The sequence below is a fragment of the Bacillus sp. ISL-57 genome (genome assembly GCF_018613135.1).
Classification (GTDB): Bacteria; Bacillota; Bacilli; order Bacillales; family DSM-1321; genus Peribacillus; species Peribacillus frigoritolerans.
The window spans coordinates 115,344-173,014 of sequence record NZ_JAGGQV010000012.1; the positions used below are offsets into that span (position 1 = coordinate 115,344).

Below are 57,671 nucleotides of genomic sequence, written 5' to 3' on the forward strand. Positions count from 1 at the left end.
GCTCCGTATTGGTGAACGTTCCGTCTTTTTCAAGAGATGGAGCTCCGGGCAATACCACGTCGGCATATTGGGCTGTCCTTGAAAGGAAAATATCCTGGACAACAAAGAAGTCCAATCCCGATAACACTTTATCAACATGGTTGGCATCCGCGTCAACAAGTGCCATATCTTCACCTACAAGATACATCGCCTTCATGTCGCCTTTTTCTATCGCTTTAAGCATTTCAATATTGTTCAAGCCTGGTTGGCCAGCGATTTTCACTCCATAAGCTTTTTCGAATTTAGCACGTGCCGCGTCATCGGTAACATGCTGATATCCCGGAAGCCATGTTGGAAGGGTACCCATATCGCAAGCGCCCTGTACATTGTTATGGCCGCGAAGCGGATAGGCTCCCGCTCCTGGGCGGCGGTAGTTGCCCGTAGCCAATAGCAGGTTGGAGATTGCCGCCGAAGTATCGGAAGCACCGGTGTTTTGGGTAACGCCCATTCCCCAAAGAATGCACGTTCCGTCTGCATCGCGAATGGTCTCAGCGATTTGGATCAATGTTTCTCTTGAAATGCCTGTGTGTGTTTCTGCATATTCCAGGGTATATTTCTCAAGCACTTCTTTATAATCGTCGAAGAAGTTAACATTTTCATTGATGAATTCTTGATCATGCCAGCCTTGATCGATCAAATATTTTGTAACCGCCATCAACCAGACTTGGTCCGTTCCTTGTTTTGGGCTGATATGGATGTCGGAACGTTCGGCCATTTCGTTTTTGCGGATGTCAGCTACAATCAGTTTTTGTCCGTGAAGCTTATGTGCCCGTTTAACGCGTGTCGCCAGCACGGGATGGCCTTCTGCCGGGTTGGCCCCAACGATGATGACAAGTCCTGCTGCGGCGATATCCTTGATCGTACCAGCATCTCCGCCCATGCCTACTGTACGGAACAGTCCGTCTGTTGCCGGGGATTGACAGTAACGGGAGCAGTTGTCGACGTTATTCGTTTCGAACATTTGCCGTGCCAGTTTTTGAATGACATAGTTTTCTTCATTCGTGATCTTGGATGAGGAAATGAAGCCTACTGAATTTCCGCCGTATTGCTGTTTGATCGAACCCAGTCTGGACGCAACCAAATCAAGTGCTTCATCCCAGCTTGATTCAACGAATCTTCCGTTTTTCCGAATCAGGGGCTTTGTCAAACGTTCTTCCGAGTTTACGAAGTCCCAACCGAATTTCCCTTTGACACATGTGGATATCGCATTGACAGGCGCTTCATGAGTAGGTTGGACTTTAAGGATTTTACGGCCTTTTGTCCAGACTTCGAATGTGCATCCTACCCCACAGAACGTACAGACCGTTTTTGTCTTCTTCGTCCGTGTCTCCCGCATTGCCGCTTCAATCTCCGAAATGGCAAAAATCCCGCTGTATCCAGGTTCCACTTCTTTGACAAGGTCTATCATCGGTTCCAGCATATCGTTTTTCAAGCCTGACATGAAACCAGCTTCGCCAAGCATCGATTTTTCCATTAATGCATTACAGGGACAAATCGTTACACACTGTCCGCAGCCTACACAAGATGAGTTATTGATTTCCGTTCCTTCATCCCATATTACCCGAGGGCGTTCTGCTTCCCAGTCGATGGACAGCGTCTCGTTGACCTGAAGGTTTTGGCACACTTCAACACATTGCCCGCATGCGATGCATTGATTGGCATCATAGCGGTAAAATGGATGGGACATATCGACGGCGCCCAATTCCACTTTTGGTGTGTAGGGATATTTTTGGTGTTCAATTTCCATTAATTCTGCCGTGTTATGCAGCTTGCAATTTCCGTTATTATTATCACATACAGTACAGTATAAAGAATGGTTTTCCAGGATTCGGTCCATGGCCTCGGTTTGGGCTTCTTTTGCCTTGCTTGAGTCCAAGGCTATATCCATGCCGCCCACTGCTTTTGTCGAACATGACCGGACGAGTTTCCCATTAACTTCGACGATGCATGTGTCGCATGTTTGGATCGGGTCCACCTCGGGAACATAACAAATCTGTGGATGGGCCATCTCATTTTGGTTGATGACCTCAAGTATTGTCGCACCTTCATTAGCGGTATAAGCCTTCCCGTTGATTGTGATGGTGATGTTCGAATCGCTCATTATATTTCCCCCTTTTTATAGCCAAAAAGACGCAAAAAAACCACCATGATTACACCTCAGTCTCTGAACGGAAATGTAGGTCATGGTGGAATAGTTTAATAGCAAAGCTTGCCAATATACCAATCCATACCATATTGGATCATATTAAAGAAAGATAGGGCACAACAGTACACTATTATGCTCCCAACTTTCATCATTGATATTATACCTTTTATCTTGAAAAGAAACAATCCTGGAAAGAGGGTATCATTCCCAAATTCCTTTCGTTTTTCTTCGCGTTGATTTATGATAAGAAAATTGAGAACTTAATTTTCTTGAAATGGAGTGACGCAACGGTGTCAAAAGTTATCCATGAATTCAATGATATGATTCGTAAGCTGCGCAAGGAACTATTCGGTAAAGGACCAGAACGTATACACACGGTTTTCGTGGAAAATATGGCCGTTTCTACGTTATATGGAAATTTGACTCCTACGGAAATGTTCATATCAAGATCGGAGGAAGGAAGGGATATGGTCCATTCTGCACGAACCAAAATGGTTCAGGATGTTTATTCGGAGAGTCCTCCTGATGGAATGGAAGATCTGGTTGGAGCTAAACTGCTCCATTTGTTTTCAGACATTAAAATCAAAGAGAACATAGCGATTTCCGTATTCGTATTTGATAAGAATATAGCGGACAAACTCAACGGGCATTGACCATGTTCCTTAACATTTGGTCAATTGGCTCCTGGATAGTAAAAGGAGTGGGAACATGAAAGCGATTGAAATCAAGAGGGACATCATCCGGATAACCAAAGGTAACATCGAGCGGACGGAAGATGCGATCGTAACGGAGTATCCCGTTACTGTCAAAATAAATGGCCAGGAATTCGTCACGATGGTTTGTACACCGGAATACATCGAGGATATGGTGACTGGTTATTTGGCTTCGGAAGGCATCATCAAAAAATATGATGAGATAAAAGAAATCTGGGTCCAGGAAAAAGAAGGCTTTGTTCATGTGAAGACGGATAAAGTGAATCCCTACTTCCAGGACTTTCAAAATAAGCGGTATATTACATCATGCTGCGGAATGAGCAGACAAGGTTTCGTCTTTGTAAATGATGCATTGACTGCCAAGAAAATGGATGATGTTTCGGTGAAACTGACTCCTGAGGACTGCTTCCGCTTGATGAAGGATTTACAAAATTCTGCTGTCACCTTCCAGAACACGGGCGGAGTCCACAATGCCGCTTTATGTGATGCCGGCGGCCTCGTATTAAGCAGGATGGACATCGGAAGGCATAATGCCTTGGACAAAATATACGGGCATTGCTTGAAAAATGGCATTTCGATGGAAGGGAAGGCCATCGTGTTCAGCGGCAGGATTTCATCGGAAATTCTTTTGAAAGTGGCGAAAATCGGCTGTGAACTGATACTCTCGAAGTCCGCTCCAACAGAATTGGCTTTGGAGTTGGCTGAAGGATTGGGAATCACGACGGTCGGGTTCATTCGCAATGAATCGCTGAATATCTACACATGTCCTGAAAGGATTCTATTGAATGACTGAGCATCCTTCGCTGGAAGGATGCTTATCGGAAAGTACAGGCGGTTTGGCCTGGGCTTTTTTGTATTTGTAAAAGGATATATCAAGCAGGCCTTTTATGGTACAGTTTTTATAAAACATTCAAGGGAATTCGTATCGGGGGAAGAGGTATGAACGAAAGGGATTGGCATATTTTAAAAGTGTTGCATGAACACAGGAATATTACTAAAACGGCGCAAAGTTTATATATCTCGCAACCTTCTTTAACGAAAAGGATTCAACAAATGGAGAAGGAATTCAATCTGAAGATTGTGGAGCGGGGAACTAGGGGAGTGCAGTTCACCCCTCAAGGTGAATATTTGGCCATCTGTGCAGATGAGATGCTGATCAGGCTCCGGCAGATAAAAGAGACAGCGTTCAATATGGGGCAGGAGATCAGTGGAACATTACGGCTGGGTGTTTCCAACTATATTACGCTGCATAAGTTGCCAGGCCTGCTGAAAATATTTCGCGAGCGATTTCCTAAAGTGGATTTCCATGTGACAACTGGCTGGAGTAAAGAAGTGCTGAACCTCATTTATAAGGAAGAAGTGCATGTCGGGATTGTTCGGGGGGACTATCAATGGTCAGGATCAAGGCATCATCTTTTTGAGGAAACGATTTGTATTGCTTCCAAGGAAGAAATCGATGTCCGGAACCTGCCTTTCCTGCCGAGGATCGATTATGGGACAGATGCCCTTTTGAAGACAATGATCGATAATTGGTGGAGAGACAATTTTTCCGGGCCTCCTTTGGTGGGGATGGAAGTGGACAAAGGGGATACATGCAAGGAAATGGTCAAGAATGGCCTGGGATATGGCATCCTCCCCAGTGTTTTATTGGAGAAAGACCAAAACCTCCGTCAAATGGACCTTAAGGACAAGCAAGGTAATCCCCTTATCAGGAATACATGGATGTTATATCATGAAAAGTCGCTGGAATTAAAACTGGTCAAAGAGTTTGTCGAATTCGTCAAAGGCGTCGATTTCATGAGGGATATTTAACGAGAAGCGCAGAAACCTCTGTGCTTTTTTATCATTCCTTTTTTGAATGGATAACGATAATTTATTGGTATTTTAATTATGGCCATCCCGGCATTATGATAGATGGGAGATGTAAATCATCAGGAATTTGCCTAAGGAATGGAGAGGAAGTTAAGTGAGTGTCCTGTTTTTGATCGTATTGAATGTCATTGTACCGGTTTTTTTCCTTATAGGGGCGGGGGCCATTCTGCATCGTAAATTCAAGTTGGATATGAATACGCTCTCTAAATTGAATCACTTCCTGCTCATGCCCGCCATTAGCTTTGTCAATATCTATCAAAGCAAATTGGGCGGGGGGATGATCGTCCAGATATTCAGCTTCCTTGCTCTTCAAGCAGTAAGTCTCATCATCGTGAGTACAGTGGTAGCTAAACTAGCCAGGTTTGACCAAAGTCTTTCGGCCACGTTTAAAAATAGTGTAGTCCTGAATAACTCGGCCAATTTCGGGTTACCTGTCAGTCAGATGGTTTTTAATGGTAATCCCCTTGGCCTGTCGATCCAAGTCATCGTGATCATTTTTCAGAATCTGTTGACCTATACCTATGGATTGATGAATTCGGTTTCCGTCCATACAAAAAGTGCAAAGGGTGCCATTCGCGAGTTCTTGAAGAACCCCGTCATTTATGCATTATTGCTTGGTTTAATATTACAGGCAGCTTCTTTCGAAATCCCTCTGTTCTTATGGACCCCGATTGATAATATCGCGAGTGCCTTCATTGCCATTGCATTGATTACATTGGGTGCACAGAGTGCCTATTTGAAAATAACGCATTTCCCGCTTCCTCTGATCCTTAGCTTGGCGGGGCGGTTAATACTCTCGCCATCCATCGCTTTCCTGATCATTCTCATGCTGGGCCTGGAAGGGACTGTCGCCCAAGGGTTGTTTATCGCAAGCTCATTTCCCACATCAAGAAACAGCGCATTATTCGCTTTGGAATATGATAACCATCCGGAGTATGCGGCACAGGCGGTTTTGATGTCGACTTTATTCAGCAGCATAACGGTAACGATGGTCGTATATCTATCAAAAATACTATTCTAGCAGGGCTGCTCAAACTTCAGTTTAAAGTGTTTGTAAAATCGAACCGCGCTTCCCGCGGGCAGTCCCCCCTCGGCGTTCTTTACGCCTGCGGGGTGTCCCTAGGACACGCTTTTCCTGCAGGAGTCTCAATCGCTTTGTTTTATTTAGATAGAACCCCTTTTGTCTGCAAACAGGGACTGCTCTGAAGGAGCAGTCTTTTCCCTTTTTCCTGCGATAAAACTTTATGAACATTATGAGGGTTTTGGAATTTATGCATTTTAGTTGGGTAATCATTGAAAGCGAAGATATTTTTGTAGAATTAAGAAAACGCTTTCAAAGGGGGATTACGATGTTTTCTCGTAAAAAGATTTCAGCGGTACTATTGGCAGGTTCGTTAGCTTTAAGTTTAGGTGCATGCAGCAGTTCGGATACATCAGGAGAAAAGAAAGAAAGTACAGGCTATCCGAAAAAAGCGATAACGGTCGTTGCTCCATCGGGCGCAGGCGGTGGATGGGATTTAACCGCCCGTTCATTTACAAAGGTCTTGAGTGAGACAAAACTGGTGAACCAGCCATTGACCGTCGAAAACAAACCCGGCGGCGGGGGCGCTGTCTTCATGGCGGACTATGCAACACAGCAAGCGGATAATAATGACATGCTGTTCGTTAATTCACCGCCTGTCATCATCAATAACCTTAAAAAAGAAGGCAATAGTCCTTATGGATATAAAAATACGACACCTTTGGCGCAGCTGACAAAGGATTATGGGGCGATAGTGGTAAAGGCGGATTCTGAATTCAAGGATTTGAAATCAGTGCTGGAAGCGGTGAAGAAAGATCCGCGTAAGCTGACCTTTGCAGGGGGATCTGCACCGGGATCCATGGATCATTTGATTTCCATTCTTCCAGCCTATGAATATGGCTTGAATCCAACCGAACTTAAATACGTTTCTTACGACGGTGGCGGGGAAGCGATTACGGCATTGCTTGGCGGAAATGCGGATGTGATCGGAACGGATGCATCCAGTGTCAGGGAATTTTTAAAAGCAGGAAAGATTAGAGTGTTGGCCGTAACCTCGAATGAACGTTTAGGTGGGGATCTTAAAGACATACCTACGGCAAAGGAACAAGGGGTCGATGCTGAATTCACGATTTGGAGAGGCGTTTTTGGACCGCAGAATATGTCTGGTGAAGCGAAAGCCTTTTGGGACGGAACCATTGAGAAGCTAGTTGAAACTTCTGAATGGAAAAAGGAAGTGGAAGTGCAGGGATGGGAACAAGAATACAAAAATAGTGAAGAATTCAGCAAGTTTTTAGTAGAACAGGAGAAACAGGTGCAGCAATTATTGAAAGCTTTAGGCATGGAAAAATAATCGAGAAGAAGGGGGTGCTTTCACCTTCTTCTTATTTTCTGAAATGGGGGGATTGTGATGGATGTTAAATTTGATCGCTTTGCTTCTGCAGCCTTTCTGGCTGTCGGAGTGCTGTTTATGATAGGAAGCAGGAAACTGGCCAGTTCTTCATATGGAAGTTCGGTAGGACCGGACATTTTCCCTTTTGTATTGGGGCTCGTTCTTTCTCTTTTAAGTATTCGCCTGTTCTATGAGGCATTTCGGGGCAAGGGGCAGGAATCACGTAAAGAAAAGCTTCAATATAAACCATTTATCATCATTCTTCTCTCCACCTTGATTTATATTTTGACAATGGAAACGATAGGATATGTCATTACGACCTTTCTGTTTTTGTTTGTTTGCTTTCAAACGATGGAACGGAATAAGTGGGTGAATTCGCTCATCATTTCCGCAGGTTTTTCCGGAATCATCTATTATTTATTCGTGAATGTGTTAAAGGGAACATTGCCGGGTTGGCCAATCTGGTTTTCATAAAAGGAAGGGGGATGTGAAGTGGGCACTTTTGATTATTTAATGCATGGATTTGAAACGGCACTAACTTGGTATAACATACTATTTGCGTTTGTCGGGGTATTGATCGGTACGGCGGTCGGCGTTTTGCCGGGGATCGGGCCGATGAGCGGTGTGGCTCTTTTAATACCGGTAACCGCTTCGATTACAGGTGGCCTTCCTCCAGAGCAAGCAGCAACAAGCGCCATCATTTTACTTGCAGGTGTTTATTATGGAGCGATGTATGGAGGATCGACAACTTCAATCCTATTGAATACACCTGGCGAATCTTCTTCTGTCGTCACCACATTGGATGGCTACCAAATGGCCAAGAAGGGAAGAGCCGGGAGTGCTTTATCCATTTCGGCGATCGGTTCCTTCGTCGGTGGGATCGTCACCCTTATCGCCATGATTGCCTTGGCTCAGCCATTATCGACGATTGCCATTAAATTCGGTCCCGCGGAATATTTTTCACTCATGCTTCTAGGGTTGGCGGCAGTCAGCGGCCTTGCGGGAAAATCCGTAACCAAAGCACTGATCATGACGGTTTGCGGTTTGCTGATCGGGACGATAGGCATTGATAATGTTTCCGGGATCGCCCGTTTTACATTCGACATTCCTTGGCTGTATCAAGGGGTCGAATTCCTGACGATAGCTGTTGGTCTATTCGCCCTTGGGGAAGTATTCAAGACAATCTTGGAAAAGGACGAGGGTGATGGGGAAATTGCAAAGATCAATAATTTGATTCCTTCCAAAGAGGAATTCAAGGAATCTGCGGGGCCGATTGCGAGGGGATCGCTCTTAGGTTTCTTTGTAGGAATCCTGCCGGGTGCCGGGGCCACTCTAGCTTCCTTCTTCTCATACCTTATGGAAAAACGGATTTCAAAAAAACCTGGGAGATTCGGTACAGGGGCGATCGCTGGTGTGGCTGGTCCTGAAACGGCCAATAACGCGGCTTCTGGCGGAGCGATGATTCCATTATTGACGCTGGGAATTCCGGGTTCCGGTACAACGGCGATTTTAATGGGTGCGCTCATGATGTACAATGTTCAGCCAGGTCCATTATTATTCGAGGACCATCCTCAGGTGGCTTGGGGACTTATCGCCAGTATGTTCATCGGGAATCTGATGCTCCTCATCCTTAATCTCCCGCTCGTTAAGGTTTTTGCGAAAATCATTGAAACGCCAAAGAAATATTTGATTCCGATCATTATCGCGATTTCCATTTTTGGTGTTTATGCGGTACAAGTATCGACTTATGATTTATTGCTATTACTAGGGTGCGGGATCTTGGGATACTTCTTAAGTAAAAATGATTATCCAATTGCCCCGTTGGTATTAGGACTGGTGTTAGGACCGATGATAGAAAACAATATGCGCAGGGCACTGACGATATCCGATGGGGATTACAGTTTGTTTTTCACTCGGCCGCTTTCGCTGACCTTCCTGATCGTAACGGCATTATGGCTGCTCATTCCGGTATTACTTAAGAAGAGAGGGAAGGATGTTGTCATCAATATTGAAGGTTAATCGATATTTTCTGAATGTTGCGAAATAACCCCTTTTTTAAAGGGGTTATTTTTTATATGATGTAATTAGGGGTGATTGAATGCGTTTACACACCAAGTTGATGCTGGGCATCTGTACGTTAATCATCTTAATGGGTGGAATCTTTGAAGTTATTTTCATAAATATCCTGGAAAATAACCTGAAGCAGGAAACGGGGGAAAAAGCATTGTCGGTTGCCCAGACCATTTCTTTGCTGCCTGAAATTAAACAAGCTTTTCGAACGGATCATCCTTCTGTAATCATCCAGCCCATCGCGGAAAGAATCCGCAGGCAGATCGATGCGGAATTCATAGTAATAGGAGATGAGAATGAAACACGGCTGTCTCATCCAAATCCCGACATGATCGGGAGGAAAATGGTAGGGGGAGACAACGCCGAGGTTTGGGATGGGAAATCCATCATCACGGAATCCACTGGAACATTGGGACCTTCCATAAGGGGGAAATCCCCGATAATCGCCAATGAAAAGGTCATTGGTGTCGTCTCCGTTGGCTACCTACAGGATGATATTGAAAAAGAAGTGTCCAGTATACAAAGAAAGATCGTCTTGATCATCTCTTTGATATTAATCGGCGGTTTGTTGGTGGCCTTTTTCATTTCATTCAATATAAAAAAGGCGATATTGGGTCTGGAGCCGAAAGAGATCGCCTGGATGTTTCAAGAGAAGCATGCCATTTTGGAATCCATTCATGAAGGCATCATTGCCATTGATGTTCATGGGAAGATCACGGTCGTCAATGAAACGGCGCATAAATTCCTTCATATCCCTAAAGACGTCATGCTTCGCGGACAAAAAATCGAAGAAGTCCTAACGCATACACATTTGCTTGATGTAGTAAGCACGGCACGGGCCGAATATGACCAGGAATTCATGATTGACGGTGAAGTTTTTTTGGCAAGCCGGATCCCCATTTTGAATGGACAGGGTGAAATCATCGGTGCAGTTGCGAGTTTGAGAAATAAATCGGAACTATCCAATCTCCTTCAAGAACTGTCACATGTTAAGGCGTATGCAGAAGGGCTGAGGGCCCAGACACATGAATATTCCAATCGGCTCTATACACTGCTAGGCTTGATCCAACTAGGTTCATATAAAGAAGCAATGGATTTCATATCGACGGAAGTCGATGTCACCCAAGGCTTCATTCACTTTCTGATGAAGGAAGTGCCCGATCCGATCATTGCGGGGTTCATCCTAGGGAAGGTGAGTTTAGCCAGCGAGCTGAAAATTGATTTTACCATCGATAGAGAAAGCAGTTTTAAAGATATTCCGTCCGAAATAGATCGCGATTTATTAGTGACGATCATTGGCAATCTCATCAATAATGCCTTCGAAGCTGTACGGGAAAACGAAAGGAAGGAAAAAAGGGTATCATTGTTCGTCACGGACTTGGGTAAAGAGTTGATCATGGAGGTCGAAGATAATGGAAAAGGGATGAGCTCAAATGTTACCGAACTGATTTTCCGGAACGGTTTTACGACGAAAAGCCATCAAACCAATTCGGGTATAGGTTTGAGCCTTGTTCAGGAAGCAATTGATGGATTAGGGGGATATATCACTTTTTCTACGAAAGAAGGGGAATATACGATTTTTACCGTAGCCATACCAAAAAACAGAGGGGGGATTAAATGATGGCCCATCGCGCTATAGAAGTTCTGATCGTCGAAGATGACCTTCGGATTGCCGAGATACAAAAGCTATTCATCGAAAAGCTTGAGGGGTTTCAAACGATCGGGATCGCATCAAGCTATGACGAGGCTAAAAGCTTCATTGAAATCATGCAGCCGGATCTATTGCTGCTCGATATGTATTTTCCGGATATGAATGGTCTAGATATCCTGAAAGAAATCAAGCAGCAAAGCAAACAAATGGATGTCATCATGATAACGGCGGCTAAAGAAATCGAAAAAGTCCAGGAAGCCATCAAGATCGGCATATTTGATTATATAATCAAGCCTGTCGCATTTGAACGTTTCAAGCAATCCTTATGCCGGTACCAAGAGTATCACATTAAACTGTCTGAATTGGAAAAGGGTAATTTTCCTGTAACGCAGCAACAGGTGGACAAGCTTTTGCGAAAGGAAATGAAAGAAAAAGAGAGGGAACAAACTTCACTGCCAAAAGGAATCGATCGGATGACTTTGGAGAAGGTGATGGTTGTGTTGGGGAAATCCTCCCTGGGGTTAACTGCAGAAATAGTGGCGAAGGAAATCGGGGTGAGCAGGACAACGGCAAGGCGGTATCTGGAGCACTTGATGTCAGAGGAAAAAATTGATGCCGATTTAACATATGGCACGGTAGGACGACCTGAACGGGTATATGCCATCAAGATATAATGGGTTCGCCAAAGGCGGATCTTTTTTTATTTGATCGAATAAATGCAGGCGATTTCTTGGAATTAGATTGATGGGGAATTCACGTTTTTTTTGCAGTTTAAAAATGATGAATGGGGAAAAAATACGTGTGAAAAGTTTTGATGCAGACAAGTATATGACAAGTGTCATGGCAGGGAATTGACGTTTATGACTATAGAAAATCGGTTATAATTCCTATACTTAAAGAAGAGATGTAAGCATAACCAATCCATTCCTATATATTATGAGGAGGAAATCATGAGTAATCATAATCATAATCAAAAACAATTGAGAAAAGATATTGCCCCTTTTGAAAAATCCAATACTAAATCAAGCGTGAAACAGCTCATAAATACATTTCCGCCATTTTTCCTGTTATGGTTTTTAGCTTATCAAAGCTTAACCATTTCATACTGGCTGACACTTGCATTGGCCGTTCTTGCTTCAGGATTCGTAGTCAGGATTTTCATCATTTTCCATGATTGCTGTCATCAATCGTTTTTCAAAAGCAGGAAAGCGAATAGCATCCTGGGGACAATCAGTGGGATCGTTACATTATTTCCGTATGAGCAATGGAAGCATAGCCACTCCATACATCATGCAACTAGCAGTAATTTAAACAAACGCGGTACAGGGGACATTTGGATCATGACCGTTGATGAATATATCGCCGCTTCATTCTGGGGGCGTCTTGCTTACCGTTTATATAGAAATCCGATCGTCATGTTTGGATTGGGTCCATTTTATCTATTTCTTATATCGAACCGCCTGAATAAAAAGGGCGCTAAAAAGAAAGAACGAATGAATACGTATTTGACAAATGCTGCAATCGTGGCCATTTATGGTCTTTTATGCTTGGCTATCGGATGGCAGGCATTCCTGATGATTCAGGTACCGATGCTTTTTGTAACGGGATCTCTGGGCATCTGGCTGTTTTATGTACAGCATCAGTTCGAAGATTCTTATTTCGAAGAGGAATCTGAATGGGATTACGTGAAGGCTGCCATTGATGGAAGTTCTTATTATAAACTCCCAAAGGTTTTGCAATGGGTAACTGGTAATATCGGTTTCCACCACGTGCATCATCTTAGTCCAAGAGTGCCAAACTATAACTTGGAAAAAGTCCATGAGTCCACCCTGCCATTGCAGCAGGCAACGACAATCACCCTTAGTTCAAGTTTAAGATCGCTTCGCTTCCGCCTTTATGATGGAGAAAACAAGACGTTTGTAAGTTTTAAAGAGATTAAGGAACGTCTAAATGAAACAAAATCCAAGGTGGAAATCAATAATAAACGTCCAAGTCTTCAAGAAAAATAAATAGTTCATTAAAAAACCATTCGATTCCCATTGGATGGTTTTTTGATGAAACTCATTAGTATATACTAGGATAAAAAGAAATAGAGGCGGCGCCATGCAAAGTTGGTATCATATCTTTCCGAAAAACACAGGGCTGAGCCCTTATGTCTGGATCATTTTTTGTATCCTTCCTTTTTATTTCATCTTCAAATCCTCTTCGATGCTGGAGATAGTCTTTGGAATCGTCATGATCATTTTGTTTTTCATATCATATGGTCTCTCATTCGTTTCGAAGGGATGGCCCGTATACGTGTGGACGGCGATACAAATAATCATTTCCATATCGATGACCATATTTTTCAGCTACATTTACTTTTCACTCTTTTTGGCATTCTTTATTGGGAATGTTCAAAATAAGGTTGGCTTTTTCGTATTATATTCAATCCAGCTATTGGCTACCATCGTGTCTGTCAATATAGGTTTCATCATGAAAGACCCTACCTTCTTTTCGCAATTTCCCTTTATGCTCATTTGTGTGGTAGGCGTGATCCTTCTCCCTTTCAACACGTATAATCGGAACAAACGGGGCATGCTGGAAGAACAATTGGAGGACGCCCATAAACGAATATCAGAGCTTGGCAAAATGGAAGAACGTCAGCGGATTGCCCGTGATTTACATGATACACTTGGTCAAAAGCTGTCTTTGATTGGCTTGAAAAGTGACCTTGCAGGGAAATTGATCGATTTGAATCCGGAGACGGCCAAGAAGGAAATCAAGGATATCCGTCAAACGGCAAGGACGGCACTCAAGGAAGTACGTGAAATGGTGTCGGAAATGCGTGGGTCCAAGCTAAGCGATGAAATCATCCGGGTCAAGCAAATATTGAAAGCGGCAGAGATAGAATTCAAGTTGGAAGGCACCGTGGAATTGCGAGATACCCCATTGCTTGTAGAAACGGTTTTGAGCATGTGCCTGAAGGAAGCTGTGACCAATATCGTCAAACATAGCGGTGCCGACTGCTGTAATATCGTCATCGAAGAATTACAAACAGGAGTGACGATTACAGTACAGGATAATGGAGTGGGGCTTTCAAACCGATCAGAGTATATTAAAGGCAATGGACTTCAAGGAATGAAAGAAAGGCTGGAATTCGTTAATGGCAGCCTGGATATTCAATCAACAGAGGGAACGACACTTTATATAAGGGTTCCGAATGCTATAAAAAATAATGGATAGGTGGGATTAACCTTGATTCGAATCGTAATTGCCGAAGATCAGCGAATGCTGCTTGGCGCGCTAGGTTCCATCCTTGATTTGGAAAGTGACATGGAAGTTGTAGGGAAAGCGAGCAATGGGGAAGAAGCAATGAATCTCGTCAATCAATTAAAGCCGGATATCTGCATAACCGATATTGAAATGCCAGTTAAAACTGGGCTCGATGTAGCGGAGGAGATCAAGGAACAGGGCCACCAATGCAAGGTCATCATTTTGACCACCTTTGCACGTCCTGGGTATTTTGAAAGAGCAAGAAAGGCCGAGGTAGGCGGATATCTTCTCAAGGATAGCCCTAGTGAGGAACTGGCGAACTCGATCCGTGTCATCATGGATGGGCGGCGCATTTATGCTCCCGAACTGGTGGATATGGCATTCGAAGAAGAAAACCCTTTGACTGAAAGAGAGAGTCAAGTGCTCAAATTGATCGCAGATGGTAAGACCACAAAGGAAATCGCAAGCCAGCTTTATCTGACCAATGGAACGGTCCGTAATTATATATCAGTCATCCTTGATAAATTGGATGTAAGCAACCGCGTTGAAGCGATCGTAAGATTCAAGGAGAAGGGCTGGTCAAAAGATTGAACAAAGCGTAAATCCCTGGAGGTTTTGCAAATCAAAAAAGCACAGTGTCAGGATTGAAATATGGTATATTAATTTCTATTACATAAGGAAAGAGGATGACCATTATGCAAAAGGCTACATTTGCTGGAGGCTGTTTCTGGTGCATGGTGACACCATTTGAAGAACAACCGGGTATTGGGGGAATCGTATCCGGTTATACGGGAGGACATGTTGAAAACCCGACTTACGAGGAAGTGAAAACGGGAACTACGGGGCATTATGAAGTCGTGGAAATCACTTTCGACCCTCAGTTATTTCCTTATGAAAGATTGCTGGAACTATATTGGCAGCAGATCGATCCAACCGACGACGGCGGTCAATTCCATGACAGAGGAAGCCAATATCGGACGGCCATCTTCTATCATGATGAAACGCAAGAAAAACTGGCCCTTGAAGCGAAAGAAAAGGTAGCGGCCAGCGGGAAGTTCCAGAAACCAGTCGTAACGGAAATCCTTCCGGCTAAAACCTTTTACCCTGCCGAAGAATACCATCAAGGCTATCATAAAAAAAACAAAGATGATTATAAAGCGGACCGTGCGAAATCGGGACGCGATGAATTCATTGGCCAGCATTGGAACGGTGAATGAAATGGATCGGGTGTGCTTACACATCCGGTTCTTTTTATTGTCCTTTTAACGGCTCAAAAATTTTATTCATTATTTCTACGGATTTTTATGCGGAGGGGCCGAATTCTCATGATATTTTCATATTTCTTCAGTACACTAAGGGGTAGGTGGTGATGATCATGAATAAGAGAATTTTAATAATAGAAGATGAAGAAAAAATAGCGAGGGTCCTGCAGCTGGAACTTAATCATGAGGGTTATCAAACAGAATCGGCTTTTACGGGAAAGGCAGGTCTGGAAAGGGCGGAAGCCGAAGAGTGGGATTTAATCTTATTGGATGTGATGCTGCCCGAGTTGAATGGCATAGAGGTACTTAGGCGTTACCGGAAAAAGAATGGGTCGACACCAGTCATCCTTCTGACCGCAAGGGATGCTGTGCCAGACAAGGTCAATGGCCTGGATCATGGCGCGAATGACTATGTAACGAAGCCGTTTGAAATTGAAGAGCTGCTGGCACGGATCCGTGCTTGTTTTCGTACCAATGTAAGGGAGAGCCTATCAGAAGGGGAAGTGGATGAACTAAAGATCCACGATCTGAAGCTGAACCTTGGCACTAGGGACATTCACAGGCAAGGCAATAGGATTGAGCTTACATCACGCGAGTTCGATTTGCTGGTTTATCTTTTACAAAATAAAAATCAAGTACTTTCAAGGGAGCAAATCCTGACACATGTATGGGGATATGACTTCGCAGGGGATACGAATGTGGTTGATGTGTATATCCGTTATTTGCGCAAAAAGATAGATTATCCCTTTGAGCTGCAGCTCATCCATACTTACCGCGGGGTAGGTTACAGCCTGAAGGAGCCAGTATGAAGATTCGGACGAAAATCCAATCGTATTCCAGTCTTTTTTTAAGCGTCATGCTCATCTTGTTGAGTATCATCGTTTTAATCGCCTTCCTTTGGATATCGTTAGAGAGGGAACGGGATCTGCTTGAAGATCAAGCTTCATTAATCGAAGAAAATATCCTGACGAAGGATTTGATTTCCGGTGATTCCGATTTAATGGAGCCGTATATCCCGGACGATGGAATGGTGCGGATATTCGACACGGATGGAAGGCTGGTTAAATCATTTACGGATGAAGAGGACCTCAATGGGCTTGCGGTTAAATCCTTTGACGAGAAAGGATACGACTTTGCCAAAGCTGACGGTGAATATGTATTGACCTACCGTTATCCTTATCCGGATGAGGGGAAGAAACTGGGGATGATCGAGGTCACACAGCCGCAGGATACCCTCCTTGATAATTTATCGACGCTTGCCCTCGTTTTGGGCGGTGCATCCCTTTTTGTCATTCTGTTATCGATTCTTGCCGGTAAGTGGCTGGCCAACCTGATCCTCAAACCGATATCGGTCATGAGCGGAACGATGAAGGATATTGAGAAAAGCGGGGAATTCAAACGGATACCGCTATCGGATCAATCGAAGGACGAGCTGCAGGTGATGGGAGCGGCATTCAACAGGATGATGGAAAGGCTGGAGAGGAATTATAACCAACAGCAGCAATTCCTTTCAGATGCTTCACATGAATTGAAAACACCGATTACGGTGATCGAAAGCTACTCCTCTCTATTGAAACGCTGGGGAATGGAGGATCAGGCGATTCAGGAAGAGGCAGTGGAGGCAATCCATCATGAAGCCGTCCGGATGAAAAAACTGACGGAACATTTACTGCAGTCAGCTTCCCAAACGGAACCTTCAGAAGATGTGGAAGGGAAAATAGAACTCATTTCGTTTTGTGAAGGGATTGCCCAAACATTCAGAAGGACGGGAAATCGTGAAATAACGATAGAGTCAGAGTTTAAGGAAATCTATGCGATGACCATTTCCAGTAAGCTTGAACAGGTGATAGTCATCCTATTGGACAATGCAATGAAATATAGTGAATCAAGCATACAGATCATGATAAAACGGCAGGATAATGAAATTGTCATCGGTGTGAAAGATCATGGCGGAGGGATATCACCAGAACATCTCCCACATGTATTTGACCGTTTTTATCGCGTTGATTCATCAAGGGCAAGGAAAACGGGAGGCAATGGGCTCGGGCTATCCATCGCCCGGACGCTTGTCGGGTCATTCGGCGGTAAATTGGAGATTCAAAGCGAGGTGGGGGAGGGAACGTTGGTGACTCTTACTCTTTCTCATCAAATTCTAATCTAACGCTCATGTTCATTTCATGAAGGGTGCTTATTATAAGGGTAACAACTTAAAGGAGGAAACATTCATGAAAAAACAGTGGAGTACGATTAAAGAAGGTATCATTCAAAGGAAAAAGGTAATCATGACAGTGTCCATAGCGTCCGTATTGCTTTTCGGCGGTGCTGCTGGAACGGCGGTATATGCAGTCAATAAGGGGAACCTTTCCGAGGATGAGGCTATCAAAATGATTTCAGAAAAACTAGGCGGGGAAGTTACTCAATTTGAAAAGGATTGGGACCAGCCGATGACCTATGAAATGACCGTAAAAACGAAAGAAGGCTATCAAGACGTTGACGTTGATGCTGAAAAAGGAGAGATTCTTTCTCAGGAGATGGAAGACGTTGACGATGAGGATATGAGCACACAACAAGCCGTGGAAACTGCAAAAATCAGCAGAGATCAAGCTGAAAAGATTGCCTTGAAAGCGGTGGATGGTCAAGTAACGGATATGGAGCTGGATTCAGAGAGTGGCACCCTTGTGTACGAGCTGGAAATAAAACAAGGACTAAAGGAATATGATGTAGTGGTGGATGCCACCACGGGGAAAGTATTGAAAGACCAATTGGATGATTAATCATATGTCATGTCGGCAGTAATCCATGATATATGGAGATGGAAGTGCATGAAAGGATTTGCCCGGTGGCAGATCCTTTTTTATTTGCCAAGACAGTGGGAAGTGAGGCTTACACATCCTTAACGATCATATTAGTTCCTGGCCGCAGCATTGTAGGGAGATGGGCTGTTTAACATATAAGAAGGAATTGAAAAGAAGAATCGCGAATAGGGGCATTAAGGAATCATATACAATGGAGGAATGACAATGGGAAATTTGGAAATGGCCCTGTACTTAAGGGAGAAGAAAGAATTCGAAAAATCCAATGGTTTATTGATGGATCTGGCAAAGCAAAATCCTGGCGATGCAGTCATACAGTATCAGTGTGCCTGGAGTTTTGATATTCTCGGACTTGAGGTAAAGGCGGTGCCCTATTATGAAGCAGAACTCGAATTAGGTTTGCCGGAGGAGGATGCAAAAGGGGCCTATCTCGGGTTGGGGAGCACATATCGCACCATAGGGGAATATGAAAAATCAAGACGGACATTGGAATCCGGGCTGGAGAAGTTTCCTGGGGATAAGCCTTTATTGGTATTCAGGGCCATGGCATTTTATAATTTGGCCCAACATGATCTTGCGATGGAATCTCTTTTGAAGATCATTGCCGAAACCTCGAGGGATCGAGAAATACAATCTTATGCTAAGGCGATAGAATTCTATAGTGATAAACTGGATAAAGTTTTCACATAAAATCGTGCTCATCCCCAAACTATTCACAAACCTGTATAAAACCAGTCATTTTTACATAGCCGAAATGAATGAATCAACAAATTTGATGGGGAAATTCTTGCTTTTGCCACTTTTACGGATAAATGAATGTGGATAACCTCGGATTGTGGATAACTTTCCGGTGTTATTCACTACTTTTCCACAGGTAATCCACATATTCACCTTTAATATGAAAAAAACACTGGCGATTAAGTCTCCAGGAATTTTTTATTGTAATGACTTAAGGCTAAAAGGGGATATATATAGCGATAGCTATGATAATGGATATACAAAAAATCCGCCATTCCCTGGCCTGCAGGATAATCATTGGTCCAGCTTTCTTGTTGACCTGCACGGATGAGATAGGCAATGCCTTTTTCAATCTCGGCTGTCGGCTTTTCCGATGCCGATATCAACGCATCCACAGCCCAGGCTGTATGTGTCAGTGTGCTTGTTCCGAGGGGGATATATCGCTGCTTGATATCACTGTAACAAGATTCACCCCAGCCGCCATCTTCATTTTGAATTTTCTTCAACCAAGTTAAGGCTTTTTGGATGGATGGATGTCCAGTGGCTTGCCCTGCTGCCTTCATGCCGGTCAGTGCAGACCATGTGCCATATAGAAAGCAGATGCCCCAGCGCCCATACCAGGAGCCATCTCGTTTCTGGTCTTCCAATAGCCAATCCACCGCTCTTTTACTGACTTCTTCCGGCTTCTTCATATTTGTATAGTTCCCCAGGAATTCCAGCGCCCTTCCTGTCAGATCAGCGGTGGAAGGGTCAGTCAGGAGATATTTCGAACCCTCTATAGGAAGAAGCTGCAGCCATTTATGGTCGTTATTCCGTTCGAAGGCTGGAAATCCACCATCATCATTTTGCATGGAAATCGTGAAGGCGACACCGCGCTGCCAGCTGTCCCGATTATCCGGTTTCGCTTGCAATTGCTTTGCCAGCGCCCGCAGTGAGGCGGTCGTATCATCGACATCCGGATTCATGGTATTCAAATCCGAGAACCCCCAGCCTCCAGGAATTGCATCAGGATTATGGATCAGCCAATCTCCATACATATAATGCTGGCGTGACAGTAAGTACTGATTGGCGGCCTTGACCGTTTTGTCTTTGAAAGGCATTCCCGCTTCTTGAAGGGCGTAACTTATTAAGGAGGTATTCCAAACATGGGGCGTCGTGAACTGGATATGTGTGTGTCCCTCAATGGAGCAGGCCATCCCCTTCAGACCGGCAATGGCCTTTAGAATCACTGGATCTCTTTTCGAATATCCTATTGAAAGGAGGGCAAAGATCATGAAAAAGGTAGAGCCGAAATAATTGTACAGTGTCCCATCTGGTTCCAGCCTGTCGAGCATGAACCTTTTCGTTGAATCCAAGGCCAAGGAATGCAAATAATCCGGATAACCAATCAAGGCTTTGACGCCTGTTTGAAGTTTGGAGAAGAAGGAACGATATTCTTCGGTACGGTATTCTTCCCACACTTGCTCTTCGGAACTGTCCTCCCTTGTTTGGAATAAATCTTTTAAACTTGGCGTGTCCGGGGTCGTGATCTGAAACTTTTTATGGCCAAGCAATAGCAATGGAATCATATTGACCCGCCCATAAACGGAAAGGTCATAAATGCTGACGAAAAAGGTCGGAGGCAGTAAGACCACTTCGAGTGGAATGGGGAATAGGCGCGGCCATTGATATTGTCCGGTGACAGTAAGCATCATTTTCGTTAACATTTTGGCCTGTTTGATGCCGCCCTTGGAAAGAATGAATTGTTTGGCTTTCCTCATATGGGGATGATTCTTATTGCGGAGTCCGCTAAAAAGAAGGCCATAGTAAGCCTCGATCGTAACCGTAACATTGCCGTCCTTCTCATCTTGGAAAAGTTTCCATGACCCATTTTCCGTTTGCTTGCTTTCGATTCTTTTTACTAAAGCATCTATAAGTGAAGTATCTTCCATATCTAGAATTTTCAATAATATGATCATATAGGCATCTGCTGTTATCCCGGTGTCAAAGGGATAATTCCACGAACCATCAGCGGATTGGTCTTGTTTCAAGCGATGAACAAGGCGATTGATTTCCGATTGTACATGTTGGTTCAATGACTTTCCTCCTCTAAAAACACATTTCCGTTTATATGTATATTCAAAACTTGTCGTTGCATTCAAGAAATCAGGTCAGGTGCATCGTCCCACATGAATAAAGGAGGGGGAACTAAAAACGCTTTGGCAATGAGAGCTGCCAAAGCGTCATTTTAGATCCTATGCATCATTTAACTGGTAAGGAAGATGACCGCACATAGCGGTAAATCGGCAGCACGTAGCTGTCTATGCCTTCGGGTTCGAGGGCAAGGGAGAGGAAGTTGGCATCAGGATGACCCCATGTCGAAAACATAGCTTCCTTTTGGGAAATCTCGAGTTTTTGAAGTGACGACTCCCTTGTGGAATGTCCGCTTTCCAGTTCAGCGGAAACTATTAAATCATTGACCATACTTTCAACAGCTACCTTCATGTATTTTTTATTTTCAGCAATTTTTGCTGATACAGAAGGGTTTGGGAACCGTTTCAGCCCCTTTATGAACCACTGCTGTCGTTTCGAAAGGCCCATTTATAAATAAACTGGAAATGTTATTAGTGAAAAGTAGTCTATTTCATTTTTAGAAAGGTTTTTTTCAAACTCTGAAAAAATATTGAAAATCGTTTTCTTAATCAAATTTATAACGATTACTGACTAAGATACCTCTAATTCTTTTTTTTAAGGTGTTTTTCATGCTCAAAATGCAATTTTCATGATTGGTATAATGTTTACTTTTAGTTTATTCTAAGAGCAAATAAAAAGAGGAAGTGGTTTTGATGTCTTTAGGAGTAAATAACGATATTAAAATTCAGCCAAGAGAGGTACGAAGAATTTGCCCCTTATTGAGAAAGAGTTTGAAATTTAGTAAATTCATGGGGATGTAAAGGTTTTCTATGAATTTATAAATATGCCTGTAAAGGATGCAGGAGACTGTTGGAAGTAGACGGCAATATGGGGAAGATGTGTGGTTTCCAAATGATTGTATAACGGTTTTCAACCTGAAAAATTAGCTGAAGATTGGCTGGAAGGCTATATTGAGGAATTGGATGAAATGAAAGAGGGGGAGCTCCGTTTTTTTCCGAGAAAGGCATGCGCCTTTTAGGGGAGGGGTATCGAACCCCAAAAAGCCAACCGGTTCCTGCTATATCCTGCTATACATGAAATGGAAACCGCCGATGGTGCTGCTTCCTTCTGTATCAGAGTTATTTTGGAAATATTAGAACAAGACATCCCCGAAAGAAGCAGTGAATAAATGGTAAGGCATAGATTCCGGCCGAAGTGTCAATTATCAGAAGTTAGGTTGGATTCAAAGAAGGCATGTTTTAAATCATCTAACCCGAATTATGAGAGAAATTCGGGTTAGCAAATATACTGATTTTCTTCTACTCGAGCTCTTATGGTCATTAACAAGGACGTTCATTAGTACCAAATGGATGGATCATTTCCGGTTCTATGCCTAAATTTCCATAAAAATGCTGTTCTATAAAATGTTTAATATTTATTAATTCTGAAGGGGTGGGAAAGGACGATACTTGAATGGTAGGGATGTGCTCAATTAGCATATTTGTATTATTACCAACTTCGGTAGAAATGAGCAAATCAAACTCCTCATATTTGAAAAGCAAATCAATGCTGGATGGATCCAATGTTGAGATAGCCACTTTATTACCATAGTGATATTTTAATACTTCCCTAATATAATCTTTTTCGTTATAAGTTCTGCACATTAACGCAACCTGTATTGTATGTTGATTCCATTTTCTCAAGACAACAGACTGTAGAAGTGAAAATATCTCTAAAACATCAAGTTTCTTAATCGTTAAAGGCACTGAAGAAAAACTTTCAATTGCCATTTCCTCAATTACCTCGAAAATCGGATTTGTTTCAAAGTATGGAAGGAACTGCAGCATTGAATTTCCTGCACTTTCCGTTTCAAATTCAGTTTCAACTTGTATCCTTTTTAATGTTTGGGATAAATGAAATAAAAAGATATCATCTTGTGATAGATTAAAACCAACATATTTAGAAAGACATTTTAAAAATTTCATCAAGGGAAGTCCTTTTTGGCTCCTCATTCTTTTTTTAATATAATTGATGTACTGTGATCTATTTAATGGTCGTTCCTCACTCATGATATAAATAGCAAAGAAGAGAATTTCTTGTAGTTGAATATCTCTTGTAGGGCATTTGGCCATATAGTTTACCAATTCTTTCGAGAGCTCAAAATATTTACTACCCTCGTAAGTATTTATAAGTTTTTTAGGAAATGAGATATAATGCCCCATGGAGACACGAAAATTTGATAAAGATAAAATCATTGTTAATCGCTGTAAGGCGCCTGTTCTGCAAGACATTGAATATTTTGAAAACAGCTGTAATAATTCTGTTTGAAATTTTATCGTATCGAGTGAATCATCTTTAATGATATTGGATTCAACCGACATGAAGTCCAAATATTGCATGATGAATCTTCTAATCTTTTTTTCATCCCCAATGACTTTAAAGGGGCTTGCAGTTAATGTAACACCTGCCTCACTCACAACCTCTTGTAATTTTTCAAGGTGACGGTATGCAGTGGAACGACTAATATAAACCGCTTGGGATATCTGGGAAATATCAACACCATCGTTCAAAAGAATTAACTTTAATGTGTGTAAATAGGAATTCTTTTCTCTTATTTGTGTTAATAAACTTTCTAATGTACCATTTTCAGGTTTAATTAGACGAACTCCAAGATTCTCACTTTTTTTCAAAACCCATCCGTCAGGGAAAATAGACTCCAGGATTTCTAAATCTCGCCAAATAGTACTTTTTGAATACTCTGTTTTATCGCATAATTCAGCTATACTAATCCATTTGTTATTATTAAGTAAATGAAAGATCAAGTCTGAATAACGTTTATAAAATCGATTCATATTATCACCTATTTCGTAATTGATCAAAATCTATTCCTAAACCTAAGACTACAAAAGAATTCTCATTTTATTTTCTCCGTTTAAGGAGTTTACATTCCTAACCTAGAATGTTTACATCGATTCTGATAGTAACTAAGTCCCGTTTTTTAATAGTACCTTCACTTTCTTGGGGTAATATTCCGAAAATTAGAAATTACCGTCCCGCTTATGGCACACACCCAGTTATTTAATGTATTTTTCTTTCTCATTAGAAACGCAACTTTTAAGAAGATGATGATCATGACTGTATGTGTACCAAAAAGCACTTACATAAAGTAAGTGCTTAAACCGGTCTTTATCTTTTTTGTGGCCTGTTAACGAGTAGGCAGGTGATTGTTACATTATTTCAACCATTAACTTTCGTAATGAAAAGTCAGATCTATTATTATATTTTGACCCAGTTATTTTTAATCGCATGGATAACTGCTTCAGTGCGGTCATTTACTTTTACCTTTTGGAGTATTCTGCTGACATGATTTCTTACTGTCTTTTCACTTATGAAAAGTGCTTCGCCGATTTGGGAGGTGCTTTTTCCATCTGTAAGCAATTGGAGGACTTCACATTCGCGATTTGTTAACAGGTGGAGTGGGCGACAAAGCTTAAGAGATTGCTCAAAAGCTTCATCTTCACTTAAGTTTTTTTCAACTAATTTTCGATATTCATTTAGTATATTGTTGATCACCTTTGGATGCAAATAAGTACCGCCCTCCGCAACAAGATGAACAGCATCAATAAGTTCACTTGCGCTCATCTCTTTAAGCAGATAACCTAATGCACCGCTTTGAAGTGCTTCGGTTACATAATGTTCATCTTCACTTATGGATAAGATCATTACTTTTGTATTGGGGTTATTTTCGATTAGCCTGCGTGTTGCTTCGAGTCCATTCATTAGTGGCATACTTATATCGATTATGAAAACGTCTGGCTTATATTCTTTTTCAATAGAAGCTACTTCGTTACCATCTACACCTTCGGCAATAACTTGAAAAGATTCTTCAATTTCAAGGATTCGTTTAACCCCTTCTCGGAAAAGTTGATGATCATCTATAATAGCAATTGTGGTAGTCATTTAGGCAGCTTCTCCTACCCTTCTGATTTTCTATATTTTTAGAACGTTTATTAAACCTATTCGTAACAATGAAATGAAACAAGTATATAAAATAAGGATTTCTACCCGCGAATTGTCCTAAGGAACCTATTCAGTTCATATCATTTCTTCAAGTTACGATTAACTGATGAGTTATTATTTATGGAGCATCAATTAGATTCCAATTAATTTTCCCGATATAATTACCTATATAAACAAAAGGATCAATTTTTAGCAGTATACCTTTATCTGATTCCCAGTTAATCGATACATTTTGTTCCTCTTGTGTAATCATTTCATAAACATTCGTCTCAGTTCCAAGCGCCATTGTTGTTTCAATTCCATCCTCGTTAACAAACTTTAATGCATCCCTCAAAAAATGCCCTTGACTATCTGAGAATTCCTCCATTAATGTTGCTGTGAGACGCCATGAACTTCCCGATCCACGGGTATCGTTCACAAGGATGTCCCAATCATTATTTCTTTTTGAATAGGTTGGTTGATTCGGTATTTGCATATTTTCAAAACTGACATTTTCAGTTACACTCATGAAACTTAATTTTCCCGTTACATTGACGTTCACTACTTCAATATTTGATTTTCGACCCGTATCATCTACAGCATAAACTGAAACTTGATGCATCCCTATGGACAATTGATCTGCCGGAATGCTGTATTGATAGTTAATGTCTTCACCTTTGTTAGTAGAATTTGATACATTAGAAGCAAATTTTACAGGAGTATTACTGTTCGCTGCATAATATAAATCAACTAGATTACTATCAAGGTCGTTCCAACTGCCACTAATCGTATACTCAGTGCCAAAATCAACAGGAATTTCCCGATTAGCATCCGTTAACGTAATGGCTGGAGGACTTTCAACAATGATTTTCAAATTAGCGGAAACTGAATGAGCGCCTTTACCATCTCTTGCTGTGACTTGAAGATTATTTTCTCCTAATTTTAACTGATCTGATGTTATAAGATAGCTCCAGTCTACCGGTTCAGTTGAACCTCCATTGTCTAGCACTTCGGATTTTAGCAACTCGCCATCTAAGTCATAATATAAGGTATTTGTGGAATCATCTGAATCTTTCCAAGTGCCCTTTGCTTGATAATCTTCACCAACAGCTAAGTGAATGGGGCCTTTTTCATTTATAGTCACTTCAGGTACATGGTTAGCTTGAATGACATAATCTACTGGATGCGTTTTCGTTATATAGTTACTACCTACAAAATTAACTATTTCACTTATTGGTGTATCAACGGTTACCTCATTGACTTTTACTTTATAAGAAATAGTGATTTCGTTCATACTACTATTCATATTTGGAAGACTAAGGTTAAACGATTTCCCTGACCATACACTATCTTCTACTTCTGTAGTCGTGCCAGAGGTCGTTAAGGTCATAGATTCTGGAATATAAGTAACGTGATCATTTAATTTACTATTTGCAATTAAATTCATCCAATCCTGTTTTCCAGATAAATACTTTGCGTTAATCGAATAGGTTAATTCTTCTCCTTTATAGACAGGATCTCCATTATTCACAACAGATCCATCGTTTCTAGTAATTTTCTTGGTAAGATCGGCATTCACTAGGCCAGGTACAGAATCGAAGGTAGTACGGTGTATAGTAGCATTTTCCCCTGTCGCACCCGTAAATCCCCAATAAACTGACGTTGAGCCAAATATAACCATTGGATCAATCGGAACCGTGACGGCGTTAGTACCAGCTAATTGATAAGTTAGTTTTTGCCCAGCGGCATCCCAGGTGATGGTAAATTTACGCCAAACATCATTTGCAAGGTTACCCGTCGTATATTGGATATCATTATGTTTTATACCCCAAGCACCAACATGATTAAAGGCCTCAGGCCTTCCTGGAAAGTTCCATGCGATATGATCTTTATTAGAAACATAATAATCAAAATCAGAAGAATTATGCCATGTATCAAACTCAACTGCGAAACTTTTTTGAATCGCTTTAGTTGAATTACCTTCCCATCCCCAAACGCCAAGTGTCCCCCCAGTATTTGTAGAAGTCGCATTTGTACCTCTAGCATCATTATGCATAACAAAAGCCATACCATCTGCAGCGGAATCTCCATTATTTCCAAAATACATGTACATTGAGGAAGTGAAATTTCTTGTCAGGTCCATTTTATTAATCTCTGTGGACCAAATACCTCCTTTTTGCCACGTACTATTAGTTATTTCAACCATATTACCATTGGTAACTTTACTACTTGATCCAGTTATAGGAGTTGTAAATATATTCGAAACATCAATTTTAGAAGGAGGATTATTTTCATTCGCTGCTTCCGCTTTATAGGATGGCAACCCAATGTTTGAAAAAAATAATGCATTTACTAAAATGAGGAAAAGGGCAGCTCTTGAGAAACTTTTTTTATTTTTCAATGTCCTTTCTCCTTTTCTTTCTAAGTAAGAAGAAGATTATTGCAATTAGTACTAAAATCAACAAAGCCAGCCCTACAAAAATGAGGGTATAGTCTTTCTCAACCTCAACGGCCGTTTTATTTAGTTCTTTTGCATCTGCACCTTTAATTTCAAACATTTTATCGAATTTCCATGTCTGATTACCGTCTGTAACTGTTAAATATAAATGATATTTACCTTGTTCCAACTTTTGATTATCCCAGGTAATAGGAAAGTCAAAATTAGAATTCGGTGCCATGGATAACTTACTTTTCTTCGTTGAGTGGAGCTTCTCTTTTTTTCCTTCCTTCGTAATACGTGCATTTACATCCAAGTTATTTATTATGACAGCTTCTGTATTTTGTAAATTCGCAGTAACAACCGTACGATAGTTCATCAACCCTGCTTGAACTTCATTTAACTTTAATTTCGGCTTAACAACTTCATCCGTTTCGGTTAATTTCACGCCAATCACATACGAAAATTCATTTTTGATTTGAACTTTATTATTTTCTTTCTTTTTGTCCTCTTTATTTATTTCGTGTACATAGAATCCACCCAAAATAATTCCATCAAATGACTCTTTGGGCATTTGAATAGTAAAGGGCACTTTCTTCGTTTCTTTTCCTTTCATTGTAATTTCTTGCTTTGGGGATATCAGATCAGAAAAAGCATACTTTAATGAGCTGTCTTTTTTGTGTCCATGTTTGCTATAGTCAATCACTCCATTTTGATTGGTAATAGCTGAATTGGGTTCGATCATTATCTTTTTTTCTTCACTAGAAGTGTTTTTAACTGTTAAAGATATCGTTTGTTTTGAACCTGGAGCCATCTTCAAGTCAAAATAGGTGAGCTTTTTATTAACTTGGTTTTTGGGAATATTGGCTTTTACTGAATACTCCATAGTACCAGCAAAGGCCACTTTATTATTGGAAACAAATCCTAATCCAATCAATAATATTAAAACCATAATGGATAACATATTTTTCATTTTTTCTATCCCTCACATCTCTAATTTCATGATGTCATTTTTTTAAAAAAACTTGGCTATAATAATTAATTAAGCCAAGTTTTTGAATTTGAATTTATTTCGGTGCGTCAGATAATTCCCATGTCATAGTAGCTGTATAGTTTTGAGCATCAGCTGATCCCGCCAAAACACTTAATTGTACGTTACTATTATCGCCTTCAGTACCTGAAAAAACATCTAGCCATGTTCCGCGACCTGCATCTACTTCAGCTAACATAAGTACTTTGGAATCTGTATTATCAAATACAACATCATTAGCAGTTGGTGGTGTGGAAACATTACTGGTTTGTGATTTCACTTGTCCATTTTTGAAAGATAAAATAGCTCCTTTCAATACTTCTCCAGTATCGCTTTTAAATTCTGAAGCCTTTGCTGTCAAAGACCATCCTTCGCCCGTTCCACGTTTATCTGAAACTTGTACAAAGGGGTCTGTATTTTCAGCATTATAAGTCGTGTTTCCACTCATGATTTTTTGTGTTCCAAATTGGATGTTTGAGGCATGGTCCAGAGTTAATGCCCCAGTATTTCCAGTACCTCCATTGCCTGGATCTTCGGGATCAATTGGACTTGGTGGATTAGGATTGTCCGGATTTGTAGGATCTACTGGATTTGTTGGCCCCTCATCTGCAATAAAGCCAATATAATTATTAGAAGTCGCGTCATTTATGACAGCCGCCTGTGCGGAACTTGTTGAAAGAAGTGTTCCGGCCAAGATAATACTGCCTGCTGCTGATAAACTAAATGCTTTCATTTTTCCAATCTCCTATTTCGTTTATTTATTATTGTGGGGCGTCCACTAGACTCCAAGTTAAAGTCGATACATAATCTCCTGCTAAGTTTCCTGATGGAACGGAAATTTTAATGCTGTTTGGATCAAGTTTATCTACCCAAGTCCCTAATCCTGTGTTCACATCAGCTCTCATGAGGATTTGGGGATTAGTTGTTCCACTATCCGTACCTAATTGTACTTCCCTTAGTTCAGGTGGTGGAGAAACATTTCCTGGATTCGTCTCAGCAGCACCGATTGGTAATGTTACAATTGCACCTTTTAAAATCTTAGTGCCATCCGTTTGATCCGTAAATGGTGAGGTTGCTACTTGCAAAGCCCAACCAACACCTGTACCACGCTTATCGGTTACTTGTACGTTAGGATCTATAGATGTAGTTGTATATTCTACTGCACCGCTCGCTAATTGGTGGGTATCGAATTCTAAAGGTGAAACATTATCAATCGTTAATGAACCTTCGTTACCTGTTTCACCACCTGGTTCACTTGGGAAAATCGGGTCAGTTGGTCCTGTAGTTTCGTCTCCAGGTGTAATCGTAATATGACCTTGAGAAGTTGCTCCAAGGCCATCTGTACTTCCAGTCACTGCATTGGGATCGATTGCTGCGAATGTAGGTGTCGCGAATAACAATAATGCTGCTAAGGACATTAATCCTTTAATTAAGGCTTTTGTGATACTCATTTTGTATTTCCCCTTTTTAATTTTAATATATGTTGAACATGACCATTCCTTGGATTTGCATGAAAAACCCAGTGCATCGATAAAACACTGTACCAATTCTACTAATAACTCCTCGTTTTCCCGTTGTTTGTCCCTCCTTGGCAGTTATTTATGTTCAATAAAGAAATGAGAGGAATGAGTAGTTTGTAATATAAAAGGAATGTCATGTGTTAATTACATTCTATAAAATAAATCATTAGAACTAATTTCAAAGATGGGTTGTGAGACTTCATATAAGAAATTAGACCCATGGATATTTAGTTGAATGACTTAGGACTGTTGTGTTTTGTCCGGTACTGTAAATTTAACGCTAGAAGGATAAAGAAGGAATAAGAAGCATAATTCACTTAGTTAAATGAAATTTAGAATGATCATGATAAGAATGAAATTATTTTCAAAAAAGTTATATTTCAAGAGGAAGAAGCACTATTAGAAGGTAAGAAAAGGGGATTTGACAATAAATAATAAAAAGGGCTCATAGTTTCGATAAACGGCATATACTCTAGTCAAAATAAATTTATGGGGCTGTTTTAACGGAAATTTGTTGAAGTTGTTTTGATGAGTATTCTCTATGAAAATGCGATTCGGATTGTGAATAAATATAAATTGCCTTGTTTTTGAAAGAGTTAAATTGATACCTTATGAGCATGTTGAACAGGGCTATAAAATGAAAGTTTTGAGATCATACTTGTCTGCTCAGGAGCAGCCCGAAAGATTTGTAGAAGTTACAGCTGAAGCGGGTTAGGTAGACACTTTTTCCAACTAACATAAGACTAATCGGGAAAAAGTACATGAGAAGACAATTGATTTGGGACAAACTATCTTTAAAAATATATCTAATATGAAGTAGTAAGCTTCAATAAAGAAATACTATAGGTATTTTCATGTCTTATATTAGCAATGTAAGTAGTCTTGTTTGCACATACTCTCAACCCCATTTTTTTAGGTAAGTTTCACCGATTATTTTCGGCGGATCTTACCTATTTTTTAGAGACTTTTAACTATGTGAGATGATGGCAAATTTATATTGTATTTTAGTATTAAATCAGAATAACAGAAACTTAACCAAAACCTCTCTACAGTTAAGATCATATATGTAACTTCTTTTTTGAGGTGTTGTAAGTACTATCCCATAAAAACAGTTGGATTTTTGGATTAGGTAATTCAATTATACTTCTGTTGTAAAAAGATACGTCCCAATTTTAATTTATTCGGTTTCAACAAAGATATATTGTCTGAATTTTGAAGAGGTACTCTTAAGAAGTGATGAAATTAATTGATGTATTAGATGTATTACTTGATAACATTTATTAAATAATAATCAATTATTCTATCTACTTAAATTTAGATTATTTATAAGGAGAGTACGGAATGATAGAAACTACACAAGAATTAATATGTAATTTATATAAACACTGTAAAATGACAACTTGCCATTCATTTAGGGTGGGGAATGACTTATCTGGTTTCGGACGTTATTTGGGAATCGAAAATCAAGAATTTCTTTTTATTTTAGGAGCTCTTCATGATATTGGTAAATTAGAAATTCCTCAACAATTATTAAATAAAAAAGAAAGACTAACAAAACTCGAATATGAAGAGATTATGCACCATACAGTTTACGGAGCACAAATAGTACAAAACATCCCCCAATTCCCATCAGAATTTTCAGATGTAATCTTATTTCATCATGAAAATTTTGATGGTTCTGGATATTACGGAAAGAAAGGAAAAAGTATACCCCTACTTTCTAGGATTATCAGAATTATTGATTCTTACGATACGATGTTATATGGACGTATTTATCAAAATCCAAAAGACCCATACCAAATAATTCAAGAGATTAAATCTCTTAGTGACATTCATTACGATAAAGACTTGGCCCTATCCTATACAAATTTCCTTGAAACGAAGGCTCGCCAACTCCTACCATGATATTCCATTCAGCATATCAATGGTAAGGGAAGGAAATATATTATTTAGAAGTAATCTCATTTGAAAGAAGTGTCAGCATGCGTGAAATTCAAAAAATATTAAAGAATCAATAAATCAGGAAGTTACTTAAAGACAATGGAGCCATTCAAATGGTATGGCTTCAATTTATGAGGGGGGAAAGAAGTTAATGTTAAACATAGGGGAGCAAACAAAAATCCGGGATCTCCTCACAAGCCTCCGTTTGGTCCGGGTGTTTCGAACAGGTTGCGAGGTCAGTAAGGAAAGTCCCTTCTTTACGAATTGAAATCAGGAACAAGGGAGGAATTACCTTCACGGTCAATTAAAGTGAAAGTAGAAGGGGCATACGAACATACCTGATTAAAGAAAGGATTTCCTGATGAATCAGCTTCTCGTGTGTTGATTGATTACACTAGGAAATATCACTATCGTATCAAATATAATTTGATACTCATATTAACAAGGGATTTAATTATTTTTTTCATTCCCTAGAGAGTAACTGAATGAAAGCGCCTTAACTATCCCCGTTTAACCCGTAAGATCCCCCATTAGCAATATTTTCCTTTGTATATAGAACTAGTTTAAAAATGAGAAGGCTGATAGCGATTGAGCATACATATACGGTGAAATTGAAGGTATGGATTGTGGATTTTATAAGACTTTCGGGGGGGTATTTGATTCGTGAGATAGGTTAATTATTAAACAAAAGCAGAAGTATGATTAGAATCAACTTCGATTTTGGAGCAATTGAAATAAAAACAGGAAGTAACGACCAGATTAATGATTCCATGGTGAAATTCGCAATCCTTTTAATAGATGTTCATCACCTGTATTCTGTATAATTACAGGTGGAAAGTGAAAATGATACAGATCAACTATTTGCTTGGCCCGTATCATTTCAATTCATCATATAACTTATTTAAAAGATCCTGTGAATCTTGACCGCTCATTATCTGGCCGTTCACTTTCGCATAAGGGGTTTTCTTACAAAGTTTACACTCACTCAAACATTCATATTCCTTATATTCAATCCTTGGATTCTCTAAGAACTTACCATAATCGGCAATTGTTTGTTCATTAAGGAAGCGGTCAAGATTATTTTGGCAAAATTCAATCTGGATTTTCGCCTTTTTTGAGAACACTTTGGATAACAAGTTTTTCATCATATCGCTTCTTTCATTGGAAGAGTAAATATTTGTTATGTTGATTTTATCACTTTCTGAAACGAAATGCATGATTGGTTCATCCGAATTCATTACAATTTGACTATCGGGAGAATATCAAGTAATTCCCTTGTGTATATTGACACATGTCCAAGAAATGATAGAATAAGAATGAATGATAATGAATCTCATTATCATGAATGGAAGATCCTTGTAACTATTGCAACTTAATGAGTCCCATTTCAATAGGTGACTTACTGATAGTCTTTATTCAAATATATTTAATTAAAAATATTATCGCTGTATTAAAGTGAGATAGGAAGAGTAGGAAATGTAGATGAAGATAAGATATTTAGTCATGGCGTTAATTGTTCTATCATTTACGTCATTATTCATTGGTGTAAAAGATATTACCCCCCTGGATTTATTGAATCTAAGTGATGATAAAGTGCAAATCATGCTGCAAAGCCGTTTCCCTAGAATGGTGACCATAGTCATTGCCGGTATTGTGATGAGTATAAGCGGTCTGATCATGCAGCAATTGAGCCGCAATAAATTTGTATCCCCGACGACTGCCGGTACCATGGACTCTGCAAGGCTGGGACTTCTTCTTGCCATTATCATTTTTCCTTCGGCAGCACTCATTGAGAAAATGGCATTCGCTTTCATATTCGCTTTGGCAGGTACATTCTTGTTCATGAAAATTCTTGATCAAGTGAAATATAAGGATACGATCTTCATTCCATTGGTTGGTTTGATGTTTGGTAATATCGTAGGATCGATCTCGACTTTCTTTGCCTATAAATATGATTTGATTCAAAGCCTCAACACATGGATGAATGGTGATTTCTCGATGATCATGTCGGGAAGGTACGAACTTATATATCTAAGTATCCCGCTAGTCATTCTCGCATACTTCTTTGCCAATAAATTCACTGTGGCAGGGATGGGAGAGGAGTTTGCTATCAATCTAGGACTCAATTATAAGTTTATAGTCAATTTTGGATTGATCATCGTGGCATTATCCTCCACTGTCGTTTTGTTAACGGTGGGAACGATTCCTTTCATAGGTTTGATCGTACCAAATATTGTATCCCTTTACCTTGGTGACAATTTGAAAAAGAGTCTTTCTCATACAGCATTGCTAGGGGCAGTCTTCCTATTGATCTGCGATATTCTGGGCAGGATCCTCATATATCCATTTGAAATCCCGATCGGACTCGTGGTTGGTGTGATAGGAAGCGCCGTATTTATCTATCTGATACTGAGGAGAAAGGCATATGAATAATAAAATTAGGATCATTGTATTGGCTGTTCTTGCAGCCGCTTTAACGGCAGGTTATATCTTTTGGGACCTTGGCCCGAATTGGGATTATGCACTGCCGAGAAGGGTCATAAAAATCGTCGCCATCATCGTGGTTGGTTGTGCAATTGCTTTTTCAACAGTGATTTTCCAGACGGTCACGAATAATAAAATCCTGACGCCAAGCATTTTAGGGTTGGACTCCATGTATATGCTGATTCAAACGGGAGTGATTTTCATCTTCGGTTCAACGCATATCATGATCATGAATAAAAATCTCAATTTCCTGATTACACTTGCGGCCATGCTCATTTTTGCAAGCCTGCTGTTCAAGTTCATGTTCAAGAAAAACCGCAATATTTACTTCCTATTGCTGATCGGTATCATCTTCGGAACCTTATTCGGCAGCATGTCTTCATTCATGCAGGTATTGATTGACCCGAATGAATTCCAAATCATTCAAAATAAAATGTTCGCCAGCTTCAATAATGTCAACACGGACCTGTTAACGTTAGCTATTATCCTCATGATTGCGGCAATGATATATTTCATGAGATTTTTGAAGTATTTAGATGTCATGTCCCTTGGGAGAGACCAAGCCATAAACTTGGGTGTGAATTATGATTTTGTCACGAAGCGGGTTTTAATCGTCGTTACGGTTTTAATTTCCATTTCGACTGCCTTGATCGGTCCGATCACGTTCCTCGGATTGCTTGTTGCAAATGTGGCTTATCAATTCATTAAGTCCTACCAGCATAAACATATCCTCCCGGGTGCAATGCTAATCAGTGTGATTGCCTTGGTCGGCGGCCAATTCATTGTAGAGAGGATCTTTACGTTTTCCACGACCTTAAGTGTCATCATCAACTTTGTCGGCGGTGTCTATTTCATCTATCTTCTATTAAAGGAGAATAAATCATGGTAGAAGTGAAAAATTTATTCAAAAAATATAATAATAAAACGGTTGTCGAGGATGTTTCCATTGAAATAATGAAAGGGAAAATCACATCCTTCATCGGTCCCAATGGAGCGGGGAAGAGTACCGTTCTTTCGATGATCAGCCGTCTCATTACCCGGGATTCAGGAGAAGTCCTTATCGAGGGTAAGGATATGGGGAAATTCAATAGCAATGAACTTGCGAAAAAGATTGCCATCTTAAAGCAGGCTAACCACATCAATATCCGTTTAACGATTCGTGAACTGGTCGCCTTTGGCCGTTTTCCTTATTCACAAGGAAAGCTGACGAAAGAGGATTGGAAATACGTCGATGAAGCGATTGAATATATGGAACTTGCTGACATGCAGGATAAGTTCCTTGACCAGCTTAGCGGCGGCCAGCAACAGCGGGCCTTCATTGCCATGGTCATTGCCCAGAACACGGAGTATGTGCTTCTTGATGAACCCCTGAACAACCTTGATATGAAGCATTCCGTCCAAATCATGAAGGTATTGAGGAGGTTGGCCGATGAATTGGGGAAAACGGTCATCATCGTCATTCATGACATTAATTTCGCATCCTGTTATTCCGACTACATCGTCGCATTGAAGGATGGCAAGGTTGTTCATAATGGGCCTACCGAACAAGTCATCAATTCCAAAGTGTTAAAGGAAATTTATGATATGGATATTGAAATCCAAAGTATCAATGACAATAAGATCTGTGTGTACTTCACGTAAGACAATTCCATTTGGTTTTAAATTACTTCAGTATTCATAGCTGTCCAGAAATCACCTCGTACGCTTCTTAGGCAGTTAAGAGTTGGCGGGCGCCCATGACTTTAGCCGCCTCCTGTTCATCTGGCAGGAAAAGTGTTGAAGGTGAACTCTGTGATGGTGAGGATTCAATATGTAATTTTAAATAAAAAATTTTTTTCGAGGTGACCATAATGATTAAGAAATTATCCTTACTGCTTTTGGTTGCAATGCTGGCTGTAGTGGCTGTAGCTTGTGGATCAGATAAGGAAAAAGAAGAATCAAGCACGAAAAAGGAAAGTGCTAAAAGCGAAGAGATTACGGTTAAGCACCAACTAGGCGAAACGAAAGTGAAAACAAACCCTGAAAAAGTCGTTGTATTCGATATGGGTACTCTTGATACTCTTGATAAATTAGGTGTGGAAGTAGCAGCTGTTCCTCATGATGGACTTCCGGAATACCTTTCTAAATATGAAGGTACAACTGAAAATGCCGGTGGATTAAAAGAGCCTGACTTCGAAAAAATCAATGAAATTGCTCCAGACTTAATCCTTATTTCTGGCCGTCAATCCGAAGCATATAAAGAATTAAGTAAAATTGCCCCTACTGTTTTTGTAGGTGTGGATACAACAAAGTATATGGAATCGTTTGAAGAAAACGTAACACTTTTGGGTAAAATCTTCGATAAAGAAGACGAAGCCGCTAAAAAATTGGCAAGTGTTGAAGAAAACATCAATGCTTTGAAAGAAAAAGCCCCGACTGACAAAACTGGTTTAATCGTTCTTGCCAGCGGCGGAAAAGTAAGTGCTTACGGACCTGATTCAAGATTTGGAATCATCCATGATGTATTCGGAGTACCTGCAGTGGATGATAAATTGGAAGTATCGACACATGGTCAAAGTATTTCTTTCGAATACATTGCTGAAAAAAATCCTGACTACCTATTCGTTGTAGACAGAGATGCGGTTGCCGGTGATGGAGCTGCAGCAAAAGAAACGATTGAAAATGACATTGTTAAAAATACAAAGGCATTTAAAGAAGGCAACATCATTTATCTAGACCCTAACTACTGGTACTTATCAGGCGGCGGTTTAGAATCTGTCGACGCCATGGTTAAAGAAGTTTCAGAAGGCATTAAGTAATTTAAATAATTAAAGATAATCCTGTCCTCGATCGAGGGGCAGGATTTTTTATTTTTTATAATAAACCTGGATCAAATAAATATACTAACAAAGGGGAAGAAAAGAATTCCTGAAAACACAGGTAAGCTTATAATAAGGCGCCCCCAACCCCAATTAAGGGGAATGGGAAAGGACAAGGTCCATATTCCGCTGTTGCCGCCACTATGGCTTATATGGGCTGCGATCGTAAGAATATGACCCTCCATCCAAAATGAAAAATTCAGTTTCTTCCTATTATATTGTCTTTTGCATCCTTTTCGGTACCAGGAGGGATTTGAAATCGCAATCTATGTTAAATTTGGGAAATTGCATCTATTATGGATGATAAAAATAATATGATCTCCACTTCAAATTATCGGGGTGGATTAATTTTTTAGGATAAGTTATTTGAAAAAAGCTGAATAAAAAAGCCGAGGGGAATGATGTCGATACTTCGTGTAATCCATTTGTTATTTAATGGGACTTTAGGGTGGCAGGACGCAATGGTTAACGGTCAAACTTATACAGGCACGGGGTATCAACAGTGCGGGTGAGAAAAGCATCCATGTATCCGGCAATCCAGTTTAAGCTGTCGAATTATCGGGAAAAAAATCCTGGGATATAACCATAGCTTTCAATAATTGAAGGTTTATATCCTTACATATTTTGTAATGTGCTGGTTTTTTTATAAAGAGTCGTTTATAATGGTAAAAGCCTGAAGGACGTTAAAATATTTAGTGACTGCCATTCGCAGTCACACCAAAAAATTACGGTAATATTTATTGGATTAAGACATGTAGTTCCTATATATTTGTTATAGGTTCGCTGAACATTCGAGACGGGCGAAACTCTGTTATTTTTTCAAAGGCTTGTTCATAAGCTAAAGAAGTGTTCTGGATATAAGAGTTTTGGATGTGACAAAAGGTGGTTTTTCACAATCTTGACTATCCAAGTGAAAGAATGCTATTATAAGGTTTCCGATTTTCCGTCTTTTGTAAGTTTGTAAGAATTTATATAAATAAACCACTAGATTAATAGAGGTGAAAGCATGAATAATTTTCTCAAAAAAAGCCGGCATTTATTTGCAGATAACATACTAGGCTTTTTCTTTATTGCAGTAGTTATGTTTCAGATTAAAACTTATATTGGATATCGAGTTGAATTTAACTTAGGTATTGAAAATGGCCTGCAACAGTTCTTACTGTTTATAAACCCGATTAGTTCAGCCATTTTATTCTTTGGTTTGGCATTATTGGCTAGAGGCAAAAAATCATTTAAATGGATCATCAGGTTGAACCTATTGATGTCCTTATGGTTATTCTTCAATATTGTATACTACCGGTCATTTACCGATTTCATTACATTGCCAACCTTGACGCAAGTGCAAAACGCCGGGGATTTGGGACCGAGTATTTTAGAATTATTTAAAGGCCATGATGTATTGTATTTCCTTGATACGGTTCTTTTGATCGTGTTGTACAGATTCAAAGACTTTAAAGTGGAAGACTTCAAAGTCAAACGCCGTACAGTTGGAATGGTTTACCTGGCGGGACTGGCAATTTTCGCCATCAATTTGGGACTTGCTGAAAAGGATCGCCCGCAATTGTTATCAAGGACATTCGACCGGAACTATATCGTCAAATACTTGGGCATGTTCAACTATACGGTTTATGACGCCGTTCAGAATACTAAAACATACGCCCAGCGTGCGACTGCAAACAGCACGGATATCGCGGAAGTCGTCAACTATACGAAGGCAACAAGCGCTGAGCCGAATCCTAAGTATTTTGGTGCAGCCAAAGGCAAGAATGTCATCTACCTGCATTTGGAATCGATGCAGAATTTCCTTATCGATTATAAGTTGAATGGGGAAGAAGTAACTCCATTCTTGAACTCACTTGCAGCAGATAAGTCCGATTTCATGCACTTTGATAATTTCTTCCATCAAGTAGGCCAAGGTAAAACAGCGGATGCTGAATTCATGCTTGAAAATTCCCTGTTCGGCTTACCGCAGGGGGCAGCATTCACAAACCGTTCCCAAAATACGTATCAAGCAGCACCAGCTATTTTAGGACAACAAGGATACACATCTGCTGTGTTCCATGGTAATTACAAATCTTTCTGGAACCGGGATAATATGTATAAGTCTCTTGGTTTTAATCAGTTCTTTGATGCTAACCATTATAATATGGAAAATAAAGAGGAAGTACTAAGTTATGGATTAATGGATAAGCCGTTCTTTAAGGAATCGATTCCAATGTTAGAAACGCTAAAACAGCCTTTCTATACAAAATTCATAACGGTATCTCATCATTTCCCATATGCAATGGACCAGGAAAAAGCAACAATCGGTAAGCATACGACAGGTGATGCTTCCGTTGATAGTTACTTCCAAACTGCTCGCTATGCCGATGAGGCGCTTAAGGAGTTTTTCGATTATCTGAAGGAATCCGGTCTATATGATAACTCGGTAATCGTTATGTATGGTGATCATTATGGTATTTCCGAAAACCATAAAGAAGCCATGTCAAAAGTGCTTGGCAAGGATGTTGGTGCATTTGAGAATGCCCAATTGCAACGTGTACCATTATTGATTCATGTTCCAGGTGTTGAAGGCGGGGAAATGCACCAATACGGAGGACAGATTGACCTTCTCCCGACTTTATTGCATCTGTTAGGAATTGAATCTAAAGATTATGTACAATTCGGTTCCGATTTATTGTCAAAAGATCATAATGAAGTGGTACCTTTCAGGAATGGTGATTTTGTAACACCGGATGTCACTTCCATTAAAGGGAAATACTACGATACTAAAACGGGAGAATTGGTCGAGGAAAATGATGCCATCCTCAATTATAAAAAGAGGGCTGAAACGATGCTCAATTTATCCGACCAAGTAGTGAACGGCGACTTACTCCGTTTCTATACTCCAAACGGCTTTAAACCGATTGATCCAGCTGACTATGATTACACATATGATGAAGAAGGTTCGAAGGAAGAAAAGTCCGATAAATAAGGCTAATGAATGAACAGGCAGGAAGCCAGCGCTTCCTGCCTGTTTTTTTATGCGTCATCCTTTGTTGGTCATCATGGCAATATACTTTCTGATTTCTTCAGGCTTCCCTGCATATTTTTCAGCAAGCTGTTCGTCTTTCAGGATTTTATCCTTTGCTTTGACCAGGATTTCTTCACCCTTATCTTTGGGCACGACCACGACTCCATCTATGTCCCCTATGATGATGTCCCCTGGATATACGGTGACACCTCCACAGGATATGGGCACATTGGTTTCGCCTACACCTGCCTTGCCGCTAGAGGCAACCGTCGTCCCTTTGCTGAATACAGGGAAATTCAATTCTTTAATGGCTTCAAGGTCGCGAATGACCCCATCAACTACGAGGCCGCCAATATCCATCGTCTGCATCATGCCGACAACAAAGTCTCCTGCTATGGCCCGGTATGTATCACCCTTGCTGTCAACGACAATTATATCCCCAGGCTTGGCTTCACCGATTGCTTTTAACACGGCAGAATTATCACCGACGGGAATCTGTACGGTCAAAGCTCGTCCGGCCATACGAAATTCTTCCTTTAAGGGTTTTATTGCCGAATCCAGATTGCTCAACCCTTCCATTGCATCTGAAATCGCCGTGGTGGGCAAATTCCTGAACTGTTGAATAAGATTATCCATGACTATGATTCCTCCTTAAGAGTTAATGAATATAGCCTAATTATACACAAATTTCGTAATTTTCTAATAGTTTTCCGTTTGATAAAATGGTAAGTGTAGTGTAATTAACATCTGAAGGGGAGGGAAGCTCAGGTGTCACAAGGGGATTCAAGTCCTATTCCGTTTTAATCAATCGATTGATTAAACTTTATTTCATCGTTTTGAAGAGGTTGAAACCCTGCATAGGAACATTCCTAGCAATATTAATGTTCGGGTCTCCATGGCAGTTTGATCCGTACAGGAGAACATTCTTCTGAAGCAAGGGGAGAATGCTGGTGCATATCCTCAGAATTTTTTTTCTGATCTGGATGGGGGTGTCAGCGAAGAAATCCATAACTCAGCCAGTGTGCAGGGGATACTTACAATCTTCAAAGCAGGAGCAGAATCAAGACGGATGTTGCCAATGTTAGCCAAAGGGGGCTGAAAACTTCTGGATGAATGATTAAAAAAATGATTCCTGCAATCGTGGCAGCCTGATGTATGGTCATATGTCTAATAAAGTGGATTCCAGCTTTAAAACAGGCTTTAAGAAGAGGCATTTGATTCATTTTCATTCCTCCTTTTACTTTCAATAATATGACCAGGCATAAAAGAAAATACATGGGGATTCGTTTTCTGCTCAATTATTACGGGTATAGTAAAGGTAAAATAAAAGGAGGAATCTAGGTGGTCATTGTATATATTAGTCTTGCCCTCTTTATCGGATCGATTATTTATTTAGCGTTTTTTGCTTTTAAAACATTTAAGGATTCCAAACCGACCATTGAAAATGTGACTCAAACCGTTACTCGCATCCAGGCCAAAACGGACCAGATTAAATCCGAAACGGACCAACTCGCCATGACACAGCAGGAAATCACTGAAGATGTTGAATATAAAAAAGAGGCTGTCCAATATACCGTGGAGGCGGCTAAAGAAATACCTGAACCCTTTAAGAATATTTGGTTTTCAATAAAAGGTGACAAGTGGAAGCTTAGAAACAGAAGCGATGCATAAGTGTTTGACCGAACTGAAATGTACATGATATAGTATGGAAATACTATGTTTCTAGGGTTCCTCGGTTGGATGTTACCGGAATGGTCCAAGAGAAACGCGCAGGAATCTGCGTACACGGAGGGAAAAAAGCCCGGGAGATCATGAAAGATGACCTCCCGGGCTTTTTCTGTAATTGGAGGGGAAAAAGATGGCTTGGATTCAATTGGTGATTGCAGGATTATTTGAAGTGGTGTGGGCGACAAGTCTAAAGTATACCGAGGGTTTTACGAAATTATTACCTTCTATCATAACGATTGCTGGTATGGTTATTAGTTTTTATTTTTTGTCATCGGCGATAAAAACTCTGCCTATGGGAACAGCGTATGCAATTTGGACGGGAATAGGGGCTCTTGGGGCTGTTCTGGTAGGCATCATCGTTTTTAACGAGCCTAAGGATGCGATGCGGTTGGTATTCGTCGGTTTTATTTTGGTTGGAATTATCGGCTTGAAGGTCACTTCTTCTGAATAATCTGCCCACTCCTCGCAAATAGTAATGTTAAATGATTTTTGAGGAGTGAAGAATATGAACTATAAAGCGATAGTATCAAGTGCAATGATGGCTTTAGTGATTACAGGTTGTGCAACGAATGATAACGAAGATGCCAGTGAAAATCTTGGCCTGAATCGTACTCATCAGGATAATTTGGATAATCCGATGAATGTAAGCGACACAAGGCAAAATGTCAATAATGACAATAATGATAATGGCGTAAACGGTATGAGGGTCTCCGAGGATATCTCAAAACGAGTCGAAGCTTTGAAGGAAGTAAGTAAAGCAAATGTCATCGTGACTGAAAATAATGCCTATGTAGGCGCAGTATTAAAAGACGGCGGGGAAAAGGATATCTCGAATGACCTTAAAGAAAGGGTTGCTGATGCAGTAAGGGGAGCGGATCCATCTGTAGACCAAGTTTATGTGTCGGCAAATCCGGACTTTGTCCAAAGAATGGATAGGTATGCGAATGATATCGAGAATGGAAAACCCGTTGAAGGATTTGCTGAAGAGTTCCGTGAACTTGTAACACGGATCTTTCCAAGTCCAAGATAATTGAAAATTAAGGAGGGAAGACTTATCCGGTGGATTCCGGATAGGTCTTTTCCTATTTTTAAGATATCTGTGGAAGATGACTAACTTTAAATAGGGTGGTTACAATAATCGAATGAACGAAAAACTTTGAATTGGGGGTGGGATGGTGAGGCTATTTAAGGGCAAGAGGGAAATGGATTCAGAATCCTTTCAGGTTACTTCCAAGGATTTTCAGGAACTCCTTAAAAAGTTTACAGCATCTGATGATTTTCTTACCTTCCAATTCCCGAATGATGATGGCTATATCATCTCCTACTTCAATTCACTAGTCAGTGTACAACAGCTCCATGAACAAGTATTGGCGGTCATGTCGAAGCAACCAAAGAAAGTCCTTAAGCAACTAAAAGGCGATATTCCGATGGAAGATATGAAATTGACGGCTGATTTAAGGGACATTCAAAGATTGGTTTTGGCAGGATCGATCATGGTTCAGTACAAGCAAGATGATGAAATGTGTTTGCTCATTCCGTGTGTTCACAGTGTGAAAAGGCAAATTTCCACACCTGAGTCGGAGTATACGGTCGTTGGATCAAAGGAGGCGTTTGTTGAATCGCTTGATTCGAATTTGAATCTGATCCGTAACCGCTTGCCCACTCCTGAATTGCAGGCCAAGGAATTTAGGGTCGGTAGCATCTCACAAACAAGGATAGCAGTACTCTACATAGATGGGGTGGTAAACCAACAGATCATCAAGACGGTCATACAGAGAATAGAAGATATAGAATATGATACGATCGTCGATATTTCGTTCGTTAGCCAGATGATCACGGATAATCGGAATTCGATGTTCCCGCAATTGATTGATACGGAGCGGCCTGATCATCTGGCCAGTGTATTATCGGAAGGGAAAATAGGGATCATGCTGGATGGATCTCCTCATGCATTGGTTGGTCCCAATACGATCATTTCATTCTTCTCGTCATTTGAAGATTATTTTCAAATTTGGAATCTCGGTACTTCATTCCGTTTGATTCGGCTTTTCGCCGTGCTGTTTTCCGTTTTGTCATCACCTTTGTATGTGGCCGTTTTAACCTATCATTATCAAGTGATCCCAACGGATTTGCTGCCAATCTTAATATCATCCAGGGGAGTGATCCCTTTTCCGCCGATCTTGGAAGCGATCGTGCTGGAAGGGACGATCGAATTGCTGAGGGAAGCGGCGGTCAGGCTGCCTGCCAAGGTTGGCTCCACCATCGGTATTGTTGGCGGTATAGTAATCGGTACAGCCGCTGTGGAAGCGGGATTTGTCAGTAATGTCTTGTTGATGCTTGTCGCTTTGGCTGCCTTGGCTTCATTTACGGTGCCGATTTACCAAATCAGCAATACGATTCGCCTTATCCGCTTTCCCTTTCTAATTGCCGCCCAGTTATACGGGCTGTTTGGAATTGCCTTATGCAGTGCATTCATTTTAAGTCATTTATTGAAATTGACTTCGCTTGGCAGTCCTTATTTAGACCCGCTTTACCCGTTAAGAATTCATGACTTTAAAGATAGTCTGATCCGCCTCCCTTTTTCAAAGCAGAAAAAACGCCCGCAATTTCTGCGGACGGAAAATCCACTAAGGATAAGGAAGGAGGCAGAAACGCGAAATTCCCATAATGATATTGATGAATAAGGTGTAGAAAGCGGTGAGAAGGAATGGAAGTCAAACCAAATGAAACAAAATTAATATCTCCATTTTTTGTTTTTTTCCTCATGCCAGGCATGCAGATTGGAGTTGGGATACTGGGGTTTGAAAGGATCATAGCGAAAGAGGCTGGCCAAGACGCATGGATAGCGGTCATAATATCAGGATTGATCATAAATGTTCTGCTTTGGATGTGCTTCAAGCTATTGGGAAGGGGCCCCCAAACACTTGATTTGGTTGCCATCCATAAGGATTTATTCGGTAAAGGGGTAGGGAATGCTTTCAATATTTTATTCATCCTCTACTTTATCATGATTTCCATCATTCTTATCAGGACTTATTTAGAAGTCATTCAGGTTTGGATGTTCCCCGGTGTCAATGTCCTGATGCTGATGACCATCATTCTTCTTCTCGTGTATAACTTTGTGGAGGGTGGTTTCAGGGTCATTACCGGTTTTTGCATAATCGGGCTTATTATCGGATCGCCATTATTCCTTTTGAATTATTTCCCATTGAAGTACGCCCACTTTGAAAATTTGGGTCCTTTGCTTGACCATTCCTTTTTGGAAATCATGAAGGCCTGTAAGAAAATGACCCTGAATTACCTTGGTTTTGAATTACTCCTCATTTATTATCCTTTCATTAAAAATCGTGAAAAATCTCAAAAATGGGCCCATTTAGGGGCGTTGTTTACTATGGTGATATATGTTGTATCCATACTTGTTTCGTTGGCCTACTATCATCAAGATCAACTCAAAGATGTAATCTGGGCAAATTTGACGTTATGGAAGATAGTTGACCTTCCATTCATCGAAAGGTTCGAATACATAGGGATTTCCGTTTGGCTGTTCATGGTGCTGCCGAATGTTTGCCTAGGGGTTTGGGCAGCAAGCAGGACAGCGAAGAGAGTATTCGGATTCAGACAGAAAAAGATGTTGGTTCTCATTCTTATCATCATCTTGGTTTCCTGCATTTTTTTGGATAACCGCTATAGGATCGATAAGTTTAACACGATCAGTTCGCAAATTGGTTTTTATATCGTTTATTTGTATCTTCCTCTCTTATTCATATGGCAGTCGATCGTTTATAAAGTCAGGGGTCATAAATCATGAAAATCAAAATTCTCTTATTCACATTAGCGAGCTTTTTGATGGCGGCGTGCGGCGTGGAAAAGCAAATATTAGAAGATATATTAATAGCTGAAGTCGTAGGTTATGATGATGCCGAAAATAAAAAAATCAAAGGTACGGTTGTTGTCAGCGTTCCCCAGCCTGGGGAGGAAGAAAATCTGGGTAAAGAAGTATATGAAGCGAACTCCCATGATATAAAGGCAGCCCGCCAGCAGGAAAATGCAAAAACACCATATCCGATTGTCGGCGGGAGGCTGACAGCCATTCTATATGGTGAAGGATTGGCAAGTAAGGGGTTGAATGATTATGTCGATACATATAGGCGTGACCCAATGGTGGGAAGGGATTTGTATTTGGCGGTCGTTCATGGAAAAGCGGAGGATGTAGTTAAAATCGAGCCAAAGTTGATTAAAACTCCCGGGGTTCAAGTGAAGGAGCTGATAGAACAGAATATAAGGACCAATTTGCCTGATGTAGATCTTCACAGGTATTTATATGCGTGTCATGGTAAAGGAATCGACCCGGTCTTGCCCTTATTGGAAAAAGCAGGAGATCAAATACGGGTAAAAGGGATCGCTTTGTTTAAAAAGGATCGTTATATCGGTAAATATATCCCTTATGAAGATGGCTTTTTATATAAAGTCCTTAGTGAAAACTTTAAGCTGGGGAGTTATGAAATTAAATGGAAGGAAAATGACTCTACCGATATCAATAACGTGGAGTCACGTGTCCATTATCATATTTCGAATGCCAATCAAGACCCAAAGGTCAGGATTGATGTGAAAATGAAAGCGAGTCTGCTAGAGGTACAGGGCTATGACTTGGGCAAAGCGGTCGACCTGAAAAAAATAGAGGTCAGGGCCGAGCAAGTCATTGGTAAAAAATTAAATGAGATGGTAACCATGTTTCAGGAGAACCATATAGATCCGCTTGCACTCGGTGATCATGCTAAAAGCAAAACAAGAAATTTCGATCAAAAACATTGGGAGGAGGCATATCCCGATATTCCAATCGAGGTCGATCTGGATATTGAAATGATTCAAACGGGAATAGCTGAATAAAAATAGAATATTCTGGAGTTTTCCCCTTTATAATAGGGTATTGGTGTAAGGATTGTGTCAATGCGGCTAAAAAGGGGGAAAAGCATGGACAAAGCATGGTGGAAAGAGGCGGTTGTGTATCAAGTGTATCCAAGGAGTTTTATGGATAGTGATGGCGATGGGATAGGGGATATAAACGGGATCTTGATGAAGCTCGATTATTTACAAGAGCTGGGTGTGAACGTGATATGGCTATCCCCGGTTTATCAATCTCCCAATGATGACAATGGATACGATATCAGTGATTATAAAGCAATCATGACTGAATTCGGGACAATGGCTGATTTCAATAGGTTGTTGAAGGCCGTTCATGAACGTGGAATGAAGATCATGATGGACCTCGTGGTCAACCATTCTTCAGATGAACATCCATGGTTCGAGGAATCCCGATCCTCAAGAGATAATCCAAAACGCGATTATTATATTTGGAAACCTGGCAGGAATGGAAAAGAGCCAAATAATTGGGAATCCATTTTTAAAGGTTCAGCATGGGAATATGATGAAAGAACCGATGAATATTATTTACATTTATTCAGCAGGAAACAACCGGATTTAAACTGGGAGAACCCTAAGCTCCGCGAAGAAATCTACAGCATCATGACTTGGTGGCTGGATAAGGGTGTCGATGGCTTCCGGATGGATGTCATCAACTTCCTTTCAAAAGATCAAAGCTATTCAGATGGAGCCATTCAGCATGAGAAGCAGTATGGTGATGGAAGCCCCTTTTTCCTGAATGGCCCGCGCATACATGAGTTTCTGCAGGAAATCAATCAACGGGCACTTTCCGGACATGACGTGATTACGGTTGGGGAGATGCCAGGCGTCACACCGGAGGAAGCGCAATTGTTCACAGGTAAAGATCGTGGTGAGCTACATATGGTCTTTCAATTCGAACATATGGATTTGGGGAAGGGACCAGAAGGTAAATGGAGTGACGATAAATGGAAGCTAACCGATTTAAAGCGAATCCTCTCCAAGTGGCAGACTGGTTTGGAGGGGGATGGCTGGAACAGTTTATACTGGAACAACCATGATCAGCCCCGGGTTGTCTCAAGGTTTGGTAATGATGCAAAGTATCGTATCGAAAGCGCAAAGATGCTTGCCGCTTGTCTTCATATGCTGCAAGGTACACCTTATATATATCAAGGGGAAGAGCTGGGCATGACCAATGTTGCATTTGAAAGCATCGATGAATACCGGGATATCGAAACATTGAATTCATATGACGAACTCATCCATTCTCATGGCTGGTCGAAAGAGCGGATGATGTCAGCCATCCACGCCCGCAGCAGGGATAATGCGAGGACACCGATTCAGTGGAATGACTCCCGGAACGCAGGATTCACGAAAGGGGCTCCTTGGATCAAGGTTAATCCCAATTTTCCCGAGATTAATGCAGAAAAGGCCTACAATGATCCGAATTCCATTTTTCATTTTTATAAAAAGCTTATCCAACTGCGCAAGGAACATGATATCGTCGTTTATGGCCGTTTTGAACTGCTGTTGCCGGATGATGAACGAATATTTGCCTACACGAGATCGTTGGAAGAAGAAAAGCTGTTGGTGCTATGCAACTTTAAAGAAGAGCAGGCCTCTTATACTTTGCCTGAAGAGCTGCATGCATATTCTGCCACAAAGTTGATCGGCAATTATGATCAGGAGGAAGAAGGAGTCTCCAGCAAACCCCTGCAACCATATGAATGCCGTGTTTATCATTTGAAATGAAAAAAGGACCTGTTCTTCACCGGTTAGGGAAGAACAGGTCCTTTGCGTATTATTTTGATTTAAGGTCACATTCCTCAAGCGGAATGATTTTCGTTTTATGTTTAATTTTATAGCCGAACCATAGGACGAAAAATAGAATCAAGCCAATGTAGGAAACGAACATTGAATTCCAGTCGATCCCATCGCTGCTGAAAGCCTGATAGCCTTGTCCGATGATAATGATAATACAAAGGACAAGTGCGAATATAGGCCCGAATGGGAAGCCTTTTGCCCGGAATGGTAAGTCATTCCAATCAAGGCCTTGAGCTGCATAGGCTTTGCGGAACCGATAATGGGCAATCGCAATCCCTACCCAGGTGACGAATCCCGCCATGCCTGAAGCATTCAATAACCAGATATAAACGACGCCATCACCGAAAAATGAAGCCAAGAATGCAACGCAGCCAACTAATGAAGTCACGATAAGTGCATTCACCGGTACTCCTCTTTTATCTAACTTGCCTAGGAATTTCGGTGCTTTCCCATCACGTGCCAAGTCCCATAGCATACGGGTTGAAGCGTACATGCCAGAGTTACCGGCAGAGAGTACGGATGATAAAATGATCGCGTTCATGATGGATGCAGCAAATGCAAGGCCGGCCCGTTCAAATACAAGCGTGAATGGACTTACGGCAACATCTTGACTCAATAAACGTGAATCCGTAAACGGAATGATCATTCCAATAACGAAAATTGCAAGGATATAGAACAAGAGGATGCGCCAGAAAACGGATCTGATTGCTTTAGGGATATTTTTTTCTGGATCTTCACTTTCACCAGCAGTCACTCCAAGCAATTCCGTTCCTTGGAATGAAAAGCCGGCAGCCATGAATACGCCTAGAATCGTGAAGAACCCTCCGTTAAAGGGACCTTCGCCCATTGTGAAATTGGAAAAACCGATTGGGTCATTCCCACCCATGATTCCGAGAATGATCAGAACACCCGTAATCAAGAAAATGACGACTGTCACGACTTTGATCATGGCAAACCAGAATTCCGTTTCTCCGAAACCTTTAACTGACATGTAATTGATAAGAAACATAGTGATTAACGCAATGGCACTCCAGATAAATGAAGGGCTATCCGGGAACCAGAACTTCATAATTAAGACAACGGCTGCCAATTCGGCGGCAATGGTGATTGCCCAGTTATACCAGTAGTTCCAACCAATCGCAAAACCGAAAGACGGATCGACGAATTTGGATGCATAGACACGGAACGAACCGGTCACTGGCATGAACGCCGCCATTTCTGCAAGACTTGTCATTAAGTAATAAACCATGATGCCGATGACCGCGTATGCCACTAAGGCCCCGCCGGGACCGGCTGAATGAATGGCCCCGCCACTTGCTAAAAATAAACCTGTTCCAATCGTTCCACCTAATGAAATCATCATTAAATGACGCGCTTTCAGGCTCCTTTTCAGTTCAGTAGGGCTTGTTGGTGATTGTGAATTTGACAATTGATGTTACACTCCTTTTTATTGGAAGGGAACGAAAAATAAAAAAACAGCAGTCGAAAAAGATCGACGGCTGTTTATAATAAACCCGTTTATCCTTCCGAAGATAGCTCCCCACGCTTTTTGTAAAAACGTGACAGTGGTGTTCCTGTTCGGTAACACCGCCAGCAAGAATATACATGGAATATACCCTAACTTCGGCAACTTATCCTTTTAAACGGAGTCTTTAATTTTCCAGAATCTCGTCCGTTTTACTTTTATAAGCTGCAGCCTCTAACTCATCGGTAAATGAGGAAGTATTCAATTTTCTAATATCGTTGCGCCAGCTTGTAAGTGACGTCGGACGATTGTACTCATGAAATTCATGCAATCGTTAATAGATTGCTAGTAATTGAGTAAACTTTACTATATCAAAATTATAAAATAACTTCTTGGATATCGCAATGATTATTTTATGTGGTTATATTTTCCTAGAAAATGAATGATGTCAGGAAGGGACTCAAATGCTGATCTACCAAAATAAAGCATTCTAAACAGAACTCCTTTTTATAAGGGCATAATCCAGTTTTACATGTTTGACCTCTTCAGGATTCTCAAAGAGATCCACTGCCATTTTCCCGATCCATTCCAGCGGTAAGGAAATGGTCGTGATGTCGAGCATTTCGCCAAGGCTATCATTATTGAAGCCGAGAATGGCCACATCTTCCGGTACTCTTATACCCGATTTCTTTGCGGTAAGAATGAAGCCCGCCGCCGTGTCATCATTCGTGATGATGACGGCTTCAGGTTTATCCATCATCGAATTCCATTCCTGAAACAATTGTTCACCGTCTTTGATGTGATAACTGCCTTCAAACAGCCATTCTTTATTGTTTATCAGTTGATGTTTACTCATGATATCGTTAAAGGCCTTTGTACGATGGGAACTGTTTCTGCTCTTTTTACGGCCGAGGCTGTATCCGATTTTCTTATATCCTTTAGCAATCACGTACTCAAGGGCACAGGAGAAAGCTGCATAATGATCAATGCTGATGGATGAGAATTCAGCCTGCGCGGTATCTTCACATAAAATAATCGGTCCGTATTTTTGGTAATTCAAGAGGATTTTCATTTCCGAAATCCTTGAACAAACGATAATGCCATCGAGTTGCTTCATTTGCAGCATATTAAAAGCCTGGATCTCTTTCTCCCTGTCATAATTTGTTTGAAAGATGACGATATGACAGCCAATTGCATTTGCCTGTTTTGTGATTCCGTTAACGATTGCCCCGTAATATGGGTGATTGTTGAAGGGGATGATGACGCCGATAAGGTTGGTTTTCCCCTTTGAAAGATGAATGGCGTTGATGTTTCTCGTATAATTCAAACGATTTATCGCTTCTAAGACGCTCTTTCTTTTATCGGGGCTTACATATGGATGATCATTCAATACACGAGACACTGTTGAGACAGATACACCAGCACATTGAGCTATTTCTTTAATATTTGTCATGGTATCACCGTTTTTCTTTTTTTATATTGTACAGTATGAAACCCATTTCAGGGCAAGGGAACAGTGTGTGACTGCTGAGAACTTCTTCTATTAAGGTCTTGTTATGGTATTGGTTTCATCCTTTAAGATTGGTCTAAGTCTTAGAGGAGGAGGAAATCATGATGTTCCAAACTTTAATCACCCTGTTTGTGCTTTGCGGAATCGAATTGGGATTTGCGTACTTGGCCATTTCCTTGAAACAGGAGAAATGAGTTGCAATGCCCGTTCCGCGGCATTGCGCGTGGAAACCGTGTTTACATGTGAATTTCACGTCGTCCCGAAATAGCTCCCCTAGGTTTATATTCACCAGTAAAACCCCACAATATAAATATAACTTCATCATACGGAATGATTGACTGCCAGGAAGCTGCCGAAAGTGGGGCTTCCTGACAGTTTTTGCTGTGTGTAAAAGTCATTCGCCTTTTTGAAATGTTTAAAAATAGTTGCACTTTTTTTGTATATTTGTGTATAGTATAAAATAAGTTGTGTAGAGGAAACTTTTTAGCATTTACGACAATGTAAAAAAATTTACACTTAATTTTGCGCACGGCAAACTATTTTAGAAAGATGAAAAAGGGAGGGAATATGGATGGGTTTTCTTAAATCTATTGGAGGCGTGCTTGCTGCATTGTTGGTTTTAACAGGGTGCGGCAATGATACGGCCGAAAGCGATAATGGCAATGGCAAGCTGGATGTCGTTACAACAACGGGAATGATTGGGGATTTGGTTGAGAATATCGGCGGTAAACATGTCGAGGTCACAAGTTTAATGGGACCGGGAGTCGACCCCCATCTATATAAAGCGACGCAGGGTGATGTGAAGACATTGGATTCGGCTGATATGATTTTTTATAACGGACTGCATCTTGAAGGGAAAATGACGGATATATTTGAAATGATGAGCAAGGATAAACCGACGATTGCCGTAACGGAAGACTTCAAGGAAAACCAACTTCGCAAAGTGGGTGCAACGGAGCATGATCCCCACGTATGGTTTGATGTAAAGCTTTGGATCGTTGCGGCGGAGGCGGTTAAGAAAGAATTGATTGCCGAGGACCCGGACCATGAAGCGGAGTATCGTGAAAATTATGAGGAGTACGTTCTGCAATTGGAGGAACTTGATAAATATGTCCATGAGGAAATCAATAAAATTCCAGAAGACCAACGGGTGCTCGTTACGGCACATGATGCTTTTGGGTACTACGGGCAGTCATATGGCCTGGACGTAAGAGGGCTCCAAGGGATCAATACATTATCGGAATATGGATCGAAAGATGTGACGGATATGCGGAACTATCTTGTGGAGAACAAAATAAAAGCGATTTTCATAGAGTCAAGCGTACCGAGGAAGGCTATCGAGGCTGTCATTCAAGGAGCAGGTAAGCAGGGTCACAAAGTGGAAATCGGCGGTGAACTGTTCTCTGATGCCATGGGTGAAAGAGGGACGGAAGAAGGAACGTATATCGGAATGGTACGTCATAACACGGACACCATCGTCCGTGCTTTGAAATAGGGGGGATAAACTATGAATCAAGCAGCTTTGAAGGTCGAGAATTTAACGATTGCTTATCATAAGAAGCCGGTTGTCGAAGATGTCTCATTTGAGGTGCCGGAAGGGAATTTAATCGGTATCATAGGCCCCAATGGAGCAGGGAAGTCCACTTTGATAAAGGGGATACTCGAATTGATCCCGAAAATATCGGGGCACATCACGATAAAGGGCTCTACTTATAAATCGATGAGGAAGAGTATCGGTTATGTACCACAGCGGGAGTCAGTGGATTGGGATTTTCCGACCAACGCACTTGATGTCGTGATGATGGGCAGATATGGTCATCTCGGATGGCTGAGGCGACCAGGGAAGTCCGAAAGGAAGAAGGGGATGGAGTGCCTGGAGAAGGTGGGGATGGCTGAATATGCTAACCGCCAGATCAGCCAGCTATCAGGTGGACAGCAGCAACGGATATTCCTGGCCCGTGCATTGGCACAGGAAGCGGATATTTATTTTATGGATGAACCGTTCGTAGGGGTGGATGCCGCAACAGAGAAAGCGATCATACAATTGCTGATGGAATTGAAGGAAAAAGGCAAAACCGTTCTGGTTGTGCACCATGACCTATCCACCGTGAAGGAATATTTCGACTGGACGATGTTATTGAATAAGAAGGTGATGAAAATAGGTCCGACAGAAGAAGTGTTCATTCCCGAATACCTACAGGCAACATATGGAGGCCGCCTAGCGATACTATCAGACACAAAGTCCGGCCTTTTATTAAAATGAGGTGTACACGATGAATATAATGGACATTATCACCGATCCAAATACAAGGTGGATATTGCTTGGCACGATGTTCCTTGGATTAAGCAGCGGGGTCATCGGCAGCTTTGCCTACCTCAGAAAACAGTCTTTGCTAGGCGACACGCTCGCACATGCAGCGTTACCCGGTATCTGTGTCGCCTTCATGTTAACTGGAGTGAAATCCACTTCCTACTTTTTGATAGGTGCCGCACTGGCTGGCTTAGTCGCTGTCTTATTGATCAGTGTGCTTACGAGATACAGTAAGATCAAGCAGGATGCGGCCTTGGGAATCGTCTTATCTTCTTTCTTTGGTTTCGGAATTGTGATGCTTACGCAAATCCAGCAGAGCGAGTATGGAAACCAGAGTGGATTGGATACCTTTTTATTCGGGCAGACGGCGTCAATGGTCATGTCCGATGTATATATGATGATGACGGTTTCCTTTATTCTCATTTTCACTTGTACCGTATTTTTTAAAGAATTCAAATTACTTTCCTTTGATCCAGGGTTTGCTAAGGGGATGGGATTGCCGGTTGTTTTTCTGGATTATTTCATCATGATGCTGATCGTGGCAGCTGTAGTGATCGGTATCCAGGCTGTAGGCGTCGTATTGATGGCATCTTTACTGATAACACCTGCGGTATCCGCAAGATATTGGACGGAGCGCCTGCATATCATGGTCATCCTGTCTGGTATATTCGGAATGTTGAGCGGTGTGTCTGGAACGTTGATCAGTACATCTGTCAATGATTTGCCGACAGGACCGTTAATTGTCTTATCCGCGACGGTATGGTTTTTCTTTTCCATGCTTTTTGCACCTAAACGCGGAGTGCTTTCATCTATATGGAGAAGGGTTTCGACGAAAAAGAAATATTCTCTCGAACAGGATAGAAGGAAAGGGAGCCACTCATCATGAATGATTTTTGGATTATCTTAGTCGGAGCATTAGTGGCGGGTTCTTGCAGTGTATTAGGGTGTTTTTTGATAGTCAGGAAAATGACGTTGATTGGAGATGCAATCAGTCATTCCGTTTTGCCGGGAATCGTATTGGCATTTTTAATAACCGGAACCCGCGATTCGGTTCCAATGCTGATCGGGGCTGCTGCGCTCGGCTTGCTTACCGTATTCTTGATCCAGCTTTTCCAATCGTCGGGCGTTCAATCCGACGCTGCGATCGGGATTGTATTCACTTCCCTTTTTGCAACGGGGATCGTACTTGTGAGCTTGTACACGCAACAAATAGATTTTGACCTGGAACATGTCCTTTATGGGGAAATAGCCTATTCTCCGTGGAACACGATGACAATCGCGGGAATCGAGGCTGGACCAAAAGCTGTTTGGATAGTCGGCAGTTGTTTTATCCTGAACCTCATACTGATTTTCCTTTTCTTCAAACAGTTTAAACTCGTTTCATTTGATCCATCACTTGCTGCCGCGATGGGAATTCCTGTACTGTTCTTTCATTACTTATTGATGAGCCTCATTTCACTGACAACTGTTGCTTCTTTTGATAGTGTAGGTTCCATTTTAGTAGTTGGAATGCTCATCATACCTGCGGCAACGGCCTATCTGCTGTCAGACCGTTTAAGCCGCATGATATTGGTTAGTATCGGGGTCGGGGTGCTAAGTTCCGTCATCGGCTACTATTCAGCCACCATTTTGGATGCCTCGATATCAGGTTGCATGGTGGGTTCGGCCGCCATATTATTCGGATTGGCCTTTCTCTTCTCCCCGGGCAATGGATTGGTCAGCCTATTGCTAAAACGGAGAAAATCAAAGGAATCACATGCATAGCTCTCCATGCCTGCAGGCTTCATGGAAATAACTCCATGAAGCCTGTAAACTATTCTTCTATATAGTTGTGATTTTATTTGTTTAAAGTATAATGAATAAGTGTATTTATAGATGTACCGCAGGAGCCTTTTTAAGGGAGAGTTTAGTATGGAAGAACAAAGTAAATTTTCATCTCGAATAGATTTTTCTTTGGTCACAATATTGCTGTTATTATGCGTTGGAAGTTGCCTGGCAATATATAGTGCCCAAACGACTGGACAGTACGCTGAAAACTTCTTAATAAAACAAATTTTTTGGTATATAGTGGGGATTGGAATCGTATTAGGCATCATCACACTGGATTCGGATCAGTTGAAAAAAATCTCTTGGTACGCTTATGGCTTCGGATTATTTTTGCTTTTTTTACTGATCATTATGCCGGAAAGCATCGTTCCTGTCCGGAATGGTGCGAAAAGTTGGTTCATCATTCCGGGAATCGGTTCGATTCAGCCATCGGAATTCATGAAGGTTTTCCTGATCCTGGCTTTAGCGAATGTCATATCGAACCATCATCTCAAAAACACGCTGAAAACGATTCAAACGGATATCTGGCTGCTTTTTAAAATCGGTCTTGTGACCGGTGCCCCTTTATTGTTGATCATGCAACAGCCGGATTTGGGCACCTCGCTTGTCATCATGTCAATCATGCTCGGAATGATTTTCATATCAGGGGTATCATGGAAGATCCTGCTGCCGATCGTTTCGGGAGGAATTGTCGTCGCGTCCACAGTCCTGTACTTTGTACTTTGGAAGCCGGAAATCCTGGAAAAATACCTAGGGGTAAAATCTTATCAATTCGGCCGTATCTATTCTTGGCTGGATCCATATAATTATGCCAGCTCGGAAGGGTATCATTTAACCAAATCCTTACTGGCCATCGGCTCCGGCCAGACCACAGGAAAGGGAATCGGTTCAAGGGAAGTGTATTTGCCTGAGAGTCATTCGGATTTCATTTTCAGCATCATCGGTGAAGAATTCGGCTTCATCGGATCAAGCATCATCATTTCCTTGTTTTTCCTATTGATTTACCACATAACAAAAACGGGAATGGACACGAAAAATAACTTCTATACATATATCTGTGTAGGCGTTATAAGCATGTTGACGTTCCACGTTTTTCAAAATATCGGCATGACTGTGGGCCTTTTGCCGATTACGGGAATTCCGCTTCCATTTGTCAGTTATGGAGGAAGCTCGCTCATGGGGAACATGATGGCAATGGGCTTAATATTCAGCATTCGGTATCACTATAAGAAGTATATGTTTTCCACGGATATCTAATAATAAAGCCGGCCCCGATGGGCCGGCTTTATTTGTAGCAAACAAACAAAAGGAGAAGAATCCACCTCCCTGAATGTTTGTTTATTGAATGTTCGTTCCAGATGGAAATTGATTTTTATAACCGGAAAATTGTTGATGCGATTGGCTTAAGCTGGAAGCTTGCGCCTTTTCTAAACTATACCAGCCTTTTTCGAACATAAGGTTATAGAGTTCACGCTGCATCTCCTGATTTTCTTTGGAAATGGAGAAAATGTCTTGGAATAATGCTTGATTGCTCATTTCATGCAGGGCAACGGAAAGGGAGTTACAAAAGTACTTTTCAGTTGTGAGCATATCATTTATAAAATCCCTGTCATTCATTTGCGGTGTTTTTGCCACGGGAGATTCAGGGTTTTGGACTTTGTTTTCGTTGGGCATCAAGAACCCTCCTTTATTGATATTGTTGTTGACTCTGATTTTGGTCCGGGTTCAAATGTTTCAAAATGG

General features: G+C 41.0%; 52 protein-coding genes and 2 riboswitches (2 of these 54 cut by a window edge). Of the genes, 36 read left to right on the forward strand and 16 right to left on the reverse strand.

All coding sequences use genetic code 11. From position 1 onward, the window contains the following. A protein-coding gene (gene fdhF / locus J7I90_RS17175) for a formate dehydrogenase subunit alpha (protein ID WP_251025347.1) crosses the window boundary here: on the reverse strand, nucleotides 1-2,140 show its 5' portion. It extends 800 nt beyond the left edge of the window; 2,140 of the gene's 2,940 nt are visible here — the first part of the coding sequence; its start codon is at nucleotides 2,138-2,140; the stop codon falls past the left edge of the window. Between the two features lie 335 nt (nucleotides 2,141-2,475). Between fdhF and J7I90_RS17180 the strand changes: the two genes are divergently transcribed. The 18 genes from J7I90_RS17180 to J7I90_RS17265 all read left to right on the forward strand — a co-directional run bounded on the left by J7I90_RS17180 (nucleotide 2,476) and on the right by J7I90_RS17265 (nucleotide 18,922). Next, a complete protein-coding gene (locus J7I90_RS17180; RefSeq protein ID WP_048688083.1) occupies nucleotides 2,476-2,838 on the forward strand; it encodes a Na-translocating system protein MpsC family protein in 363 nt (120 codons plus the stop codon). A gap of 55 nt (nucleotides 2,839-2,893) precedes the next feature. Beyond that, nucleotides 2,894-3,691, forward strand: coding sequence for a formate dehydrogenase accessory sulfurtransferase FdhD (fdhD, locus tag J7I90_RS17185; RefSeq protein WP_214773025.1), 798 nt, complete (start codon nucleotides 2,894-2,896; stop codon nucleotides 3,689-3,691). A gap of 146 nt (nucleotides 3,692-3,837) precedes the next feature. Next, on the forward strand, nucleotides 3,838-4,710 hold the full coding sequence (locus J7I90_RS17190; protein WP_214773026.1) for a LysR family transcriptional regulator: 873 nt from the start codon (nucleotides 3,838-3,840) through the stop codon (nucleotides 4,708-4,710). 154 nt (nucleotides 4,711-4,864) lie between these two features. Next, nucleotides 4,865-5,791, forward strand: a complete 927-nt coding sequence (locus J7I90_RS17195) for an AEC family transporter (RefSeq protein WP_095390834.1) — start codon at nucleotides 4,865-4,867, stop codon at nucleotides 5,789-5,791. Between the two features lie 328 nt (nucleotides 5,792-6,119). Further along, on the forward strand, nucleotides 6,120-7,142 hold the full coding sequence (locus J7I90_RS17200) for a tripartite tricarboxylate transporter substrate binding protein (protein WP_214773027.1): 1,023 nt from the start codon (nucleotides 6,120-6,122) through the stop codon (nucleotides 7,140-7,142). A gap of 57 nt (nucleotides 7,143-7,199) precedes the next feature. After that, complete coding sequence (locus tag J7I90_RS17205) at nucleotides 7,200-7,655, forward strand: tripartite tricarboxylate transporter TctB family protein (RefSeq protein WP_214773028.1); 456 nt, start codon at nucleotides 7,200-7,202, stop codon at nucleotides 7,653-7,655. 18 nt (nucleotides 7,656-7,673) lie between these two features. Then, complete coding sequence (locus J7I90_RS17210; RefSeq protein ID WP_214773029.1) at nucleotides 7,674-9,200, forward strand: tripartite tricarboxylate transporter permease; 1,527 nt, start codon at nucleotides 7,674-7,676, stop codon at nucleotides 9,198-9,200. A 79-nt stretch (nucleotides 9,201-9,279) separates the two neighbouring features. Continuing rightward, nucleotides 9,280-10,872, forward strand: a complete 1,593-nt coding sequence (locus J7I90_RS17215) for an ATP-binding protein (RefSeq protein WP_214773030.1) — start codon at nucleotides 9,280-9,282, stop codon at nucleotides 10,870-10,872. Continuing rightward, the gene (locus tag J7I90_RS17220) at nucleotides 10,869-11,576 is read left to right on the forward strand and encodes a response regulator (RefSeq protein ID WP_214773031.1); all 708 of its coding nucleotides are present in this window, start codon (nucleotides 10,869-10,871) and stop codon (nucleotides 11,574-11,576) included. Before J7I90_RS17215 ends, J7I90_RS17220 begins: the two co-directional genes overlap by 4 nt. Nucleotides 11,577-11,852: 276 nt before the next feature. Next, entirely contained in the window at nucleotides 11,853-12,911 is a 1,059-nt protein-coding gene (gene desA, locus J7I90_RS17225; protein WP_214773032.1) for a Delta(5) desaturase DesA, read from the forward strand. 94 nt (nucleotides 12,912-13,005) lie between these two features. After that, complete coding sequence (locus tag J7I90_RS17230; protein WP_214773033.1) at nucleotides 13,006-14,127, forward strand: sensor histidine kinase; 1,122 nt, start codon at nucleotides 13,006-13,008, stop codon at nucleotides 14,125-14,127. A gap of 12 nt (nucleotides 14,128-14,139) precedes the next feature. Continuing rightward, entirely contained in the window at nucleotides 14,140-14,748 is a 609-nt protein-coding gene (locus J7I90_RS17235; RefSeq protein ID WP_214773034.1) for a response regulator transcription factor, read from the forward strand. A gap of 104 nt (nucleotides 14,749-14,852) precedes the next feature. After that, nucleotides 14,853-15,374 (forward strand): peptide-methionine (S)-S-oxide reductase MsrA, encoded by a 522-nt coding sequence (msrA, locus tag J7I90_RS17240; protein ID WP_214773035.1) that lies wholly within the window; start codon nucleotides 14,853-14,855, stop codon nucleotides 15,372-15,374. Nucleotides 15,375-15,532: 158 nt separating this feature from the next. Further along, a complete protein-coding gene (locus J7I90_RS17245) occupies nucleotides 15,533-16,228 on the forward strand; it encodes a response regulator transcription factor (protein ID WP_034311632.1) in 696 nt (231 codons plus the stop codon). Continuing rightward, nucleotides 16,225-17,580 carry a sensor histidine kinase gene (locus J7I90_RS17250; RefSeq protein ID WP_214773036.1) on the forward strand — a complete coding sequence of 452 codons (1,356 nt, stop codon included), beginning with the start codon at nucleotides 16,225-16,227 and terminating at the stop codon, nucleotides 17,578-17,580. The genes J7I90_RS17245 and J7I90_RS17250 overlap by 4 nt, the downstream gene beginning before the upstream one ends. 64 nt (nucleotides 17,581-17,644) lie before the next feature. Continuing rightward, nucleotides 17,645-18,193 carry a PepSY domain-containing protein gene (locus J7I90_RS17255; RefSeq protein ID WP_214773037.1) on the forward strand — a complete coding sequence of 183 codons (549 nt, stop codon included), beginning with the start codon at nucleotides 17,645-17,647 and terminating at the stop codon, nucleotides 18,191-18,193. A 32-nt stretch (nucleotides 18,194-18,225) separates the two neighbouring features. After that, nucleotides 18,226-18,366 (forward strand): hypothetical protein, encoded by a 141-nt coding sequence (locus tag J7I90_RS17260; protein ID WP_214773038.1) that lies wholly within the window; start codon nucleotides 18,226-18,228, stop codon nucleotides 18,364-18,366. Nucleotides 18,367-18,439: 73 nt separating this feature from the next. Then, nucleotides 18,440-18,922 (forward strand): tetratricopeptide repeat protein, encoded by a 483-nt coding sequence (locus J7I90_RS17265; RefSeq protein ID WP_214773039.1) that lies wholly within the window; start codon nucleotides 18,440-18,442, stop codon nucleotides 18,920-18,922. A 227-nt stretch (nucleotides 18,923-19,149) separates the two neighbouring features. On the opposite strand, the gene shc is transcribed toward J7I90_RS17265, so the two are convergent. The 8 genes from shc to J7I90_RS17305 all read right to left on the reverse strand — a co-directional run bounded on the left by shc (nucleotide 19,150) and on the right by J7I90_RS17305 (nucleotide 29,999). Then, complete coding sequence (gene shc, locus J7I90_RS17270) at nucleotides 19,150-21,045, reverse strand: squalene--hopene cyclase (RefSeq protein WP_214773040.1); 1,896 nt, start codon at nucleotides 21,043-21,045, stop codon at nucleotides 19,150-19,152. 166 nt (nucleotides 21,046-21,211) lie between these two features. Continuing rightward, complete coding sequence (locus J7I90_RS17275) at nucleotides 21,212-21,550, reverse strand: hypothetical protein (RefSeq protein WP_214773041.1); 339 nt, start codon at nucleotides 21,548-21,550, stop codon at nucleotides 21,212-21,214. 872 nt (nucleotides 21,551-22,422) lie between these two features. Then, complete coding sequence (locus tag J7I90_RS17280; protein ID WP_214773042.1) at nucleotides 22,423-23,934, reverse strand: AcpB/EbpR/MafR family transcriptional regulator; 1,512 nt, start codon at nucleotides 23,932-23,934, stop codon at nucleotides 22,423-22,425. A 424-nt stretch (nucleotides 23,935-24,358) separates the two neighbouring features. Further along, entirely contained in the window at nucleotides 24,359-25,042 is a 684-nt protein-coding gene (locus tag J7I90_RS17285; RefSeq protein ID WP_214773043.1) for a response regulator transcription factor, read from the reverse strand. A gap of 178 nt (nucleotides 25,043-25,220) precedes the next feature. Further along, complete coding sequence (locus J7I90_RS17290) at nucleotides 25,221-27,482, reverse strand: L-type lectin-domain containing protein (protein ID WP_214773044.1); 2,262 nt, start codon at nucleotides 27,480-27,482, stop codon at nucleotides 25,221-25,223. Continuing rightward, nucleotides 27,472-28,491 (reverse strand): WxLIP family cell surface protein, encoded by a 1,020-nt coding sequence (locus J7I90_RS17295; RefSeq protein WP_214773045.1) that lies wholly within the window; start codon nucleotides 28,489-28,491, stop codon nucleotides 27,472-27,474. The genes J7I90_RS17290 and J7I90_RS17295 overlap by 11 nt, the downstream gene beginning before the upstream one ends. A gap of 94 nt (nucleotides 28,492-28,585) precedes the next feature. After that, nucleotides 28,586-29,281 (reverse strand): WxL domain-containing protein, encoded by a 696-nt coding sequence (locus J7I90_RS17300; RefSeq protein WP_214773046.1) that lies wholly within the window; start codon nucleotides 29,279-29,281, stop codon nucleotides 28,586-28,588. Between the two features lie 28 nt (nucleotides 29,282-29,309). After that, nucleotides 29,310-29,999 (reverse strand): WxL domain-containing protein, encoded by a 690-nt coding sequence (locus tag J7I90_RS17305; protein WP_214773047.1) that lies wholly within the window; start codon nucleotides 29,997-29,999, stop codon nucleotides 29,310-29,312. Between the two features lie 1,410 nt (nucleotides 30,000-31,409). Here J7I90_RS17305 and J7I90_RS17310 point away from each other — a divergent pair. Next, on the forward strand, nucleotides 31,410-31,973 hold the full coding sequence (locus tag J7I90_RS17310; protein ID WP_214773048.1) for an HD-GYP domain-containing protein: 564 nt from the start codon (nucleotides 31,410-31,412) through the stop codon (nucleotides 31,971-31,973). 911 nt (nucleotides 31,974-32,884) lie between these two features. Here J7I90_RS17310 and J7I90_RS17315 read toward each other — a convergent pair. Beyond that, on the reverse strand, nucleotides 32,885-33,247 hold the full coding sequence (locus J7I90_RS17315; RefSeq protein WP_214773049.1) for a DUF1450 domain-containing protein: 363 nt from the start codon (nucleotides 33,245-33,247) through the stop codon (nucleotides 32,885-32,887). Between the two features lie 244 nt (nucleotides 33,248-33,491). Here J7I90_RS17315 and J7I90_RS17320 point away from each other — a divergent pair, with 244 nt between their 5' ends. The 5 genes from J7I90_RS17320 to ltaS all read left to right on the forward strand — a co-directional run bounded on the left by J7I90_RS17320 (nucleotide 33,492) and on the right by ltaS (nucleotide 40,325). Beyond that, nucleotides 33,492-34,442, forward strand: coding sequence for an ABC transporter permease (locus J7I90_RS17320; protein WP_053536781.1), 951 nt, complete (start codon nucleotides 33,492-33,494; stop codon nucleotides 34,440-34,442). After that, entirely contained in the window at nucleotides 34,435-35,382 is a 948-nt protein-coding gene (locus tag J7I90_RS17325) for an iron chelate uptake ABC transporter family permease subunit (protein WP_214773050.1), read from the forward strand. Before J7I90_RS17320 ends, J7I90_RS17325 begins: the two co-directional genes overlap by 8 nt. Further along, complete coding sequence (locus J7I90_RS17330; RefSeq protein WP_214773051.1) at nucleotides 35,376-36,134, forward strand: iron ABC transporter ATP-binding protein; 759 nt, start codon at nucleotides 35,376-35,378, stop codon at nucleotides 36,132-36,134. The genes J7I90_RS17325 and J7I90_RS17330 overlap by 7 nt, the downstream gene beginning before the upstream one ends. 212 nt (nucleotides 36,135-36,346) lie before the next feature. After that, complete coding sequence (locus tag J7I90_RS17335) at nucleotides 36,347-37,291, forward strand: siderophore ABC transporter substrate-binding protein (protein WP_214773184.1); 945 nt, start codon at nucleotides 36,347-36,349, stop codon at nucleotides 37,289-37,291. 1,066 nt (nucleotides 37,292-38,357) lie between these two features. Next, entirely contained in the window at nucleotides 38,358-40,325 is a 1,968-nt protein-coding gene (gene ltaS, locus J7I90_RS17340) for a lipoteichoic acid synthase (RefSeq protein WP_214773052.1), read from the forward strand. 54 nt (nucleotides 40,326-40,379) lie between these two features. Here ltaS and J7I90_RS17345 read toward each other — a convergent pair whose 3' ends face one another. Next, nucleotides 40,380-41,000 (reverse strand): RraA family protein, encoded by a 621-nt coding sequence (locus tag J7I90_RS17345; RefSeq protein ID WP_214773053.1) that lies wholly within the window; start codon nucleotides 40,998-41,000, stop codon nucleotides 40,380-40,382. A gap of 407 nt (nucleotides 41,001-41,407) precedes the next feature. Then, nucleotides 41,408-41,587: a hypothetical protein gene (locus J7I90_RS17350; RefSeq protein ID WP_214773054.1), complete on the reverse strand. Its 180-nt coding sequence runs from the start codon at nucleotides 41,585-41,587 to the stop codon at nucleotides 41,408-41,410. A 118-nt stretch (nucleotides 41,588-41,705) separates the two neighbouring features. Between J7I90_RS17350 and J7I90_RS17355 the strand changes: the two genes are divergently transcribed. The 7 genes from J7I90_RS17355 to J7I90_RS17385 all read left to right on the forward strand — a co-directional run bounded on the left by J7I90_RS17355 (nucleotide 41,706) and on the right by J7I90_RS17385 (nucleotide 48,743). Continuing rightward, nucleotides 41,706-42,035 (forward strand): DUF948 domain-containing protein, encoded by a 330-nt coding sequence (locus J7I90_RS17355; protein WP_214773055.1) that lies wholly within the window; start codon nucleotides 41,706-41,708, stop codon nucleotides 42,033-42,035. 40 nt (nucleotides 42,036-42,075) lie between these two features. Next, a riboswitch (guanidine-I (ykkC/yxkD leader) is annotated at nucleotides 42,076-42,174 on the forward strand. Nucleotides 42,175-42,222: 48 nt separating this feature from the next. Beyond that, nucleotides 42,223-42,543 (forward strand): quaternary ammonium compound efflux SMR transporter SugE, encoded by a 321-nt coding sequence (gene sugE / locus J7I90_RS17360; RefSeq protein ID WP_063595816.1) that lies wholly within the window; start codon nucleotides 42,223-42,225, stop codon nucleotides 42,541-42,543. Between the two features lie 54 nt (nucleotides 42,544-42,597). Next, nucleotides 42,598-43,122: a YhcN/YlaJ family sporulation lipoprotein gene (locus J7I90_RS17365; protein ID WP_214773056.1), complete on the forward strand. Its 525-nt coding sequence runs from the start codon at nucleotides 42,598-42,600 to the stop codon at nucleotides 43,120-43,122. Between the two features lie 172 nt (nucleotides 43,123-43,294). Beyond that, entirely contained in the window at nucleotides 43,295-44,776 is a 1,482-nt protein-coding gene (locus J7I90_RS17370) for a spore germination protein (protein ID WP_214773186.1), read from the forward strand. 23 nt (nucleotides 44,777-44,799) lie between these two features. After that, nucleotides 44,800-45,900 (forward strand): GerAB/ArcD/ProY family transporter, encoded by a 1,101-nt coding sequence (locus tag J7I90_RS17375; RefSeq protein ID WP_214773057.1) that lies wholly within the window; start codon nucleotides 44,800-44,802, stop codon nucleotides 45,898-45,900. Further along, complete coding sequence (locus J7I90_RS17380) at nucleotides 45,897-46,979, forward strand: Ger(x)C family spore germination protein (protein WP_214773058.1); 1,083 nt, start codon at nucleotides 45,897-45,899, stop codon at nucleotides 46,977-46,979. The genes J7I90_RS17375 and J7I90_RS17380 overlap by 4 nt, the downstream gene beginning before the upstream one ends. An 84-nt stretch (nucleotides 46,980-47,063) precedes the next feature. After that, a complete protein-coding gene (locus J7I90_RS17385; protein WP_214773059.1) occupies nucleotides 47,064-48,743 on the forward strand; it encodes a glycoside hydrolase family 13 protein in 1,680 nt (559 codons plus the stop codon). Nucleotides 48,744-48,792: 49 nt separating this feature from the next. Here the strand turns inward: J7I90_RS17385 and J7I90_RS17390 are convergent, their stop codons facing one another. Both J7I90_RS17390 and J7I90_RS17395 read right to left on the reverse strand, forming a co-directional pair. After that, nucleotides 48,793-50,244 carry an amino acid permease gene (locus J7I90_RS17390; RefSeq protein WP_251025350.1) on the reverse strand — a complete coding sequence of 484 codons (1,452 nt, stop codon included), beginning with the start codon at nucleotides 50,242-50,244 and terminating at the stop codon, nucleotides 48,793-48,795. A 96-nt stretch (nucleotides 50,245-50,340) separates the two neighbouring features. Further along, nucleotides 50,341-50,525: riboswitch (Lysine riboswitch) on the reverse strand. Between the two features lie 245 nt (nucleotides 50,526-50,770). After that, nucleotides 50,771-51,733: a LacI family DNA-binding transcriptional regulator gene (locus J7I90_RS17395; protein ID WP_214773060.1), complete on the reverse strand. Its 963-nt coding sequence runs from the start codon at nucleotides 51,731-51,733 to the stop codon at nucleotides 50,771-50,773. A 628-nt stretch (nucleotides 51,734-52,361) separates the two neighbouring features. Here J7I90_RS17395 and J7I90_RS17400 point away from each other — a divergent pair. From J7I90_RS17400 to J7I90_RS17420, 5 genes are all read left to right on the forward strand, one after another. Then, a complete protein-coding gene (locus J7I90_RS17400) occupies nucleotides 52,362-53,285 on the forward strand; it encodes a metal ABC transporter solute-binding protein, Zn/Mn family (protein ID WP_214773061.1) in 924 nt (307 codons plus the stop codon). A gap of 12 nt (nucleotides 53,286-53,297) precedes the next feature. Continuing rightward, nucleotides 53,298-54,053 carry a metal ABC transporter ATP-binding protein gene (locus J7I90_RS17405; RefSeq protein ID WP_214773062.1) on the forward strand — a complete coding sequence of 252 codons (756 nt, stop codon included), beginning with the start codon at nucleotides 53,298-53,300 and terminating at the stop codon, nucleotides 54,051-54,053. A 10-nt stretch (nucleotides 54,054-54,063) separates the two neighbouring features. Further along, the gene (locus J7I90_RS17410; protein WP_214773063.1) at nucleotides 54,064-54,987 is read left to right on the forward strand and encodes a metal ABC transporter permease; all 924 of its coding nucleotides are present in this window, start codon (nucleotides 54,064-54,066) and stop codon (nucleotides 54,985-54,987) included. Continuing rightward, nucleotides 54,984-55,865: a metal ABC transporter permease gene (locus tag J7I90_RS17415; protein ID WP_251025351.1), complete on the forward strand. Its 882-nt coding sequence runs from the start codon at nucleotides 54,984-54,986 to the stop codon at nucleotides 55,863-55,865. Before J7I90_RS17410 ends, J7I90_RS17415 begins: the two co-directional genes overlap by 4 nt. A gap of 147 nt (nucleotides 55,866-56,012) precedes the next feature. Then, on the forward strand, nucleotides 56,013-57,185 hold the full coding sequence (locus tag J7I90_RS17420; RefSeq protein ID WP_214773064.1) for an FtsW/RodA/SpoVE family cell cycle protein: 1,173 nt from the start codon (nucleotides 56,013-56,015) through the stop codon (nucleotides 57,183-57,185). An 81-nt stretch (nucleotides 57,186-57,266) separates the two neighbouring features. Here the strand turns inward: J7I90_RS17420 and J7I90_RS17425 are convergent, their stop codons facing one another. Further along, nucleotides 57,267-57,602 (reverse strand): spore coat protein, encoded by a 336-nt coding sequence (locus J7I90_RS17425; protein WP_063574745.1) that lies wholly within the window; start codon nucleotides 57,600-57,602, stop codon nucleotides 57,267-57,269. A gap of 13 nt (nucleotides 57,603-57,615) precedes the next feature. Continuing rightward, nucleotides 57,616-57,671: the final stretch of a hypothetical protein gene (locus tag J7I90_RS17430; RefSeq protein ID WP_034310108.1), read on the reverse strand. The gene runs 223 nt beyond the window's last position; only the last 56 of its 279 coding nucleotides appear in the window; the start codon falls outside the window, past its right edge — the gene reads right to left on this strand; its stop codon occupies nucleotides 57,616-57,618.

Bases quoted from the DNA above. Each gene is read 5' to 3' on its own strand.
- J7I90_RS17315 (WP_214773049.1), bottom strand. From the start codon at position 33,247: ATGAATTCGGATGAACCAATCATGCATTTCGTTTCAGAAAGTGATAAA.
- J7I90_RS17415 (WP_251025351.1), top strand. From the start codon at position 54,984: ATGAATGATTTTTGGATTATCTTAGTCGGAGCATTAGTGGCGGGTTCT.
- J7I90_RS17385 (WP_214773059.1), top strand. From the start codon at position 47,064: ATGGACAAAGCATGGTGGAAAGAGGCGGTTGTGTATCAAGTGTATCCA.
- J7I90_RS17285 (WP_214773043.1), bottom strand. From the start codon at position 25,042: ATGACTACCACAATTGCTATTATAGATGATCATCAACTTTTCCGAGAA.
- J7I90_RS17420 (WP_214773064.1), top strand. From the start codon at position 56,013: ATGGAAGAACAAAGTAAATTTTCATCTCGAATAGATTTTTCTTTGGTC.
- J7I90_RS17365 (WP_214773056.1), top strand. From the start codon at position 42,598: ATGAACTATAAAGCGATAGTATCAAGTGCAATGATGGCTTTAGTGATT.
- sugE (WP_063595816.1), top strand. From the start codon at position 42,223: ATGGCTTGGATTCAATTGGTGATTGCAGGATTATTTGAAGTGGTGTGG.
- desA (WP_214773032.1), top strand. From the start codon at position 11,853: ATGAGTAATCATAATCATAATCAAAAACAATTGAGAAAAGATATTGCC.
- fdhD (WP_214773025.1), top strand. From the start codon at position 2,894: ATGAAAGCGATTGAAATCAAGAGGGACATCATCCGGATAACCAAAGGT.
- J7I90_RS17220 (WP_214773031.1), top strand. From the start codon at position 10,869: ATGATGGCCCATCGCGCTATAGAAGTTCTGATCGTCGAAGATGACCTT.
- J7I90_RS17330 (WP_214773051.1), top strand. From the start codon at position 35,376: ATGGTAGAAGTGAAAAATTTATTCAAAAAATATAATAATAAAACGGTT.
- J7I90_RS17305 (WP_214773047.1), bottom strand. From the start codon at position 29,999: ATGAGTATCACAAAAGCCTTAATTAAAGGATTAATGTCCTTAGCAGCA.
- J7I90_RS17410 (WP_214773063.1), top strand. From the start codon at position 54,064: ATGAATATAATGGACATTATCACCGATCCAAATACAAGGTGGATATTG.
- msrA (WP_214773035.1), top strand. From the start codon at position 14,853: ATGCAAAAGGCTACATTTGCTGGAGGCTGTTTCTGGTGCATGGTGACA.
- J7I90_RS17395 (WP_214773060.1), bottom strand. From the start codon at position 51,733: ATGACAAATATTAAAGAAATAGCTCAATGTGCTGGTGTATCTGTCTCA.
- J7I90_RS17265 (WP_214773039.1), top strand. From the start codon at position 18,440: ATGGGAAATTTGGAAATGGCCCTGTACTTAAGGGAGAAGAAAGAATTC.
- J7I90_RS17325 (WP_214773050.1), top strand. From the start codon at position 34,435: ATGAATAATAAAATTAGGATCATTGTATTGGCTGTTCTTGCAGCCGCT.
- J7I90_RS17370 (WP_214773186.1), top strand. From the start codon at position 43,295: ATGGATTCAGAATCCTTTCAGGTTACTTCCAAGGATTTTCAGGAACTC.
- J7I90_RS17375 (WP_214773057.1), top strand. From the start codon at position 44,800: ATGGAAGTCAAACCAAATGAAACAAAATTAATATCTCCATTTTTTGTT.
- J7I90_RS17350 (WP_214773054.1), bottom strand. From the start codon at position 41,587: ATGAATCAAATGCCTCTTCTTAAAGCCTGTTTTAAAGCTGGAATCCAC.
- J7I90_RS17295 (WP_214773045.1), bottom strand. From the start codon at position 28,491: ATGAAAAATATGTTATCCATTATGGTTTTAATATTATTGATTGGATTA.
- J7I90_RS17230 (WP_214773033.1), top strand. From the start codon at position 13,006: ATGCAAAGTTGGTATCATATCTTTCCGAAAAACACAGGGCTGAGCCCT.
- ltaS (WP_214773052.1), top strand. From the start codon at position 38,358: ATGAATAATTTTCTCAAAAAAAGCCGGCATTTATTTGCAGATAACATA.
- J7I90_RS17190 (WP_214773026.1), top strand. From the start codon at position 3,838: ATGAACGAAAGGGATTGGCATATTTTAAAAGTGTTGCATGAACACAGG.
- J7I90_RS17200 (WP_214773027.1), top strand. From the start codon at position 6,120: ATGTTTTCTCGTAAAAAGATTTCAGCGGTACTATTGGCAGGTTCGTTA.
- J7I90_RS17425 (WP_063574745.1), bottom strand. From the start codon at position 57,602: ATGCCCAACGAAAACAAAGTCCAAAACCCTGAATCTCCCGTGGCAAAA.
- J7I90_RS17260 (WP_214773038.1), top strand. From the start codon at position 18,226: ATGGAGATGGAAGTGCATGAAAGGATTTGCCCGGTGGCAGATCCTTTT.
- J7I90_RS17405 (WP_214773062.1), top strand. From the start codon at position 53,298: ATGAATCAAGCAGCTTTGAAGGTCGAGAATTTAACGATTGCTTATCAT.
- J7I90_RS17310 (WP_214773048.1), top strand. From the start codon at position 31,410: ATGATAGAAACTACACAAGAATTAATATGTAATTTATATAAACACTGT.
- J7I90_RS17275 (WP_214773041.1), bottom strand. From the start codon at position 21,550: ATGGGCCTTTCGAAACGACAGCAGTGGTTCATAAAGGGGCTGAAACGG.
- J7I90_RS17245 (WP_034311632.1), top strand. From the start codon at position 15,533: ATGAATAAGAGAATTTTAATAATAGAAGATGAAGAAAAAATAGCGAGG.
- J7I90_RS17380 (WP_214773058.1), top strand. From the start codon at position 45,897: ATGAAAATCAAAATTCTCTTATTCACATTAGCGAGCTTTTTGATGGCG.
- J7I90_RS17400 (WP_214773061.1), top strand. From the start codon at position 52,362: ATGGGTTTTCTTAAATCTATTGGAGGCGTGCTTGCTGCATTGTTGGTT.
- J7I90_RS17205 (WP_214773028.1), top strand. From the start codon at position 7,200: ATGGATGTTAAATTTGATCGCTTTGCTTCTGCAGCCTTTCTGGCTGTC.
- J7I90_RS17255 (WP_214773037.1), top strand. From the start codon at position 17,645: ATGAAAAAACAGTGGAGTACGATTAAAGAAGGTATCATTCAAAGGAAA.
- J7I90_RS17280 (WP_214773042.1), bottom strand. From the start codon at position 23,934: ATGAATCGATTTTATAAACGTTATTCAGACTTGATCTTTCATTTACTT.
- J7I90_RS17345 (WP_214773053.1), bottom strand. From the start codon at position 41,000: ATGGATAATCTTATTCAACAGTTCAGGAATTTGCCCACCACGGCGATT.
- J7I90_RS17215 (WP_214773030.1), top strand. From the start codon at position 9,280: ATGCGTTTACACACCAAGTTGATGCTGGGCATCTGTACGTTAATCATC.
- J7I90_RS17250 (WP_214773036.1), top strand. From the start codon at position 16,225: ATGAAGATTCGGACGAAAATCCAATCGTATTCCAGTCTTTTTTTAAGC.
- J7I90_RS17300 (WP_214773046.1), bottom strand. From the start codon at position 29,281: ATGAAAGCATTTAGTTTATCAGCAGCAGGCAGTATTATCTTGGCCGGA.
- J7I90_RS17320 (WP_053536781.1), top strand. From the start codon at position 33,492: ATGAAGATAAGATATTTAGTCATGGCGTTAATTGTTCTATCATTTACG.